The 57671-nt window shown below is 66.3% G+C and carries 43 protein-coding genes and 1 pseudogene (1 of these 44 running past the window's edge); 24 read left to right on the top strand and 20 right to left on the bottom strand.

Annotation, left to right across the window (positions count from 1 at the left end; translation table 11 throughout):
- Positions 1-72: 72 nt before the first annotated feature.
- The 8 genes from SBI20_RS05085 (at position 73) to SBI20_RS05050 (ending at position 8691) form a co-directional block, all read left to right on the top strand.
- Positions 73-357: a hypothetical protein gene (locus tag SBI20_RS05085; RefSeq protein ID WP_317974031.1), complete on the top strand. Its 285-nt coding sequence runs from the start codon at positions 73-75 to the stop codon at positions 355-357.
- A gap of 5 nt (positions 358-362) precedes the next feature.
- Positions 363-818 carry a periplasmic heavy metal sensor gene (locus SBI20_RS05080; RefSeq protein ID WP_411911495.1) on the top strand — a complete coding sequence of 152 codons (456 nt, stop codon included), beginning with the start codon at positions 363-365 and terminating at the stop codon, positions 816-818.
- Positions 819-835: 17 nt separating this feature from the next.
- On the top strand, positions 836-1399 hold the full coding sequence (locus SBI20_RS05075) for an RNA polymerase sigma factor (protein ID WP_317974030.1): 564 nt from the start codon (positions 836-838) through the stop codon (positions 1397-1399).
- Between the two features lie 6 nt (positions 1400-1405).
- Positions 1406-3226 carry a copper resistance system multicopper oxidase gene (locus SBI20_RS05070; protein WP_317974029.1) on the top strand — a complete coding sequence of 607 codons (1821 nt, stop codon included), beginning with the start codon at positions 1406-1408 and terminating at the stop codon, positions 3224-3226.
- Positions 3223-4092 (top strand): copper resistance protein B, encoded by an 870-nt coding sequence (locus SBI20_RS05065; protein ID WP_317974028.1) that lies wholly within the window; start codon positions 3223-3225, stop codon positions 4090-4092. The genes SBI20_RS05070 and SBI20_RS05065 overlap by 4 nt, the downstream gene beginning before the upstream one ends.
- Before the next feature lie 126 nt (positions 4093-4218).
- Complete coding sequence (locus SBI20_RS05060; protein WP_317974027.1) at positions 4219-4905, top strand: response regulator transcription factor; 687 nt, start codon at positions 4219-4221, stop codon at positions 4903-4905.
- Between the two features lie 49 nt (positions 4906-4954).
- Entirely contained in the window at positions 4955-6334 is a 1380-nt protein-coding gene (locus SBI20_RS05055) for a FecR family protein (protein ID WP_317974026.1), read from the top strand.
- Positions 6331-8691, top strand: a complete 2361-nt coding sequence (locus SBI20_RS05050; protein WP_317974025.1) for a CHASE2 domain-containing protein — start codon at positions 6331-6333, stop codon at positions 8689-8691. The genes SBI20_RS05055 and SBI20_RS05050 overlap by 4 nt, the downstream gene beginning before the upstream one ends.
- Before the next feature lie 566 nt (positions 8692-9257).
- Here the strand turns inward: SBI20_RS05050 and SBI20_RS05045 are convergent.
- The 7 genes from SBI20_RS05045 to pqqA form a co-directional block, all read right to left on the bottom strand.
- A complete protein-coding gene (locus SBI20_RS05045; protein WP_317974024.1) occupies positions 9258-9548 on the bottom strand; it encodes a 4a-hydroxytetrahydrobiopterin dehydratase in 291 nt (96 codons plus the stop codon).
- Positions 9545-10510, bottom strand: coding sequence for a prolyl aminopeptidase (pip, locus tag SBI20_RS05040; RefSeq protein WP_317974023.1), 966 nt, complete (start codon positions 10508-10510; stop codon positions 9545-9547). The genes SBI20_RS05045 and pip overlap by 4 nt, the downstream gene beginning before the upstream one ends.
- Before the next feature lie 62 nt (positions 10511-10572).
- Positions 10573-11655 (bottom strand): pyrroloquinoline quinone biosynthesis protein PqqE, encoded by a 1083-nt coding sequence (pqqE, locus tag SBI20_RS05035; protein ID WP_317974022.1) that lies wholly within the window; start codon positions 11653-11655, stop codon positions 10573-10575.
- Positions 11652-11936, bottom strand: coding sequence for a pyrroloquinoline quinone biosynthesis peptide chaperone PqqD (gene pqqD / locus SBI20_RS05030; RefSeq protein WP_317974021.1), 285 nt, complete (start codon positions 11934-11936; stop codon positions 11652-11654). Before pqqD ends, pqqE begins: the two co-directional genes overlap by 4 nt.
- Positions 11933-12724 (bottom strand): pyrroloquinoline-quinone synthase PqqC, encoded by a 792-nt coding sequence (gene pqqC / locus SBI20_RS05025; protein ID WP_317974020.1) that lies wholly within the window; start codon positions 12722-12724, stop codon positions 11933-11935. Before pqqC ends, pqqD begins: the two co-directional genes overlap by 4 nt.
- Entirely contained in the window at positions 12721-13623 is a 903-nt protein-coding gene (gene pqqB / locus SBI20_RS05020; RefSeq protein ID WP_317974019.1) for a pyrroloquinoline quinone biosynthesis protein PqqB, read from the bottom strand. The genes pqqC and pqqB overlap by 4 nt, the downstream gene beginning before the upstream one ends.
- Positions 13624-13794: 171 nt before the next feature.
- The gene (pqqA, locus tag SBI20_RS05015; protein ID WP_317974018.1) at positions 13795-13890 is read right to left on the bottom strand and encodes a pyrroloquinoline quinone precursor peptide PqqA; all 96 of its coding nucleotides are present in this window, start codon (positions 13888-13890) and stop codon (positions 13795-13797) included.
- Positions 13891-14226: 336 nt separating this feature from the next.
- Here pqqA and SBI20_RS05010 point away from each other — a divergent pair, with 336 nt between their 5' ends.
- Positions 14227-15552 (top strand): dicarboxylate/amino acid:cation symporter, encoded by a 1326-nt coding sequence (locus SBI20_RS05010; RefSeq protein ID WP_317974017.1) that lies wholly within the window; start codon positions 14227-14229, stop codon positions 15550-15552.
- 67 nt (positions 15553-15619) lie between these two features.
- Entirely contained in the window at positions 15620-17110 is a 1491-nt protein-coding gene (locus tag SBI20_RS05005; RefSeq protein ID WP_317974016.1) for an alginate export family protein, read from the top strand.
- 15 nt (positions 17111-17125) lie between these two features.
- On the opposite strand, the gene SBI20_RS05000 is transcribed toward SBI20_RS05005, so the two are convergent.
- Together SBI20_RS05000 and SBI20_RS04995 are read right to left on the bottom strand one after the other, a co-directional pair.
- Entirely contained in the window at positions 17126-18466 is a 1341-nt protein-coding gene (locus SBI20_RS05000; RefSeq protein ID WP_317974015.1) for a sigma-54-dependent transcriptional regulator, read from the bottom strand.
- 7 nt (positions 18467-18473) lie between these two features.
- Positions 18474-20306, bottom strand: a complete 1833-nt coding sequence (locus SBI20_RS04995; protein WP_317974014.1) for a sensor histidine kinase — start codon at positions 20304-20306, stop codon at positions 18474-18476.
- A 262-nt stretch (positions 20307-20568) separates the two neighbouring features.
- Between SBI20_RS04995 and SBI20_RS04990 the strand changes: the two genes are divergently transcribed.
- Positions 20569-22809: a putative bifunctional diguanylate cyclase/phosphodiesterase gene (locus tag SBI20_RS04990; protein WP_317974013.1), complete on the top strand. Its 2241-nt coding sequence runs from the start codon at positions 20569-20571 to the stop codon at positions 22807-22809.
- Positions 22810-22848: 39 nt separating this feature from the next.
- On the opposite strand, the gene SBI20_RS04985 is transcribed toward SBI20_RS04990, so the two are convergent.
- The 4 genes from SBI20_RS04985 to SBI20_RS04970 form a co-directional block, all read right to left on the bottom strand.
- Positions 22849-23196 (bottom strand): hypothetical protein, encoded by a 348-nt coding sequence (locus SBI20_RS04985; RefSeq protein WP_317974012.1) that lies wholly within the window; start codon positions 23194-23196, stop codon positions 22849-22851.
- 159 nt (positions 23197-23355) lie between these two features.
- Entirely contained in the window at positions 23356-25209 is a 1854-nt protein-coding gene (locus SBI20_RS04980; RefSeq protein ID WP_317974011.1) for a DUF885 domain-containing protein, read from the bottom strand.
- 291 nt (positions 25210-25500) lie between these two features.
- Positions 25501-26895: an amino acid permease gene (locus tag SBI20_RS04975; RefSeq protein WP_317974010.1), complete on the bottom strand. Its 1395-nt coding sequence runs from the start codon at positions 26893-26895 to the stop codon at positions 25501-25503.
- 322 nt (positions 26896-27217) lie between these two features.
- Positions 27218-29770 carry a TonB-dependent receptor gene (locus SBI20_RS04970; RefSeq protein WP_317974009.1) on the bottom strand — a complete coding sequence of 851 codons (2553 nt, stop codon included), beginning with the start codon at positions 29768-29770 and terminating at the stop codon, positions 27218-27220.
- 462 nt (positions 29771-30232) lie between these two features.
- On the opposite strand from SBI20_RS04970, the gene SBI20_RS04965 reads away from it, so the two are divergent.
- The 9 genes and pseudogenes from SBI20_RS04965 (at position 30233) to SBI20_RS17595 (ending at position 42478) form a co-directional block, all read left to right on the top strand.
- A complete protein-coding gene (locus SBI20_RS04965) occupies positions 30233-32740 on the top strand; it encodes a GcvT family protein (RefSeq protein ID WP_317974008.1) in 2508 nt (835 codons plus the stop codon).
- 5 nt (positions 32741-32745) lie between these two features.
- Positions 32746-33975 carry an aromatic ring-hydroxylating oxygenase subunit alpha gene (locus SBI20_RS04960; RefSeq protein WP_317974007.1) on the top strand — a complete coding sequence of 410 codons (1230 nt, stop codon included), beginning with the start codon at positions 32746-32748 and terminating at the stop codon, positions 33973-33975.
- Between the two features lie 6 nt (positions 33976-33981).
- Positions 33982-35235, top strand: coding sequence for a sarcosine oxidase subunit beta family protein (locus SBI20_RS04955; protein WP_317974006.1), 1254 nt, complete (start codon positions 33982-33984; stop codon positions 35233-35235).
- 39 nt (positions 35236-35274) lie between these two features.
- Complete coding sequence (locus SBI20_RS04950) at positions 35275-35547, top strand: sarcosine oxidase subunit delta (protein WP_317974005.1); 273 nt, start codon at positions 35275-35277, stop codon at positions 35545-35547.
- Entirely contained in the window at positions 35544-38411 is a 2868-nt protein-coding gene (locus tag SBI20_RS04945; protein WP_317974004.1) for a 2Fe-2S iron-sulfur cluster-binding protein, read from the top strand. Before SBI20_RS04950 ends, SBI20_RS04945 begins: the two co-directional genes overlap by 4 nt.
- Positions 38404-38931, top strand: a complete 528-nt coding sequence (locus tag SBI20_RS04940; protein WP_317974003.1) for a sarcosine oxidase subunit gamma — start codon at positions 38404-38406, stop codon at positions 38929-38931. Before SBI20_RS04945 ends, SBI20_RS04940 begins: the two co-directional genes overlap by 8 nt.
- A 256-nt stretch (positions 38932-39187) precedes the next feature.
- On the top strand, positions 39188-40642 hold the full coding sequence (locus tag SBI20_RS04935) for a M10 family metallopeptidase (protein ID WP_317974002.1): 1455 nt from the start codon (positions 39188-39190) through the stop codon (positions 40640-40642).
- Positions 40643-40755: 113 nt separating this feature from the next.
- Positions 40756-42096: pseudogene (locus tag SBI20_RS04930) on the top strand (M10 family metallopeptidase); the annotation flags it as partial.
- Positions 42038-42478, top strand: coding sequence for a M10 family metallopeptidase C-terminal domain-containing protein (locus SBI20_RS17595; RefSeq protein WP_411911541.1), 441 nt, complete (start codon positions 42038-42040; stop codon positions 42476-42478). The pseudogene SBI20_RS04930 and the gene SBI20_RS17595, both read left to right, overlap by 59 nt.
- A 275-nt stretch (positions 42479-42753) precedes the next feature.
- On the opposite strand, the gene SBI20_RS04925 is transcribed toward SBI20_RS17595, so the two are convergent.
- Positions 42754-43920, bottom strand: coding sequence for a glycerophosphodiester phosphodiesterase family protein (locus SBI20_RS04925; protein ID WP_317974000.1), 1167 nt, complete (start codon positions 43918-43920; stop codon positions 42754-42756).
- 2 nt (positions 43921-43922) lie between these two features.
- Entirely contained in the window at positions 43923-46349 is a 2427-nt protein-coding gene (locus SBI20_RS04920) for a TonB-dependent receptor (RefSeq protein WP_317973999.1), read from the bottom strand.
- Positions 46350-46684: 335 nt separating this feature from the next.
- Here SBI20_RS04920 and SBI20_RS04915 point away from each other — a divergent pair, with 335 nt between their 5' ends.
- A complete protein-coding gene (locus tag SBI20_RS04915; RefSeq protein WP_317973998.1) occupies positions 46685-48691 on the top strand; it encodes an FIST N-terminal domain-containing protein in 2007 nt (668 codons plus the stop codon).
- A 47-nt stretch (positions 48692-48738) separates the two neighbouring features.
- On the opposite strand, the gene SBI20_RS04910 is transcribed toward SBI20_RS04915, so the two are convergent.
- The 3 genes from SBI20_RS04910 to SBI20_RS04900 form a co-directional block, all read right to left on the bottom strand.
- Positions 48739-49041 (bottom strand): hypothetical protein, encoded by a 303-nt coding sequence (locus SBI20_RS04910; RefSeq protein WP_317973997.1) that lies wholly within the window; start codon positions 49039-49041, stop codon positions 48739-48741.
- Between the two features lie 152 nt (positions 49042-49193).
- Positions 49194-49832, bottom strand: coding sequence for a CoA transferase subunit B (locus tag SBI20_RS04905; RefSeq protein ID WP_317976042.1), 639 nt, complete (start codon positions 49830-49832; stop codon positions 49194-49196).
- Positions 49832-50542, bottom strand: a complete 711-nt coding sequence (locus SBI20_RS04900) for a CoA transferase subunit A (protein ID WP_317973996.1) — start codon at positions 50540-50542, stop codon at positions 49832-49834. Before SBI20_RS04900 ends, SBI20_RS04905 begins: the two co-directional genes overlap by 1 nt.
- Before the next feature lie 88 nt (positions 50543-50630).
- On the opposite strand from SBI20_RS04900, the gene SBI20_RS04895 reads away from it, so the two are divergent.
- Positions 50631-51527, top strand: a complete 897-nt coding sequence (locus tag SBI20_RS04895) for a LysR family transcriptional regulator (protein ID WP_317973995.1) — start codon at positions 50631-50633, stop codon at positions 51525-51527.
- Here the strand turns inward: SBI20_RS04895 and SBI20_RS04890 are convergent.
- Both SBI20_RS04890 and SBI20_RS04885 read right to left on the bottom strand, forming a co-directional pair.
- Positions 51499-52986: a Ppx/GppA phosphatase family protein gene (locus SBI20_RS04890; protein WP_317973994.1), complete on the bottom strand. Its 1488-nt coding sequence runs from the start codon at positions 52984-52986 to the stop codon at positions 51499-51501. The two genes, SBI20_RS04895 and SBI20_RS04890, sit on opposite strands and share 29 nt — an antisense overlap.
- 5 nt (positions 52987-52991) lie before the next feature.
- On the bottom strand, positions 52992-55289 hold the full coding sequence (locus SBI20_RS04885) for an RNA degradosome polyphosphate kinase (RefSeq protein ID WP_317973993.1): 2298 nt from the start codon (positions 55287-55289) through the stop codon (positions 52992-52994).
- Positions 55290-55947: 658 nt separating this feature from the next.
- Here SBI20_RS04885 and SBI20_RS04880 point away from each other — a divergent pair.
- Together SBI20_RS04880 and SBI20_RS04875 are read left to right on the top strand one after the other, a co-directional pair.
- On the top strand, positions 55948-56124 hold the full coding sequence (locus tag SBI20_RS04880) for a YezD family protein (RefSeq protein WP_317973992.1): 177 nt from the start codon (positions 55948-55950) through the stop codon (positions 56122-56124).
- Between the two features lie 156 nt (positions 56125-56280).
- Positions 56281-57671, top strand: partial view of a TonB-dependent receptor gene (locus tag SBI20_RS04875; RefSeq protein ID WP_317973991.1) — the 5' portion only. The gene runs 1045 nt beyond the window's last position; 1391 of the gene's 2436 nt are visible here — the first part of the coding sequence; its start codon is at positions 56281-56283; its stop codon lies off the right edge, out of view.

Below are 57671 nucleotides of genomic sequence, written 5' to 3'. Positions count from 1 at the left end.
TGCACGGTGCGGGGCGAGGGATGGCACGGCGGCCTGCGTAGGACACGGAACGACAGGTTCACGAGAGGTGGCATGACACACGAAATGGACGATCTCCTGGGCCGCCTGCGCGATGTTCCGGGCGAGCCGCGACTGGCCGGGCTCGACGATGCCGTGCTGGCCCGATTGGCCGAACGCCGGGCCGGGGCGGCGGCTTCGGGCCGGGCCCTGGCCCTCGTGGCGGTGCTGGCGCTGGGCGTGGGGCTGGCGACCGGGGTGACGGGGCCCTGGGCGCATCCTTCGGCAAGCGAATGGGGTGATCCGCTCGGCGGGGTTCCGGCGATGGCGCCTTCGGCCTTGCTGATGGGCGGGCGGTGACGGGCATGGGGGCTCTGTTCGCGCGGCGGGGCGTGTTCCTGCTGCTGGTGGTCATGCTGGGCTTTTGTGCGGCCTTTGCCGGGGCCTGGGCGGGGCGCCGGGTGCTGGCGCCCGAGCCGCCGATGGAGAGCCGCTTTCACACGCTGATCCACCACGATCTTGCGCTCGATGCCGGGCAGCAGGCGCGGATCGCGGCGCTCGAAACCCGCTATGAAGCCCAGCGCGCGCAGACCGATGCGGCGATGCGCGCCGACAATCGCCAACTGGCCGAGGCGATCCGCACCGAGCATGGCTATGGCCCGCGCGTGGCCGGGGCGGTCGACCGCTCGCATCAGGCCATGGGCCTGCTGCAAAAGCAGACCTTGCAGCATCTGTTCGCCATGCGCGCCGTGTTGCGCGCCGATCAGGCCGCCCGCTTCGATGCCGCGATGGTCGAGGCGCTGACCGCGCCCACCCGCTGAGCGGGGCTGCCGGGCGGGTGACCAGTGACGCAGACCTCGTCGGGGCCGCGCTGGAGGGCGATCAGGAGGCCTGTCGCCAGCTCGTCGCGCGCCATCGCGAGGCGGTTCACCGGCTCGTCCGCCTTCATGTCAACGATGCCGACGCCGCGCTCGACCTGACGCAGGAGGCGTTCGTGGCGGCCTTTCTCGCGCTGCGGCGTTATGATCCGCAGCGGCCCTTGCGCGCGTGGATCGCGCGCATCGCGCTCAACAAGTGCCGCGACTGGCACCGCCGCCGCGTGGTGCGCGGCTTCTTCTTCCGCGCGCGCCCCATCGACGAGGCCGTGGGGCTGGCCGACAGCGCGCCGGGCCCCGAGAGCGAGGCAGCCGCCCGCGCCGAACTGGCCCGCGTGCGCCGCGCCATCGACCGCCTGCCCGATGGCCTGCGTTCGGTCCTCCTGCTGCGCGCGGTCGAGGAGATGCCGCAGGCACAGGTCGCCCAGCTTCTGGACATCAGCGAAAAGGCCGTCGAGACGCGCCTTTCTCGCGCGCGGCAGAAATTGCAGCAGATGGTGAGGGATGACCCCGCCGCGCGCGTATGACCGGACATGCCTGAACAAAGCCCCAAAGCCCGACCGCGCCTGTCGCCCCTTCGCCTTGACCGGCGCACGCTGCTGGCCGGGCTGGGCGCCAGTTTGGGCGGGGCCTTCCCCGCATGGGCGCAAGGCGGCGCCCATGGTGCGATGATGGGGGCGGCGCCTTCGAACCAAGCGCCGGGCGTGCTTTCGGGCGAACGGATCGAGCTGGCCATCGGGCACACCCCTGTTCGCATCAACGGGCGGATGGGCCATGCGGTCACCGCCAATGGCACGATGCCCGGCCCGCTGATCCGCCTGCGCGAGGGGCAGGATGTGTGCCTGTCGGTGCGCAACACGCTGGGCGAGGATACCTCGGTCCACTGGCACGGGCTGCTCGTGCCGTTCCAGTTCGACGGGGTGCCGGGGATCAGCTTTCCGGGCATCGCGCCGGGGCAGACTTTCGACTATCGCTTCCCCGTCCGGCAGGCCGGGACATACTGGTACCACAGCCACAGCGGCATGCAGGAGGCCATGGGCCTGCTGGGCCCCATCGTGATCGACCCGGCCGGGCCCGAGCCGCAGCCTTATGACCGCGAGCATGTGATCATGCTCTCGGACTGGAGCCCGGTTCACCCCCATGTCCTGCTCAAGCGGCTCAAGCAGATGGGCGGCTATCACAATTTCCAGAAGCAGACGCTCGCCGGGCTGCTGGCCGGGCGCGACCAGCCTTTGTCGGAACGCCTCGCATGGGGCCGCATGCGCATGGACCCGACCGACATTTCCGATGTCACCGGCTCGGCCTACACGTTCCTGATCAACGGGCACGACACGGACGCGAACTGGACCGGGCTGTTCACGCCGGGCGAGCGGGTGCGCCTGCGTTTCATCAATGCCTCGGCGATGACCCATTTCAACGTGCGCCTGCCCGGCCTGCCGATGCGGGTGATCCAGGCCGACGGGCAGGATGTCGAGCCGGTCGAGACCGACGAATTCCAGATCGCCATTGCCGAAACCTATGACGTGATCGTCTGCCCGGCGAAAGCCGAGCCGGTCGCGATCATCGCCGAGGCGCTCGACCGCTCGGGCCTGTGCCGCGCGACGCTTGCCCCGCAGGCAGGCATGGTCGCGCCGCTGGTGCCTCTGCGCAAGCGCCCGCTGCTGACCATGCGCGATATGGGCATGGACATGAGCGGGATGGACATGGGGGGGATGGGCATGGAGGGCGGCACGCTCGACCTTTCGGCTCCATCAGATGCCCCGCCTTCCGGGCACGCGCATCATGGCGCGATGACCATGAAAATGCGCGACAAGTCGCTGGCGGCCCCCGCGATCCGCATGGGGCCGGGCGTGGCAACCATCGCGCCTGCGCCCATCGACCGTCTGGCCGATCGTCCGACCGGGCTCGAACAGGTCGATCACCGCGTGTTGACTTATGCTGACCTCAGGGCGCTGGTCCCCTCGGAAGACCGCCGCGCGCCCACGCGCCACCTCGACCTTCACCTGACCGCCAACATGGAACGCTACATGTGGGGCTTCGACGGCGCAAAGCTGAGCGAGAACCCCGATCCGATCTCGTTCCGCCATGGCGAGCGCGTGCGCGTGACGCTGATCAACGACACGATGATGCCCCACCCGATCCACCTCCACGGCCATTTCTTCGAACTGGTCAACGGGGCGGGCGACAAGGCGCCGCGCAAGCACACGGTCAATGTCCTGCCCGGCGGCAAGGTCCGTTTCGATCTGACCGCCAGCGCGCTGGGTGACTGGGCCTTTCACTGTCACGTCCTGCTGCACATGCACACCGGCATGTTCCGCGTGGTGACCGTGCGCGCCGGGGAGAACGCGGCATGAGCATGCGTCTTTTCGCAGCAGTGCTGGTCACCATGGCCGGCACGGCAGGCCCGGCCCTGGCCCAAATGGCCGATATGCCGGGCACTATGCATGATCACGCCGCGCCGGTTTCCTCGCCGGACGAGGAAGCCTCTCCCCCGCCGATCCCCGCCGATCACGCTGCCGATGCCATTTTCGATCCGGCGATCATGGCCCGCGCGCGCAAGGCCACGATCCACGATGCGGGCGGCATGCCGTTCTCGATGCTGCTGATCGATCAGGCCGAATGGCGCCCCGGAACCGGCAAAAACCCGCAGGGCTATGCCTGGAACGTCAAGGGCTGGTGGGGCGGCGACGTGAACCGCCTCGCCATCGAATCCGAGGGCGAGGGCCTCGCAGGCGAGAAGGCCGAGCGGGCCGAAATTCAGGTCGGCTGGCTCCACGCGCTCGATCCCTGGTTCAACGTGCGGGCCGGTGTGCGTCAGGATCTGGGGTGGGGCCCCCATCGCACCCATGCCGCGCTGACCATCGAGGGGATCACGCCCTACTGGTTCGATGTCGAGGGCTCGCTGTTCATCTCGAACAAGGGCGAGGTGACCGCGCGGCTGGAAGGCAGCTATGACCAGCGGATCACCCAGCGCCTGATCCTCCAGCCCCGCGCCGAACTGGATTTTTCAGCACAGGACATGCCCGAACTGCGCACCGGGGCCGGGCTGGGCCGGGCCGAACTGGGCCTGCGTCTGCGCTACGAGATCGCCCGCGAGTTTGCGCCCTATGTCGGGGTGAACTGGGAAACCCGCGGGGGCCGCTCGGCCCGGCTGATGCGCGCCTCGGGCGATGATCCGACCGCCCTGCGGGCGCTGGCGGGCATCCGCCTGTGGTTCTGAACGTGGTTCCGGGCGTGTCGAAGCGGGACGTAAAACATTGCAAAGCGCGCGGCCAAACGCTCGTAATCGGCACGCGCCTTGGTAAGGGGTGAAAATAGCCGCAATGGGCGGCGTTGAAGGGCAATCGTGCGCATAGCGATACTGGAAGACGACGTGGCACTCGCCAGCCTCGTCGAGATGACTTTGGCCGAGGCGGGCCACACCTGCGACGTCTATGGCGATGGCCAGCTGATGACCCGTGCGCTCCATCGCACGACGTATGATCTCCTCATCCTCGACTGGAACGTGCCGGGGCTTTCGGGGCTGGAGGTGATCGCCTGGATCAAGGCGAACCTCGATCTTGCGCCCCCTGCGCTCATGCTCACCAGCCGTTCGGCCGAGGAGGACATCGTGGCCGGCCTTCAGGGCGGGGCCGACGACTATGTGATCAAGCCGGTCGCGCCCGCCGTGCTCAAGGCGCGCGTCGATGCGCTGGGCCGCCGCGCCTATCCTTCGGCTGCGCCCGGCCTCGAAACCTATGGCCCCTATCGCTTCGACACCCGCGCCGAGACGGTCGAACTGGCGGGCAAGCCGGTGTCGGTGACGGCCAAGGAATTCGCGCTGGCGCTGCTGTTGTTCCGCAACCTGCATCGCGCGCTGGCGCGGGCCTATATTTTCGAGGCACTGTGGGGCCGCAATCCCGACTTGCCGAGCCGCACGCTTGATGCGCATATTTCCAACATCCGCACCAAGCTCAACCTGCGGCCCGAAAACGGGTTCAAGCTGGTCCCGATCTATGCCTATGGCTATCGTCTTGAAGCACTCGATTCCTGAACGCCGCCAAGGGCTCCGGCCCCGGCTTTGTTCCGGCCTTGCGCCAGCCATGCTGCTGTGCGGGGTGGGGGTGGCCGGGGTGGTGCAAGCTGCTCCGGTCGGGGTGCCGGTGGCGGCCTCGGTGCCGGGCCCTGGCGCACAGGCGTCCGCGTCCACACCCGCGCTCGTGCCCTATACCGTCCGGCCCGGTGACAATCTTTTCCGCCTCGCATCGCGCTATCTGATCCGGGCCGACGATTATCGCGTGGTCCAGAAGCTCAATCACGTCGCCGATCCGTTGCGCCTGCCGGTGGGCATGACCCTGCTGTTCCCGCGCGAATTGCTGCGCCACGAACCCGTGCGCGCCATCGTCCAGAGCAGCCGGGGCACGGTCACCATCGATGGGCGGCCCGCTGGGGTCGGCGCCGTGGTCGACGAAGGCATGCTGGTGACCACCGGCGACAAGTCGTTCGTCACGCTGGTCCTGCCCGATGCGACGAGCATCGCCTTGCCCTCGCAATCGGCCGTGCGGGTCCAGCGCATGCGCCGGGTCGTGCTCGATACCCATGTCGAGCGGCTGTTTTCCATCGAATATGGCCATGCCACCGCGCATGTCACCCCGATGACCGATCCGCGCAGCACGTTCCAGTTCGCCACTCCCGGCGCGGTTACGTCGGTGCGCGGCACCCGGTTCCGCATGGCCTACGACAAGTCGGACGGGCTGGCGACGAGCGAGGTGCTCGAAGGCAAGGTCGGCTTCGATGTCGAGGATCATGCCGGGCAGAGCCTGCCTGCCGGGTATGGCTCGACCAGTCGGCTCGACCATCCGGTCGAACTGCTCGATCCGCCCGGCTGGCGCGATGCGGGCGCGGTTCAGGACGGGCAGGGGCTTCATTTCGCCTGGGCGCCGATGGCGGGCGCACGGGCCTATCACGTCCAGATTGCCGCCGATGAGGCCTTCGTCAGGGTGCTCGACGAGACGGTGACCAGCCAGAGCGAGGCGGACCTTGGCCCCCAGCCCAACGGCGCCTATTTCGCGCGGGTCACCGCCATCGACGGCAATGGCCTCGAAGGGCGACCGGCGGTGCAGGGTTTTTCGCGCGACCGCATCGGCCTGCGCCTGTGGACCGAAACCGACTGGGCCCCGACCACGGCGGGGCCTTCCGTGCAGCATACCCGCTTTCGCTGGCAGGTCGATGATCCGCGCGGGGTGCGCTATCGGTTCCAGCTTGTCCGCAAGGGCAAGGAGGGCCGCCCGCTGCTCGACCGCGACGGGCTGACGATCCCGATGGTCGAAGGCTATGCGCTGCCTTCGGGCCGCTATCGCTGGCGGGTGATGGTCGAGCGGGCAGGTCAGGCAGGTCAGGCAGGTCAGGCAGGTCAGGCAAGTCAGGCAGGGGGGGCCTGGTCGGCCTATGAAGAACTGAGGATCAAGGGCGGCGGCTGGTGAGGTTCGGCCCCTCCGTGCGTCTGCGGAGCCAGTGGTGGGCGATTGCGCTTTTGGCGAGCCTGCTGGTGATCGTCCTGACGGTCGACCGCACTTTGCTGCGGCTCGACAATGCGGTCTATGATCATCTGCTCCAGATCACCCCGGCGGGGCTGTCGCCGGGCCGTTCTGCTGCGTCTTCCTCATCCTCGCCCTCGTCCCCGATGCTGGTCGGCCTTGACGACGAGAGCATCGAGCGGCTGGGGCGCTGGCCGTGGAGCCGGTCGGTCCATGCCGCCCTGATCGAGCGCCTGCAACAGGCCGGTGCCCGCGCGATTGCCTATGATGTCCTGTTCACCGAGCCGGGCGACCCGGATGACGACGCGCGCCTTGCGGCCGCGCTCGGCAGGGCGAGTGCCGGGGGGACGCCGGTGTTCCTGCCGATGTTGCGCGCTTCGGGCGATGGGGCCGGGGCCATGCCGATCACGCCCTTGCGCGCGGCAGCGGCGGGTGTGGGCTATGCCACGGTCGAGCCCGATGCCGATGGCGTCGTCCGTTCGGCAACGATCCTCCTGCCGCGACAGGGGGCAGGCGCCGCGGTTTCGGCAGGGGAGGCGCCCGATCGCCACCTCATGGCGCTGCTTGCCCGTTCGCAGGGCAATGCCGATGTGCGCGCCCGGACTGACAGGCCCGGCGCCCGGCGCATTCCGCTCGCGCAGGGGGGGGCTGATCACCCCGCAGTGTCTGCCGCTGCCGTTCTGGCGGGCGAGGTGCCCCCCGAATTGCTGCGCGGGCGCGTGGTTCTGGTCGGGGCCACGGCGACGGGCCTTGCCAGTCGCTATCCGGTTCCCGGCGGGCCGGTCGTGTCCGGTCTCGAAATCGAGGCGGGGCTCTATCAGGCGCTGGTGAGCGGACACATGATCAGTCAGGCCGGGCTGGTAGCCAGTCTGGCCCTGGCGCTGGTGCCGCTCTGGCTCCTGATGGGCGCACTCGGGCCATGGCGGCCCTTTCCGGCTCTGGCGGTCTTCACGCTGGCGGTGGGGCTGGTGCTGGTGATCAGCGCGCTCGGGCTGATGGTCTGCCATGTGTGGTTGCCGCCCGGCGCGGCGCTGGCCGGGCTGGCGGTCGCCTATCCGCTGTGGGGGTGGCGCCAGTTGGCGGTGACCGAACAGTTCCTGCGCGGCGAATTGCAGCGGCTCGATGCCGAGCCTGCCTTGCTGCCGCGCGCCGCGCGGGATGACGCGGCCCGTTCGCGCGGGGTGGGCGGCACGCTCGCGCTGATGCAGGCGGCCATCGCGCGCAATCGCGAGATGCGCCATTTCGTGGCCGACCGGCTCGACCAGTTGCCCGATCCGACGCTGGTGGCCGGGCTCGATGGCGGAATAGTCATGGCCAATGCGGCGGCCCAGCGGCTGTTTGCGGGCATGGGCATCAACCTCGATACCGGGCCGATGCTGCCCGTTGATGCCCTTCCCGATGTGCAGGCGCTGCTGTCCTGTTTCCGGCGCAGCGGCAGTGGCGAGGCGATTGCGTTTCCGCCCGAGGGGCCGGGGCCCCATACGCTGGAAGTCCAGCGCGATCAGGCGCATTTCTTCCTGCTGGGCATGGCCGGGCAGACATCGGCAGAGGGCGCGCATGCGGGCTGGGTGATCCGTCTGGTCGACATCAGCGAGGCCAAGGCCGTCCAGCGCCAGCGTGACGATGTCGTGCAATTGCTCACCCACGACATGCGCTCGCCCCAGGCCTCGATCCTGGCGGTGCTGGAAACGGCGGCGAGCGACCATATCCATCCGCTCGAACGCGAGGCGATCCGGCTCTATGCCGAGCGCACCTTGCGGCTGGCTGATGGCTTCGTCCAGCTCGCCCGTGCCGAAAACCTCGACTACCGGCTGGAGGAGATCGGCCTGCCGGACATGCTGATCGATGCCATCGACGACCTCTGGCCGCAATCGCGCGCCAAGGCGATCCAGATCGTCACCGCCGGAGATATGGCGGGGGATGAGCCGATGGTGGTGCTGGGCGAGCGGTCGCTGCTTACCCGCGCGCTGGCCAATGTGATCGGCAATGCGATCAAGTACAGTCCGGAAAACACCACGATCACCTGCACGCTCACGCGCGACACCCATGTCGATGGCAGCATCTGGGGCCGGGTGATCATCGCGGACGAGGGCGTGGGCATGGACGAGGACTTGCGCGCGCGGATGTTCGAGCGGTTCCATCGTGGCCCGGTCGGGCTGGGGCCCAAGACGGGCGGGGCGGGGCTGGGCCTGAGCTTCGTTCACACGGTCATGGTGCGCCACCATGGCACGATTGCCTGCCGTAGCACCCCCGGACAGGGCACGGCCTTTGAATTGAGCCTGCCGCTGCTGGCTTTCCGCTGATGATCTTGCCCTGAAAGGTACTGGCTCAAAAAGGAAATGGCCCAAAAAGGAAATGCCAGAGCGCCGCGCGGAAAGGCCGCCGATGCTCTGGCATGTCCAGCATCCGGTGCGGCGATCCCGTCAGGAAGACGTGGATGGAGCCCTGCCGGTTCGCCAGTCCGGGCGCGGGGTTAAAGCGCCTGGACCCACGGATGCTTGTCTCGTCATGCGGCGCGAACCCTCTGGCCCGGCGCGCCCAATTCCGTTCGCCCGCTCAACTGCGGGTGATCAGCCAGTTCAGGCCGATGGCGAAACCGACCATCGTGCCCCAAAGCCCGCTGTTGCAGGCCAGTATCCAGCCCAGATTGACCCGCCGCGTCTTCTGTCCGCAAGATTCCCTTTCGGGCAATTGCCAGACAGATACACTCGCAGACGAACCGGACTTGGTGAACAAAGGCCAAAACCCACGCGTTGAACCGGGCCGAGCCATGGCACATCGCGTGGGAAAGCGTGTGTAAAGGAATGTCAATTCCGGAGGAATTTCGCGCAAGGAACTGTCTGGCGTCAAGGTCGGGATCGGGGCGGGATCAGGCCAGCAGGCCGTCTATTCTTTGCGCGAGCGACACGTCGTAGGCGGTGATTCCCCCGGCGTCGTGCGTGGTCAGCCAGATGTCGATCCGGTTGTAGACATTGGTCCATTCCGGGTGATGGTTCATGGCCTGCGCGGCAAAGGCCACGCGCATCATGAAGGCCATGGCGGCGGGAAAATCGGCCAGGGCCACGCGCCGGTGCAGCGCGCGGCGCTCCAGATCGTGGGTCCATTCGGGCAGGGTGGCGAGGGCCTCGCCGATTTCGGCATCGCTCAGGGTCACGATCATGACAGGTCTCCGCAAGCAGCATGGCCATCGAGCGCGCGGACCAGCGCGTCGAGCGTGCCCGGTTCGAGCCAGGAATGCCCGGCATCGGGGATCAGGCGGAAATCGGCGCGCGGCCAGGCCTTGGCAAGGGCAAAGGCGGTGCGGGCCGGGCAGACCATGTCGTAGCGCCCCTGAACGATCGTGCCCGGAATGGCGGCGATCCGGTCGCAGTTGCGCAGCAACTGGTCGGGCTCCAGCCAGGAATCGTGGGTGAAGAAGTGGTTCTCGATCCGCGCGAAGGCGAGCGCGAAATGGGCATCGGCAAAGCCGGTTTTGTCGAGCGGCTGGGGCAGCAGGTTGGACGTGCGCCCCTCCCACAGGGACCAGGCCTGGGCGGCGGTCAGGCGCTCGGCTTCGTCCTCGCCGGTCAGGCGGCGGCGATAGGCGCCGCGCAAGTCGCCGCGTTCTTCAGGCGGGATCGGGGCGATGAAATCCTCCCAGTAATCGGGGAAGACCTCGCTGGCGCCGTGCTGGTAATACCAGTCCACTTCGGCGCGCGTGGCGGTGAAAATGCCGCGCAGGACCATCGCGCGCACCCGTTCCGGGTGGCTCTGGGCATAGGCGAGCGCGAGGGTCGATCCCCACGAGCCGCCACAGACCAGCCAGCGCTCGAACCCGGCCATTTCGCGCAAGGCTTCCATGTCGGCGACCAGGTGCCATGTCGTATTGGCTTCCAGCCCGGCATAGGGCGTCGACTTGCCGCAGCCGCGCTGGTCGAACAGCAGCACGTCGTAGCGGGCGGGATCGAACATCTGGCGATGGCGCGGCGAAATGCCGCCGCCCGGCCCGCCATGGAGAAAGACCGCCGGAATGCCGCCGGGCGTGCCGCAGCGTTCATAGGCGATCACATGGCCATCGCCCACGGCAAGCGTGCCGGTGGCATAAGGTTCGATGGGCGGATAGAGCGTGCGCAAGTCAGTCATCGCGCCAAGCCTGTGCGGCACTGGTTGGCCGTGTCAAGGTGCTCGGCCAACCACCTCCTTCGTCAAAGACGGCGCGGGATCAGCGCGGGGGGCTCTTCGGGCCGGGCGGCGAGGATCGTTTCGATCACCCCGTGATCGGGCGCGCGGGCGCAGACCGGGTCGGTCGCCGCCGCGTCTCCGGCCAGCAGCAGGGCCTGACAGCGGCAGCCGCCCCAGTCGATCTCGCGCTGGTCGCACGAGCGACAGGGCGCGGGCATCCAGTCGGTGCCGCGAAAGCGGTTGAAGGCCGGATCGGCGCGCCAGATTTCGGCCAGGCTGACCTCGCGCACCGAGGCAAAGCGCAGGCCCGGAATGGTCTGCGCGGCATGGCACGGCAGGACTTCGCCCGAAGGCAGAAGATGCAAAAAGCGGTTGCCCCAGCCGCCCATGCAGGCCTTGGGCTGGCTGGCATGATAATCGGGCACCACGTAATCGATGGCGATGCGCGAGCCCAGCCGCGCGCGGGCGGCCTCGACAAGGGCGGTTGCTGTTTCGAGCTCCTCGCGCGTGGGCAGCAGTGCGTCGCGGTTGCGCAAGGCCCAGCCATAATATTGGGTATGGGCGATCTCGATGCGGTCGGAGCCCAGTTCCTCGCCCAGCGCGAGCATGGCGGGCAGGCTGGCGATGTTCTGGCGGTGGAGCACGAAATTGGTGGTGAGCGAAAGCCCCGCCTCGCGGATGCGCCGCGCGGCTTCGAGCTTTTTGGCGTGGCCCCCGCGATAGCCGCCGAAATGGTCGCCCATGACCGGCTCGGCTTCCTGGAACGAGAGCTGGATATGGTCGATCCCGGCTTCGAGCAGGGCGGCCATGGCCTTGTCGTCGAGCAACACGCCCGAGGTGATCAGGTTGGTATAGAGCCCGCGCTGGGCCGCGCGCGCGACGATCTCGACCAGATCGCGCCGGGCCATCGGCTCGCCCCCGGTCAGGTGAAGCTGGAGCACGCCGATCTTGGCGGCCTGGTCGATCACGTCGAACCATTCCTGTGTGGTCAGCTCCTGCGCGGGGCGGACCATCTCGACCGGGTTGGCGCAATAGGCGCATTGCAGCGGGCAGCGGTGGGTCAGCTCGGCGATCAGGCCCATCGGGGGCGCGAGAGGCGCGCTCACAGTTCGAGCGCCCCGCGCGCGGCCAGATCGGACAGGATCGTCGTGGTGTCGGCTTGAACGGTCGCCAGCGGGGCGTCGAAGCGGCTGGCCAGATTTTCGGCCATCTGCGCAATCGAGCGCTGGCCGTCGATCAGTTGGAGGATCTCGGCGGCGATGGGATCGGGCACGAAGGCCTTTTCCGGCGCCAGCAGAACCCAGTGCCCGCGCGCCTCGTCAAAGCGCAGCTTCACGCCCCGGCGGAAGCGGGGGACGGCATCTTCTGCGGGGGCGTTTTCGCTCATGCGGAGGCCTGTTCGCTCGTGCGCGTGTCTTCGGGCACGAAGCAGCCGGGCGGCACGAAACCGGGGGCGACATAGGCATAGTAGAGCCCGTCGAGCTGGCTCCACAGCACGTCGCACTTGAAGCGCAGCGCGGCGAGCACGGCCTGCTGCTTCTCCACGGTGTCGGCGTGCTGCTTGACATAGGCGAGGGCGAAATCGCTGTCCTGCGGGGCCTGCGTCAGGCGCGGGGTGAAATAGGCCAGCGTGTCCGGGCCGATCCAGTCATAGTTGGCGAGCATGCCCGAGACGCGCTCGGCGATGATCTTGGGCGAGAACAGCTCGGTCAGCGATGAGGCGACGGCTTCGAGCAGCGAGCGATCGCGCACGAAGTGGACATAGGCATCGACCGCAAAGCGTGTCTCGGGCAGGATCTGGTCGGCGGCCACGACCATCTCGCGCGACAGACCCACGCCTTCGGCCAGCTTGATCCAGCGTTCGATCCCGCCGGTGTCGGTGCTGCCGTCGGGGTGGACGCGGCCATCGTGGTCCTCGATCCGGCGGCGCCATTCGCGGCGCAGCTCGCCGCTCTCGAAGCGGGCCATCAGGATGCTGTCCTTGATGGGAATGGCGGCCTGATACCAGTAGCGGTTGAGCGCCCAGGCCTGAACCTGCCCGCGCGTCAGTTTGCCGTCGTGCAGCAGGCGGTGGAACGGGTGGTGGATGTGATAGCGCGCGGCCCCGATGGCGCGCAGCGCCGCTTCGAGGTCTTCGGGCGAGAGCAGGGCCGGAACAGCAGGAGCAGCAGTCATAGGGTTATCCTCATGCCATCATGGCAGATGGTCCAGCCCGCCTGTTCTGCCTGCGCGCGCTCGGGGCTGTCGGCCAGAAGCACCGGGTTGGTGTTGTTGATGTGGATGAAGCAGCGCTGGCCGATGGTCGCGCCCGCCAGCGTCGCGATGGCCCCTTGCGGGCCCGACATGCTCATGTGGCCCATGCGCTGGCCGGTCTTGGCGCCCACGCCTGCGCGGACCATCTCGTCGTCGGCCCACAAGGTGCCGTCGAACAGAAGGACATCGGCGCCCTCGATCCGGGCGAGCAGGTCGTCGGTCATTGCCGCGCAGCCGGGGATGTAGAACAGGCGGCGGGTGCCGTCGGTGAGCATCGCGGCCACGGTCGTCTCGTCGGCGACGAGGGGCTGCATGCCGCTGCCCTGTTCCATGTAGAGCGGCACTTTGCCGGGTACGGCGAAAAGTTCGAGGGTCAGCCCCCCGGCCAGTTCGACCGGGGTTCCCAGCGTGAGCGGGCGCCGCTCGACACAATCGCGGGCGAGCACCTCGAACACCGGATTGGCATCGAGAATACCCAGGATGCGCGCCGTGGCGTGAATGGTGAAGGGCTCGCGCTCGCGCAGGGTCAGCAGCCCGGCAATCGCGTCGACATCGCCGCCGGTCAGGATCACGCCCCGGATCGGGGTCGAGCGCAGGCCGGTCTTGGGATGAAGCTCGGGCGTGGCATTGAGCTGCTCGCGCAAGTCGGGCGAGGCATTGAGAAGGTACCAGTCCTTCCCGTTGCCGCTGACCGCGAGGCTGGCCTGGGTGCGGGCCGGGGCGGCCGGATCACCGCTGCGCGCGCGGTTGCAGCCCGGCGCGTTCGAATTCCACTGGGGAAAGCCGCCGCCTGCGGCAGCCCCCAGGACAATGGCGTACAAAGGTTTGGTCTCCAGCCAGAAAGGGGGCTCGGTTCAGCGCAAGTCGCCAGCCTGTGACGGGCTCACCCTGTGGTCAGCGGGCCGTCAGGCGCGGCGGCCTGGGCTGAACCGAGCGGACCTGCATGTCCTGTTCACGCAAGCGCGCGCGGACATGCAGGTCTGTATGGCTGCTCAGGCCTTGATCACTGCGCAAGCGTAGCAGTTGATTTCGGCGCCCAGAGCGACTTCGACGATCTTGGGGGTGTTCCAGGCCATGATCTGTTCCATCTTTTGTTGCCGGCCGCCTGTGCGACCAAGGCCTGTCCTATGCCCGGGCGGGCTTTGATGGCAAGCCATTTCCGCCGCCTTTCCGCCGTCTTTGGCCCAAAGAACGAGAGACCTTCGGTAATGTGCATATTTTGGCACAAGACCTTGCGCCGCTGTGTCGATTGCTGCCCGTAAAATTGCTAATAATTTCATTTATTATATTGAATCATAATTACTTTCTTGATGTTTTCCGAAGCGCTTTGCACGCGGTGCCTTTGGCGGCATTGATAGGGCAAGGTTCCGCACAATGCCCCGCATGGGGTGGGTCGGACCAAGAGAGGATCAAAGGCAAAGACCATGCTTCAGGTACCCACGCACCCCGACGATTTCGAGCCGCGTGCCGTCCGTCCGACCCGCTGGTACGGACACCTCTATGTCCAGGTGCTCATCGCCATTGCCGCCGGTGTCCTGATCGGCCATTTCGCGCCCGCCACGGGCGAGGCGCTCAAGCCGCTGGGCGATGCTTTCGTCAAGCTGGTCAAGATGGTCATCGCGCCGGTCATCTTCCTGACCATCGTGAGCGGGATCGCCGGGATGCGCGATCTGGCCTCGGTGGGCCGCGTGGCGGCCAAGGCCTTTGCCTATTTCCTTTTCTTCTCCACCCTTGCGCTGATCGTCGGGCTGATCGTGGCCAATGTCGTGCGTCCCGGTGCCGGGCTCAACATCGATCCGGCCTCGCTCGATACCGCCAAGGTCGCCGAATATGCCGCCAAGGCCCACGAGACGACCATCACCGGTTTCCTCACCGCGATGATCCCCGACACGTTCCTGTCCGCGTTCACCCAGGCCAACGTGCTTCAGGTGCTGGTCGTGGCGATCCTGTTCGGGGTTGCGCTTTCGACCACGGGTATGCGGGGCGCGCGCGTGCTGGATGTCGTCGACGACATCGCCGTGGTCTTCTTCCGCCTCGTGGCCATCGTCATGAAGGTCGCCCCCATCGGCGCCTTCGGGGCCATGGCCTTCACCGTGGGCAAGTACGGGCTGGGCAGCCTGGTCAATCTGGCGCAACTGGTGGCGACGTTCTACCTGACCTCGGCGCTGTTCGTGGTGGTCGTGCTGGGCGTGGTGGCGCGCCTGTGCGGGTTTTCGATCCTGCGCCTGATCGCCTATCTCAAGACCGAACTGCTGATGGTGCTGGGCACGTCTTCGTCGGAAAGCGCGCTGCCCGCGCTGATCGAGAAGATGGAGCGCGCCGGCTGCCCCAAGAGCGTGGTCGGGCTGGTCGTGCCCACCGGCTACAGCTTCAACCTCGATGGCACCAATATCTACATGACGCTGGCCTCGCTGTTCATCGCCCAGGCCTGCAACGTGCACCTCACGTTCGGGCAGCAGGCCATGCTGCTGGGCGTTGCCATGCTCTCGTCCAAGGGGGCGGCGGGTGTCACCGGCGCGGGCTTCATCACGCTGGCGGCCACGCTTTCGATCGTGCCCACCGTTCCGGTGGCGGGCATGGCGCTGATCCTGGGGGTCGACCGCTTCATGTCCGAATGCCGCAGCCTGACCAATTTCATCGGCAATGCGGTGGCGACCGTGGTGGTTTCGCGCTGGGAAGGCACGCTTGATCGCGGTGCGCTCGACGCGGCCCTTGCCAACCGGGGCGAGCCTGCCACCCAGGCCGCCTGAGCCCGGACACAACACTTACGACATTACCAGATCAGGCGCCAAAGGCGCCGACCCGGAGAGGAAATCCATGCGTGCCAATCCCTCGCACCTGCGGGCAGCACCGCTGTCGCGCACCCTTTTGAGCGGCCTGCTGGCGGCACAAGCCGCCCCGGCCCTGGCTGCAGAGGCCGGGGCGGCGCAAAACAGCGCCCCGGCACATTACCCCGTTGCTTCCAATGGCGAGGCGGGCGCGGTCAATGGCTATGCGCTGTCGCGCTGGGCCGAAGACTGGAGCGCGATGCGCGATCCTGCACGGCGCGACGATCCGCTCGACCGGCTCAAGGCCCTGCCGATCACCGCCGATGGCCAGATCTACGTGACGTTCTCGGGCGAATTGCGCCTGCGCGTCAACCACACCACCAACCCCAACTTGCGCGATGCGCGCGCCCAGCGGCAGGACATCGACCGCCTGATGGGGGGCGCGGACCTTCATGTGGGCTCGCATTTCCGCTTCTATGGCGAACTGGGTCATGCCGGGCTGGGCGGGGTCGAACTGGGCGCGCCCTCGGGCTACTGGCGCAACAAGATGATCGTGCTGCAATCCTTTGCCGAGGCGAGCGACCGGATCGCGGGCCTCGACGTGGGCGTGCGCTATGGCCGACAGGAATTCACCGACGGGCCCAACCTGCTGGTTTCCCAGCGCGACAACAACACCATCCACTACACGCTCAATGGCTGGCGGGCCTGGGCGCGCGGGGCCACGCACCGGGTCGACGTGTTCGATTTCAAGCCGACGGCGGTGGGCTCCGAGGGCACGGGCGACGACGTGAGCGATCCCCAGCGCCGGTTTTCGGGGGTCACCGTGGGCAATGTCCTGCCTTCGGGCTTTCTGGGGGGCTCGAAGCTCACTCTCGACGGGTTCTTCTGGCGCCGCCGCAATCTGGTGGGCACCTGGGGCGGGCGGATCGGTCCGGCCACGCGCTTTTATGGCGGGTTTGCGCTGCGCGGCGATGTTGGGCGCGTCACGCTCGACTGGTCGGCCAATCACCAGTGGGGCCACTACATGGACCAGGGGATCGATGCCTGGCAGGTGTTCCTCGCGCAGTCGGTGCGTCTGGGGCACAGCAAGGACGCGCCGGCCATCGGCTTGCAGGCCGACTATGCCAGCGGCGGGGGCGGCTATGGCCAGGGCAAGCTGCGCGATGCGTTCTCGCCTTTCGGCAACAACGTCTATTTCAGCTACCAGCTTTACCTGACGCCGACCAACCTCGTCGCGCTGGCGCCCACGTTCGCGTTTTCGCCGGCCCGCCATGTCCGGGTGAATGCCGAATACCAGCTGGCATGGCGCGACAACGTGACCGACGCGGTCTATCGCGCCAATGGCCAGCCTTTTGCCGGAACCGGGAATTTTCACGCGCGGCGGATCGCCAATTCGACGCGCGGGCAGATCGTCTGGCAGGTCTCGCCGCGGGTTACCCTGACCGGGCGCTACGAGCATCTGGCGGCGGGCCCGGCGCTGACCATGGCGGGGTACAAGAGTTCGGACTACATGTCGGGCTGGGCCAGCCTGCGGTTCTGAACGGGAAGTAGGGGATCAGCCTTCCTGCCGCAGGCTCGTCAGGTCGATCCCGTGCTTGTGCACCTTGTAGTAGAACGTCTTGCGCGGCAGGCCGAGCGCGCGGATCGCCACCCCGATCTCGCCGCCCGAGGCCCTGATCGCGGCCACGATGGTCTCGCGCTCGAAGGCGTCGACGCGCTCGCCCAGCGTCTCTCCCGAGCCGGGGGCAGGTTGTCCCGAGAACCCCTGCGGGGCCGCATCGGCAAGGCCGAGCACGAAACGGTCGGCGAAATGGGCCAGTTCGCGCACGTTGCCGGGCCAGTCGTGGCGTATCAGGTGGTCGCGCACGGTGCCTGTCATCACCGGCATCGGGCGGCGCATGCGGGTGGCGGCAGCATCGGCCAGATGGGCAAAAAGCGCAGGAATGTCCTCGCGCCGCTCGCGCAAGGGGGGCATCACCAGCCGCAGCGCGGCGATCCGGTAGAACAGCGCGGGCGCGATCCTGAGCGCCGGATCGCCCGGCACGGTGCCGCCGGTCGCCACGATCCGGCATTCGAGCGGCAGCGGTTCGCGCAGCGATGGCGCGCGCAGCACGCGCTCCTCGGCCAGCGGGACGAGCCGGGCCTGCAAGGTCGCCGGGGCCAGGTCGATATCGTCGAGCAGCAGCGTGCCGCGCCGCGCGGTCGTCACGCTGGCGTCGCCATGGGGGGCGAACAGCGCGTCCTGCAACGGATCGGGCAGGGCCGCGCAAGGCACCCCGAGCAGGCGATGGCGCGCGCGCTTGCCCGCGCGGTGGACGAGGCGGGCGAACAGGTCCTTGCCGGTTCCCGTCTCGCCTTCGATGAACAGGTCCATGTCGGCCTGCGCAAGGACCGGGATCATCGCGCGCAAGCGGCGGATCGCCGGAGACTGGCCGATCAGCGCGGAGGCCTCGCCCCCGGCTCCGGCCCCGGCATTCCCTTCGAGCAGGCGCCGGTTTTCGAGCGCCAGCGCGCGCGCGGTGGCGGCCCGTTCGGCGGCGGCCAGCAGGCTTTCGGGGGCAAACGGCTTGGTCAGGAAATCCCACGCACCGTCCTTGAGCGCATCGACCGCCATCGCCACGTCGCCATGGCCGGTCACCAGAATGACCGGGAGCGCGGGGTCGCGCTGGCGCAGCGTGCGCAGGAGTTCGATCCCCGACGTGCCGGGCAGGCGCACGTCGCTGATCACGATCCCCGGCCAGTCCGGCCCGATCCGGGCGAGCGCGGCATCGGCCGTGGTGAACAGGCTGACGGCATAGCCCGACAGGGTGAGCAATTGCGCCATCGAGGCGGCCAGATCGCCATCATCTTCGACGAGCGCGAGCGCGTGAGCGGGGGAAGTGGTATCGGGGGTCATCGTGTCATCATGGTCTGGCGCGGGGCAGGGTGACGGCAAATGTGGCGCCGCCCCGGCCCGGACGCAGTTGCAGGGTGCCGCCCAGTTCCTCGACGATATCGCGCGCGATCACCAGCCCCAGGCCCAGCCCCGCCGGGCGGGTCGTGGCAAAGGGGGTGAACAGGCGCTCGGCCAGATCGGGCGCGATGCCCGGTCCGTTGTCGGCGATCAGAATGGTTACCATGTCGCCATGCTCGGTGAGGGTGAGGGTGAGCACGGGATCGGGGCTGCCCTCCATGGCTTCGAGCGCATTGCGCATGAGGTTGACCAGCACCTGTTCGAAGCGCACGCGCTCGCCCTGAACATGCAGGCCGGGCGGAACGGGCGGGCATACGAAGGTCACCGGCGCGAGCCGTTCCTTGAGCAGCAGGCAGGCCCCGTCGATGATCTCGGCCATCGCCACCGGGCCGCTGCCGCCCCGGCCCTTGCGGGCAAAGTTGCGCAACTGGGCGGTGACCGTGCCGATGCGGTCGGCCAATCCGTCGATGGCGACGAGCGTCTGGGCCGCCTGCGCGGTCTCTCCGCGGTCGAGCAGCAGGCGCGCGGCCATCGCATGGGTGCGGATCGCGGCCACCGGCTGGGCGGTCTCGTGGGCGACCCCGGCGGTGATCTGGCCCAGCGTGGCGAGGCGGTTGGCCTGGCGCAGGGTTTCGCGCAAGGTTTCCGCGCGCTCCTCGGCGGCCATGCGCTCGGCCATCTCGCGGCCCATGGCGGCGGTGCGCTCGGCAACGGCATCTTCGAGCTGGCGGGTGCGCTCGGCGCGGCGGCGGCGGCGCTCGGCCAGCAGCCCGGCCAGCGCGACCAGCACGGCGGCGATCAGGCCGCCGCCGATCCGCGCCATGGTCACGGTCGTTTCCACCTCGCGCAGCGGCAGCGCCAGATGGAAGCGCCAGCCACGGGCATCAGGCGGGGTCGAGGCCAGCAGATAGGGCCCGCGATCCTCTGCCGGGCTGAGCAAGGGCAGGGGGGCCGATGGCGTCAGAACGAGCGTGCCATCGTCGCGCAGATGAAACGGAGGCGGGCCGATGTGGGGCACGCCGTTGGTCCGCGTCTCGGCGCGGTGGGTGGCCGGATCGAGAGCATGGGTGGCGGCAAAGCGCCAGTCGGGGCGGCTGGTGACGAGGATCACCCCGTCGCGGTCGGTCACGAACGTCAGCCCGCCCGCCGCGCGCCATTGCGCCTCCAGCCCGTCGAACTCCAGCTTGACGACGATCACGTTGTTCGCGTTCACGCGCCGCCCGAGATAGAGCCCCGGCTTGCCGCTCACGGTGCCCAGCGCGAACTGCTCGGCCTGTCCCCGGTCGCGCGCCTCGCGGTAATAGGGGCGAAAGCCGTAGTACTTGCCCAGAAAGGTCGTGGGAGAACGCCAGTTGCTGGCGGCCAGCGCTCGCCCGTCCGGGCCGATCAGATAGATGACGGCGGCCCCCGCTTCGCGGGCCATCCGTTCGAGCCGGGCGTTGAGCCGGGCGATACGGTCGGGCGAGGGCGCCCCGCTGGCTGGACCATTGGCCGGTTGGGCGACATCGGTCACGTCGCGGTCGTTTGCCAGCGCCTCGGGCAGCAGGCGCAGGCGGGCAACTTCGCTGTCGGCCAGGGCCTGTCGCAGCCGGGCATCGGCCAGCGTCTCGTCGGCAAAACGCGCGACGAGTGTTTCGTGGAGGAGCGCCCCGGCAACCGGCGCGGCCAGGGCCCCGGCGGCAAGCGCGGCCAGCGCCCACCCGGCCAGCGCCCGCCGCTGGCGCAGACGCAGCGCGAGCCGCTCGATCAACGGCCTTGGGTCGGGAAGGGGCGGAGGGCTCACCGGCCCTGCCATAGGATAAGCCGCGCCTGCGCGCAAACACAGGGGGCGGGCGCAAGGCGCGGGGGGCGCGCAGGGCGCGCGCGCGGCGAACCTTGCAGGACGGCCCCCGATGGAACCCCCCGATGGAACCCCTAGTGAAGGTTAACGCGCGATTGGGGGGCGCGTGCGATTGGTCTCAATCGATGGCAAAATCATGTTTACGCAAACCGCCCGTTGCCCGGCCGTCCCACGACCAACGAGCCTGTACAGGAGAGGCTGCGCGGTGCTCACAGTGCTGATCTTCATCCTGACACTGGCGCTGGCCCTGGCCGGCGCCATCGGTGCGGGCATGGCCTTGCGCCGTGCCCTTGCGCGTGTTTCGCTTTCGGGCGTGCTGGGGGCCGGGGTCATGGCGGCGCGGCGCCGGATACTGGCTGCGCGCGAGCGTGATCTGGCGCTGATGGTGCGGGGGCTGTCCGATTGCGCCTTGGTCATGCTCACGTTTGAGGGGCGGGTGGCAAGCTGGAATGCCGGGGCCCGGCGCATCGAGGGCTATGACGACGAGGAGGCGCTCGGCATGGCGCTGGCGCGGTTCTATCGCCTCGAAGACCGGGCCGAACGCCTGCCCCAGCGCGTGCTGACGATGGCGCGCACCACCGGGCACTATTTCGGCGAGGGCTATCGCCTGCGCCGCGATGGCACGACATATTGGGCCCATGTTGCGGTCGAGCGCATCCTCGACGCCAGAGGCCATGTCATCGGCTTTGCCAGCATCGTGCGCGACATGACCCGCTTCAAGGCCGATCAGGAACGCCTCGCGGCGCAGTACGCCCGGCGTGATGACGCGCTCGAAGGCATGCATCAGGGGCTCGCCCTGTTCGATGACCAGGGCAGGCTCGTGTTCAGCAATGCCCGCCTCGCGCAGATGTGGGGGCTTCCCGCCGATGCCTTCGTGCCGGGCATGGCAATGGCCGAAACCCTTGCCCGGTTTGCGCAAGGGCGCCCGATCGACAGGACTATCGGCGGGACCATCGGCGGGGGACACGATAAGGCGCAGGCTCACGAAGACCGGCTGCGCCATGCGCTCGCCACGCGCGAAGGCGTCCCTTGCGTGCTCGAATGGAGCCCGGATTTCGTGGTCAGCGTGGCCAGTCGCCCGCTGGCGGAAGGCGGCTGGGTTTCCACGTTCGAGGACATCACCCTGCGCCACCGCGCACAGGCGCGCATGGCCTGGCTGGTCGGCCACGATGCGCTCACCGGCTTGCCCAACCGGCGCGATTTCGTCGACTGGTGCGCTGCCCGTCTGGCCTACCCGGAGAGGGGCACGCAGGAAACCGGCACGCGGCTGGCGCTGGTGCGCATCGATCTCGTCCGCTTCCGTCAGGTCCACGAGCGGCGCGGACAGGGGGTGGCCGAAGCCCTGCTCGTGGTGGTGGCCCAGCGGCTGCGTCAGGCCTGTGGACGGGCGGGGCGCGAATGCGTGGCCCGGCTCGACCGCGACCAGTTCGTCGTTGCTGCGCTGATCGATGACGGGGAGGAGGCCCTGGGTGTCCTTCTCGGGCAGCTTCAGGGGTGCTTTGTCGCGCCTTTCGCGCTCGATGGCCAGATGCTGGCCCAGCAGGCCCGCTTCGGTGTCTCGGTGAGCCCGGCCGACGGCACCGATGTCGATACCCTGCTCGGCAATACCGAACTGGCGATCGACCGTGCCAAGGCCAGCTTTGGCGAGGCGGTCTGCCATTTCTGTCCCGACATGGACGAAGTGGCGCGGCGCCAGCGGCGCATCGCGACCGACTTGCGCCATGCGGTCGAGCGCGGCGAACTTCACTTGCTCTATCAGCCCCAGCATGCCCTCGAAGGCGGCACGCTGCTCGGCTACGAGGCGCTCGTGCGCTGGATCCATCCCGAATACGGGCTGATCAGCCCGGTCGATTTCATCCCCATGGCCGAACAGTCGGGCGACATCTTCGCCATTGGCGAATGGGTGCTGAACGAGGCCGCAAGGGCCGCCGCGCAATGGGACGATGACCTCAAGATCGCGGTCAATCTCTCGCCCGTCCAGCTTCAGCAGGAAGGGCTGGTGCAGATGATCACCGGCATCCTGATCGACAGCGGCCTGCCCGCCCGGCGGCTGGAACTGGAAATCACCGAAGGCGCGATCATCGCCGACCGCACCCACGCGCTCCATGTGCTGCGCCAGATCAAGGCGCTGGGCATTTCCATCGCGCTCGACGATTTCGGGACCGGCTATTCCTCGCTCGACACGCTCGGCACTTTTCCGATCGACAAGATCAAGATCGACAAGTCGTTCCTGTTGCGATCAGCCGGCAATGTCCAGGCGGCCACGATCCTGCGTGCGGTCCTCGCGCTCGGGCGCAGCCTCGACATTCCGGTTCTGGCCGAAGGGGTCGAGACCCGCGCCCACCTCGACCTCCTGCGCGACGAAGGCTGCGCCGAAGGGCAGGGCTACCTGTTCGGCCGCCCCGCGCCGCTCGACGACAACGGGCGCCAGATGGCTCAGGCCTGAAAGGGGGCCTGAAAGGGAGGCCAAGGAGGGCCGGGTGTCTCAGGCGGTCAGGATGGCCAGCGTCTTTTCGCTGTAGCGCTCCTGCGCGGGGTCGAAGTCGGCAAAGACGTGGAGCGGCTCGGATGTCAGCACGATGTCGCGAAGCCCCGATAGCCGGTAGGTGCCCAGCTTTTCTTCCGCCGGGGCCACCCCGTCGCGCTCGTAGACCACGGCATCGACATGGGGCGCGCCGTGGCGCTCGAACAGGACATGGGGCGCGAGGGTGACTGCCCCGCGATTGTACACCGCGCGCACGCACAGCTTGTTGGCGATGGCAAAGCTCAGGATGTGCACCGACTGGACCAGATCGGGCGCACCGTCCGCAGGGATGGTTTGATTCTGCTGCATCGCAGCATGATAAGGCACTTCCTGCCCTGTCGGCAAGACGCCCGCTGGCCCCTTGGACGCTTTGTCCGCCCAAGACCGGGCCAAGACCGGGCCAAGACCGGGGCGGTTGACAGCGCGCGCCGGACATGTCCGCCGCGCGCTGTCGAAAAGGACCTGAAATCAGGTCGATGCCTTGGCGATATAGGCGTCGATGCACTGGTCGAGCACGGGCAGCGGCATCGCGCCGGGCAGCAGGCCCGCATCGTGGAACAGGCGGATGTCGAAGCGCGAGCCCAGCGCGGTGCGCGCCTTGTCGCGCAGGCGCAGCCAGTCGAGCTTGCCTAGCATGTAGCTGCACGCCTGGCCCGGCCAGACGCAGTAGCGTTCGACTTCGGTGATCGCCATCGTCTCGGGGTCGCCGATGGTGTCGGTGTAGAACTTCACCGCCTGCTCGCGGCTCCAGCCCTTGGCGTGCATGCCGCTGTCGACGACCAGACGGACACCCCGGAAGATGCTGTCGTGAAGCTGGCCGATATGGCCGAACGGATCGTCCTTGTAGACGCCCATTTCGACCGCCAGTTGCTCGGCATAGAGCGCCCAGCCTTCGCCGTAGCCCGAAAAGAACTGGATCTTGCGCAGCATGGGCAGGCCCGCTTCCTGTGCCAGCGAGAGCTGGAGGTGATGGCCGGGGATGCCCTCGTGATAGGTCAGCGTGGGCAGGGTCCAGCTCGGCACTTCGGCGGTGTCGCGCAAGTTGATGTAGAAGGCGCCCGGCCGCGCGCCGTCGAGCGAGCCGTTCTGGTAATAGCCGCCCGGCGCGCCGGCCTCGACCGCCTTGGGCACGCGGCGAATGTCGAGCTTGGCCTTGGGCAGGGTGTGGAAGTATTCGGGCAGGCGCGCCTGCATCGCCACGACCTGCTGGTTGAGGTCGGCAATGAGCTTGTCCTTGCCTTCGTCGGTGTTGGGATAGCGGAACTTGGGATCGTCGTAGAGCGCGCGCAGGCGCTGGCCGACGGTGCCCTTGGTGTAGCCCTGGGCCTTGAGAATTTCATCGGCCTGCGCGCTTTGCTGCGCGATCAGTTCGAGCCCGATGCGGTGGATTTCCTCAGGGTCCATGTCGCTGGTGGTATAGTTGCGCAGCGAGATCCGGTAGAGTTCCTCGCCCTTGGGCAGGCGGGCGACCCCGGCGGTGTGAACCGCATGGGGCAGCAGGCCTTCGAGCAGGGTGATCTGGCGGTCGAGCGCGGGCAGGACGCGCGCGGTGCAGGCCGCCTGTGCCCGCTCGCCCCAGTTCCCGGCAATGCCCTTGGCCGCCGTGCGGCGCACGAGCGAGGCCACGAGGTTGGACGAAGCCACCGGCGTGTCGCGCAGCGCCTTGAGCTGGATCAGCGCCTTGGCCAGCACGAAGTCGGGCGGGATCACGCCTTGCGCGCTGTCGTGGCGGACGGCCTCGCTGTCCTGGTCGATGGCCGTGGCAAAGGCATCGAGGCGGGCCAGATAGGCCTGGGCGTCGGCGCTCGTCTCGATGGTGTGCTGGCTGTCGAGGAAATCGGGGATCGACTGGTAGCAGCCGGTCAGCTGGCTGACCGCATAGGGCGTGCCCAGGGTGCTGAAAGTGCGGTTCATCTCGTCGGCCACTTCGACCGAGAAGAGGATGCTGGCGTGGTTCCAGCGGTTGTTGCCGGTCAGCCGGGTGGTGTCGATCTTGCGCAGCGCGGCCAGATCGCGGGCGTTGCGGGTCTTGGCCTCGTTCCAGGCGGCCTGCGAGCGATCATCGAGGTGATACTTCGCGTTCGCGCGCTTGCCGGTATCGACGCCGAGCGCCGTGGCCGTTTCGGGCGAATGATCGAGCATTGCGCCCATCATCGTATCGAACAGGGCGGCCAGCCGCGCGTCTTCGGGGCTGCTCGCGCCAGCAGAAGGGGCTGCTGCCGGGGTGGCAGCGCGGGCCATGCCCAGCGAGGAAAGGGCGGCAAGTCCGGCGCTGGCGGTTCCAGCCTTGAGTCCGGTCTTGAGCAAGTGGCGACGATCCATCGGCAAATCCAGTATCGGCATGGCCGCCCGGCGCCCGCTCGGCGCGCTGGCGGCCCTCTTGGGGAAGCAACCGTCCTTGCGTGAAAGGACGGCTTGGCCAAAGGGATAGGCGATGGTTGCGCGTGAAAGCAAATGCGCTGGTCGATGGCATCATGGCGTTGGTCGGAGGGCGCTTGCCGATCACGCCCGCCCCGCACGGGGCCGCCCAGGCCTGAAAATCAGCCCCGTCCCGCGCGTGGCGCATGAGGACGGGGCAAGAGGGGACGGGGCAGGGAGAAGCGTAAAACGAGATCAGAGGTGGGCGCGCAGGCGGGGCGAACCTTCGCGGTGGGCGCGGCGGCGCAGGCCATGGGCCGCCAGACAGGCCACGAAGACCCCCAGGCTGAGCACCACCTGCAAGCGCTGGTCGGGCATCAGGGCCATCATCACCAGCACCGCCATGATCCCCCCGACGGCGGCATAGGACACCGCCGGGAAGGCCCAGACCTTCACGCTCAGGCGTTCGCCGGTCGTCTCGATCCGGCGGCGCAGCGCGATCTGGCTGAGCGAGATCAGCAGGTAGACCGACAGGATCGTCGCGCCCGAGGATTGCAACAGGAACGTGAACACCCCGTCGGGCGAGATGATCGAGGTCAGCACGACGACGAACCCGGCCACACCCGACAGGACGATGCCCAGCGCGGGCACCTGCCGGGCCGAGACGCGCCCGAAAGCGGCGGGCGCATCGCCGCGATGGGCCATTTCGAAGAGCATGCGCGAGGTCACGTAGATCGCCGAATTGAGGCACGAGATGATCGCGGTGAAAATCACCGCGCCGATGATCGCCTGTGCGCCGGGCACCTTGATCAGCGAGAGCGCGGCCACGAACGGCGATTGCCCCGAGACCACCTGGTCCCACGGCAGGATCGCGAGGATCACGCTGATCGAGCCGAGATAGAAGACCATGATGCGCAAGGTCACCGTGCGCGCGGCGCGCACGATGTTGCGGGCCGGATCGGCGGTCTCGACCGCCGCGATGGTGGCCACTTCGGAGCCCATCATCGAGAAGATCACCACCGGGATGGCGGTGAAGACGGTGCCGATCCCGGTCGGGAAGGCGCCGCCATGGGCGCTGAACGTCGCCGCGATCCGGGCCAGGCCGGGGCCAAAGCCGAACAGGTAGCCAAGGCCCAGCGCCATGAACCCGAGGATCGTGAGCACCTTGAGCGAGGCGAACCAGAACTCGAACTCGCCATAGGTCTTGACCGAGAGCAGGTTGACCATGGTCATCGTCCCGATCAGCAGCGCGGCGAGCGCCCACATCGGCAGCGGGATGAACGGCGTGAGCATCTGCGCCCCGGCAATCGCCTCGACCGCGATGGTGATGACCCAGAAATAGTAATAGAGCCAGGCCGTGCTGAAGCCCGCCCAGGGCCCCAGACCCAGCGCGGCATAGCCCGTGAAAGAGCCCACGCCCGGCCGCGCCATCGCCATTTCGCCCAGCATGCGCATGATCACGAAGACCAGCGTGCCGCACAGCGCATACGTGAGCATGACGGCAGGCCCGGCGATGTGGATCGCCGCGCTCGACCCCACGAAGATGCCGGCCCCGATGATCCCGCCGATCGAGATCATGGTGACATGGCGCGGCTTGAGCGAATGGGCCAGCGCGCCGCTATCGGCGGAGGGTGGAGGGGGAGGGGCCATGGGCAGGGAACTCGCTTTCCTGGAGAGGGCTTTGCCGGGCCACGTCACCCGGCGCCGCGGATCGATCAGACAGGCGTGAAGAGGCAGGCGGGCGTGAACCGGCAGGCGGGCGTGAACCGGCAGGCTGGCGTGAACCGGGATGCCGGTAACGATAGAGGGCGGAAGGAAGGCTGTGTCATGCCGGGTCCGTCTTTGCCGAAGTGTGTGCCTGCAAGTTTGATCACAGATCGACCTGCCTCGCAACTGCCTGCACGGGGATGCAAAAAAAGAAAGGGGCCCGAAGCGCTTCTGGCGCGACGGGCCCCTGGAGGACCATTCCGGCCTACTTGCCGAAGTTGATCCGGGCGCTCAGGCCCCAGGTCCGGGGCTTGGCGAAGACGCTGAGCGCATCGCCCCAATAGAGCGAACCATCGAACGCATAGGTGCGATAGGCCCGGTTGAAGATGTTGTTGACGAAGAACGCCAGTTCGAGGTTCTTGCCGGCAGGGATCACACCGATGCGGGCGTTCTCGACGTGGTAGGCGCCTTCGCGCTCGACCGGCGCGCACAGCACCGAGAAGCAGAAGCCCCCCGAGTACATCGCGTCACCCTGGACCGAGACCTGCGCATCGCCCACGTTGAATTCGTAGCGGGCCAGCGCATTGGCCGAGAAGCCGGGCGCCTGGGGCAGGTCGTGGTTCACCACGGTGAGCCCGTCGGGCAGCATCACGCCCTTGACCTTGCTGTCCTGAACCGCGCCCGAGGCCTGGAGCGTCAAGCCGCGGATCGGGTGGGCGGTCACTTCGGCCTCGATGCCCTTGATCGTGGCGGGCAGGTTGCGCACGAGCTGGGTATAGCCGACCTGCACGTAGGCCTGATAGTTCTGGTAGTCGTAATAAAACGCCGCGAGGTTGAACTGGACCTTCGGACCGATCTTGGTCTTCAGGCCGATTTCATAGTCGTTGAGCGTTTCGGGCCGGTAGGCGATGTTGTTGATCGTGTCGGTCAGCGCCTGGCCGGCATAGGGCGTGCCGGTCGAGAAGGTGAACCCGCCCGACTTCGAACCACGGTTGTAGCTGGCATAGAGCAGCGTGTCGGGGCCCGGCTTGTAGTCGAGTTCGGCGCGAACGGTCACGCCGTCGAAGCTGGGACGGGCCGCCGAAGGGGTGGCGGTGATGTCGGCGGCATTGGCAGTGCCAGTGGGATCATAGAAGCCCATTCCGCTCGGGCCATAGTTGATCGACAGGCCCGAGATCGATTCCACGCCGTTGTACCAGCCCAGCTTGCTGTCGTGCCAGTAGCGCGCGCCCACGATCAGCTTCCAGTGATCGTCGAACTTGAATTCGTCCTGCGCGAAGAACGCATAGGACTTGGTGCGCTGGTAGAAGCGGACCGAGGGGTCGTACTGGTCGAAGGGGGTTGCGTACTTGGCGCCATAGCTGCCGGTCAGCAACATGCCGAACCCGCCGAACGTCAGGTAGTTCTTGCCGAACTTGGTGGCCGCGCGCAGTTCCTGGGTGATCTGCTGGGTGCGCGCGCTCTGGGTGAACACGGTGCCCGGTGCATAGCAGGTCAGCGCCGGGGCATTGCTGCACGATCCGGTGGTGTAGGGGGCGAGCGCCTGACCTTCGACATAGGGCAGGCTGGGCGCGCCGTCGTCGGACTCGGTGTAGTACTTGGCCAGGTTCTGGTAGTCGGTGACCGAGGTCACGTCGAAGATGCCCAGCTTGGCTTCGAGGCGCAGCGTGGCGGCGAACAGCTTGCGGTTCACATAGTTTTCGCCCGAGCTGTAGGTGCGCCACGGATTGCCGCCCTGGCTGGCCGCGATGGCCGGGTTGGCATAGCCATTGGCCGACGAGCCGGGCGTGCCGCCGTTGTACGACGTGCCGCCATAGTTGTTCCAGTACTGGCAGACTTCGCTCGCGCCGAGGAATTCCCCCTGCAACTGCGCGTTGGGGCAGGCGGGCATGAACGAGTAGACGCCGGCCTGCCGTTCGTGGTCGGCCTCGCTGTAGCGCACGGTCAGGCGCGCGCGGAAATCGCTGGTGGGATCCCACTGGAGGATGCCGCGCAGGGCCCAGTGGTTGTTGGCGCCCAGATCCTTGGCGCCGGGCATCAGGTTCTTGATGTAGCCGGAATCGCGGTCGTAGATGCCCGACACGCGCGCGGTCAGGGTGTTGGTCAGCCCGCCCGAGATCGCGCCTTCGACGATCGACTGGTTGTAGCTGCCGGTCTGGGCCTGAAGATAGCCGTCCAGATCGTGGGTCGGCTGGTTCGAGATGAACTGTACCGCGCCGCCCGTGGCGTTGCGACCGAACAGCGTGCCCTGCGGCCCGCGCAGCGCCTCGGTGCGTGCAAGGTCGAAGATCGGGAAGCTGGCGGTCGAGATCGAGGCCGCGTAGCTGTCGTCCTGATAGACGGCGACGGGCGGCTCCTGCTGGTCGCCATAGTCGTTCTGCGACACGCCGCGGATGTTGAACACCACCTGGCTGGAGCCATAGGAGTTGAACTTGAGGTTGGGGATCGCGCGAACGATGTCGGTCGCGTTGGTGATCGCCAGCGTCTTGAGGTCCTTGGCCGAAAGCACCGAGACCGCGATGCCCACGTCATTGAGCTTCTGTTCGCGGCGCTGCGCGGTCACGACGATGTCGGTCGTGCCGGTATCGACGGGGGGAGTGGCCTGCGCCGTCGCGGTGGCCTCGGTCTGGGCCGGGGCGGCAGTCTGGGCATGGGCCAGGCCGGGCATGAGCGCCGGAACGGCAATCAACGCGGCGCCGGCCAGCATGGCGGCGTGGCGCTGGCGGAGCATCGGGCGCTGGCGCGCCGTTGCGGCACCTGCGAACGGAAAATCGACGGCCTGATCCAGATCAAGGCCTCCTTGAAGCGGCTTGTGCATTACAGCTTCCCTCTAAGCTGGCCTCACGTTTTCGGAGGCTCTCACCCTGTGCACAAATGGTGCATCAGGATTGGATTTGCGGCAAGAACGCTGTGACTGTCGCTGCGCAGCATGAATAGCTTGCAAAAGAGATTTTCGGAAAATTCAAGTTGCTGAATCTACGTCATAAAAATGACTTTTTTAGGTTCTCTTGTAAATAAAGCCTGCTTACGACTTGCATTAACCTGACTAATATCAGGCAGTTCTGGCGCGCGATGTGGCCTGCGCGTCATGGATTGTCGGGACAATGATCGGGAGTCCCGGGTTATTGCAGGGGCATTGGTGAATGCTGCAATCGTTCAGACCATCATCTTTCTAATCTCTATCATTAGTTTGATGAATGCTGCGGTAGCGTGATTGCTACCGGGCCCGGTGTGGCATAGCGCTAGGGTCACAGGCAGCGACAAGAAGCTGAGGCAAGACATGAAGACGACGGCACGGGTTGTGGTTATTGGTGGCGGCGTGGTGGGCGTCAGCACGCTGTACCACTTGGCCAAGATGGGATGGACCGACGTTGCGCTCATCGAGCGCAAGGAATTGACCTCGGGGTCGACCTGGCATGCTGCCGGTCTGCTGCCGCTGTTCAACTTGTCCTATTCGGTGGGCAAGCTGCACCAGTACTCTGTGGATCTCTATCCCAGTCTGGAAGCGGAAACCGAACTCAACGTCGGTTTCTCGCGGGTTTCGAACATCCGCCTTGCCAACAGCAAGGACCGCATGGACGAATACCGCTATTACGCCGGTGTCGCCAAGACGATCGGCGTCGAGGTGAACTTCCTTTCGCCCGAACAGGTCGAGGAAATCTGGCCGCTGGCGCAGATGGACGGCGTGCTCGGCGCGATCCAGCATCCGACCGACGGCTATATCCAGCCCGCCGACCTGACCCAGGCGCTCGCCAAGGGGGCCCGTCAGCGCGGCGCGACGATCTACCGCAACACGACCGTGACCGGCATCACCCAGAAGCCGAACGGCGAGTGGGTCGTCTCGACCGACCAGGGCGACATCACCTGCGAACACGTCGTCTCGGCGACCGGCAGCTTTGCCCGCCAGACCGGTGCGATGGTCGGCCTCGATGTTCCGGTGATCCCGGTCGAGCACCAGTACATCGTGACTGAACAGCATCCCGCGATCATGGAGCGCAAGGCCAAGGGCCTGCCCGAAATGGGCGTGCTGCGCGAGAGCGACTCCAGCTGGTACATGCGCGAGGAAGCCGGTGGCCTGCTGCTCGGGCCCTACGAAATCGGCGCCCCGGCGTGCTACCTCAAGGGCCCGGCGGCCAACAGCGAATACGAGCTGTTCCCCGACGCCCTCGACCGTCTCGAACCCTATATCCTCTCGGCCATCGAGCGCGTTCCCGCGTTCGCCGAAGTGGGTCTCAAGAAGGTCTACAACGGCGCCATCGCCTATACCCCCGATGGTTCGCCGATCGTCGGCCCGGCGCCGGGTCGCAAGAACTTCTGGCTCAACGAAGGCCACAGCTTCGGCATCACCGCTGCTGGCGGCGCAGGCTGGCAGCTGGCGCACTGGATCGTGGGCGGCGAACCGACCATCGACATGATGGGCGTCGATCCGCGTCGTTTCGGGGACTTTGCCGGTGAAGGCTATCTCGTCGAAAAGAACGAGGAAGCCTATGCCAAGGTGTTCTCGATCCACTACCCGGACGAAGAACGCGAAGCCGCCCGCCCGCTGCGCCAGACCCCGTGCTACGACCGCATGAAGAAGCTGGGTGCGGTGTTCGGCAGCGTGTTCGGCTGGGAACGTCCCAACTGGTTCGCTCCCGAAGGCTACGAACTGACCGAGGACGATCTCGAAAAGCCCGAGACCATCCTCAACCACAACCACCCCGACGTGCCGGGCGAGCCGATCCGTGAACGCTGGTCGTTCCGTCGCTCCAACTATTTCGAGCACGTGGGCGCCGAATGCCGCCATGTGACGCAAAAGGTCGGCATCCAGGACATGAGTGCCTTTGCCAAGTGCATGATTTCGGGCCCCGGCGCGGAAGAATGGCTGGGCAAGCTGCTCTCGAACGCGGTGCCCAAGAAGATCGGCCGCGTTTCGCTCTCCTACCTGCTGACCCCGGCTGGCGGCGTGCGCAGCGAATTCACGGTCTACAAGAAGGGCCCGCAGAGCTACTATCTGGTTTCGGCCGGTGCTCTCGAAGCCCACGACCACGACTACCTGCTCAAGGCCCTGCCGACCGACGGTTCGGTGCGCTTCGAACGCCTGACCACGGCCATGGGCGTTCTCGTTCTGGCAGGTCCGCGTGCTCGTGACGTGCTGGCCAAGGTTACCCGCACCGATCTGTCCAACGAGGCGTTCCCCTGGCTGACCGGCCAGCGCATCTCGGTGGGCGCGGCACCCTGCGACGCCCTGCGCGTCAACTTCATCGGCGAACTGGGCTGGGAATTCCACCACCCGATCGAGATGCAGAACTACATCTTCGACAAGCTGATGGCAGCGGGCGCGGAATTCGACATCAAGCCCTTCGGCATCCGGGCGATGACGTCGATGGCGCTGGAAAAGAGCTACAAGCTCATCCCGCGCGAACTTTCGGTCGAATACAATGCCCTGGAATCCGGGCTCGACCGTTTCATCTCCATGAAGAAGCCGGACTTCGTTGGCCGTGACGGGCTGCTGGCGAAGAAGGAAGCCGGTCTTTCGTGGAACCTCGTTACCCTCGAAGTCCTGGGCGTTACCGATGCCGATGCCCGTGGCTCCGAAGCAATCTATCGTGATGGACAACTTGTTGGCCGCGCCACCTCGGGCGGTTATGGTTGGCGCACCGGCAAGTCGCTGGCGCTCGCGATGATTGCACCCGAACACGCAACCCTGGGCACTGAACTGGAAATTTCCATTCTCGGTTCGATGTTCAAGGCCGTGGTGATCCCAGACTCGCCCTTCGACCCCGAAAACCTTGCATTGCGGAGCTAGTTCCCATGCGTACCTTCGATTCGATTGCCGATCTGCTCAACCAGGATCGTCCCGGTTACACCCTTCCTCAGGGGCTCTACACGAGCGAAGAGGCGTTCAAGTTCGACACCGAGGTCATGCTCAAGTCGGTCTGGCTCTATGCCTGCACCGTGGCCCACGTGAAGAATCCGGGCGACTACTTCGTCTTCGACATGGCCGACAACTCGGTGATCATCCTGCGTGGCAAGGACGGGCAGATCCGCGCGTTCTACAACACCTGCACGCACCGCGGCGCCAAGCTGTGTGACGCGCAGAAGGGATCGATGCCCCGCGTGATGTGCCCTTATCACTTCTGGACCTTCGGGCTCGACGGCAAGCTGATCGCCGCCCGCGGGATGCCCGAAGGCTTCGACAAGGGCGCCAACGGCCTTCGCGAAGTGGCCATCGAGAACCTGGGTGGCCTGCTGTTCATCTGTTTTGCCGACAATCCCCCGCCGATCGACCGCGCCAAGGCCGACATCAGCGAGGCGATTGCCATGTACGACATGAGCAAGCTCAAGGTCGCCGCGCAGGAAGAACTCATCGACCAGGCCAACTGGAAGCTGGTCATGGAAAACAACCGTGAGTGCTACCACTGCGAGAGCAACCACCCCGAACTGCTCAATTCGCTGAGCGGCGAGGGCTTCGGCAAGGGCAACCCCGAGGACGGCGTGGCCGGTTCGCACGAGGCGGTCGATGCCGAGCGCAAGCACTGGCAGGAGATGGGGATCTGGCGCGACCTGATCGAGTTCCCCGACAACTGGTGGCACCGAGTCGCCCGTCTGGGTCTGGCCCATGGCGCGCTCTCGCAGACGATCGACGGACAGCCCGCTTCCAGGAAGCTGATCTGGCCCTTCGACCATGCCGAGCCGACCAGCATTTCGGTCTGGACGCACCCCAATTCGTGGCACCACTTCTGCTGTGATCACGTCATCACCTTCTCGGTGATGCCGCTCTCGGCAGGCCAGACCCTCGTTCGCACTTCGTGGCTGGTTCACGAAGATGCGGTCGAAGGCGAAGACTACACGGTTGAAAACCTTACCAAGGTATGGAAGGCCACCAACCGTCAGGATCGCAAGCTGGCTGAACTCAACCACGCCGGCATCGCCACCGACGGTTATCGTCAGGGGCAGTACGCCCTTGAGGAAAACCTCGTCGATGCCTTCAAGACCTTTTACGTCGAGCGGGGCAAGGCCGCGCTCGAAGCTGCGGGATAAGGCCCTATGATGCGCTTTTCCGGGTTGAATCTGATTGCCCAGGCCTTCAACGGCCACCAGTCGTGGCCGGAGCACTGGCCCGACAAGGCTCCCAAGCCCGCCTACGATGTGATCATCGTGGGCGCCGGTGGCCATGGTCTGGGTGCTGCCTACTATCTGGCCAGCAAGTATGGCGTGCGCAATGTCGCCGTCATCGAGAAGGGCTGGCTGGGCGGCGGCAACACGGGCCGCAACACCACGATCATCCGCTCGAACTACCTCTACGATGAAAGCGCCCACCTCTATGACCACTCGGTCAAGCTGTGGGACGGGTTGAGCCAGGAACTCAACTACAACGTGATGTATTCGAAGCGGGGCGTGCTGATGCTCGCGCACAACGTGCACGACATTCAGAGCTTCAAGCGGCACATCCACGCCAATCGCCTGAACGGCGTGGACAACGAATGGCTCACCCCGGAAGAGTGCCAGGCCTATTGCCCGCCGCTCGACATTTCGCCCAATGCGCGCCACCCCGTTCTGGGTGGCGCCCTCCAGCGTCGCGGCGGCATCGCCCGCCACGACAGCGTCGCCTGGGGCTTTGCCCGCAAGGCGACGGCGCTGGGCGTCGACATCATCCAGAACTGCGCCGTCACCGGCATTCGCCGGGGCCCTGACGGCGCCGTTCTGGGGGTGGAGACCGAACGCGGCTTCATCGGCGCCAAGAAGATCGGCGTTTCGGCCGCCGGCAACACCTCGGTCGTCATGAACATGGCCGATCTCCAGTTCCCGCTCGAAAGCTATCCGCTTCAGGCGCTGGTGTCCGAGCCGGTCAAGCCGATCGTGCCTTGCGTGGTCATGTCGAACACCGTCCACGCCTATGTCAGCCAGTCCGACAAGGGCGAACTGGTGATCGGCGCGGGCACCGACCAGTACACCTCCTATTCGCAGCGCGGCGCGCTCCACATCATCGAGCACACGCTGGCCGCTATCTGCGAAATCTTCCCGATCTTCACGCGCATGCGCATGCTGCGCAGCTGGGGCGGGATCGTCGACGTCACCCCTGATCGCTCGCCGATCCTGGGCAAGACGCCGGTTCCGGGGCTCTATGTGAACTGCGGCTGGGGCACCGGCGGGTTCAAGGCAACGCCGGGCGCGGCCGATCTTCTGGCCTATACCATCGCCCACGATGCCCCCCATGCGATCAACGCGCCTTTCACGCTCGACCGGTTCCGCCGCGGGCTGATGATCGACGAGGCCGCCGCCGCGGCCGTGGCGCACTGATCCCATCGTCCCCACGCGCATTCCAGGAAGCAAACGGCCATGTTGCTGATCCACTGCCCTTATTGCGAGGAAGACCGCCCCGAGGTGGAATTCGTCTATGGCGGCGAAGCGCATATCGCGCGCCCGCTTGATCCCTCGGGCCTCACCGACGAGGAATGGGAGCAATACCTCTACATCCGTCGCAATCCGCGCGGTCGCCATCACGAGCGCTGGCGCCACACCCACGGGTGCGGGCGCTTCTTCAACGCCGTGCGCGACACCGTGAGCGACATCTTCGAACAAACCTACAAGGCGGGAGAACCGCGTCGATGACCGGCTATCGTCTGAAATCGGGGGGCCGGGTCAACCGCGCCGCCCCGCTCGACTTCACCTTCGACGGGCGCCTCTATCGCGGCTTTGCCGGTGACAGCCTGGCTTCCGCGCTGGTCGCGGGCGGCGTCACCGTGTTCGGGCGCTCGTTCAAGTATCACCGTCCGCGCGGCCTGCTGGCCACGGGCGTGGAAGAACCCAACGCGCTCGTCACCGTTGATCGCGGCCCGGCGCGCAAGACGCCGAACCTGCGCGCGCCTTGCGTGCCGCTCTACGAAGGCCTTGCCGCCAACAGCCAGAACCGCTTCCCCTGTCTCAAGTTCGACATGGGCGCGATGAACGACCGCCTTGGCGCGTTCTTCCCGGCGGGCTTCTACAACAAGACCTTCATGTGGCCGCGTTCGGCCTGGGAAAAGGTCTATGAACCGGCGATCCGCCGCATGGCGGGCCTGGGCGAAAGCCCGGTCGAGCGTGACCCCGACCACTACGACGCGACCTATGCGCACTGCGAAGTGCTGGTCGTGGGCGGCGGTCTGGCCGGTCTCGATGCCGCGCTCGAAGCGGCTGCTGCCGGTGGCCGCGTCATCCTGATCGACGAGCAGGTCGAACTGGGCGGCGGCGCTCTGGCCGACACCACGCTGTGGGGCGAAGTGGCCGACAAGGTCAGGCAGCTCCAGGGCCTGCCCAACGTGCAGGTGCTCACCTCGACCACCGCGTTCGGCTACTATCACCAGAACTTCGTCGGCGCGGTCCAGCAGTTGACCGACCACGTTTCGCCTGCCGCTGCCAAGGGCGCGCGCGAGCGTCTGTGGCGCATCCGTGCGGGCGAGGTGATCCTCGCGCAGGGGGCCATCGAACGCCCGCTGGTGTTCGACGGCAACGACGTTCCCGGTGTCATGCTGTCGAGCGCGGGCCGCGCGCTGGCCGTGCGCTATGGCGTGGCGGTGGGCCGCTCGGTGGCGATCATGGCCGTCCACGACAGCGGCTGGCGCGACGCGCTGGCGCTCCATGCGGCGGGCGTGACCATCACCGCGCTGATCGATCTGCGCGACACGGTCGACGAAGACCTTCTGGCTGCCGTCCGCAAGGCGGGCATCGCGGTCTATCTCGGCCATGCGGTGACCGGCGTTTCGGGCCGTCTGGCGGTCAAGGGCGTGACCTTTGCCGCGCGCGGCACGGGCCAGGAACTGCACCTTGCGGCTGACGCGCTGCTGATGGCCGGTGGCTGGACGCCCACGGTTCACCTGTGGAGCCATGCCAAGGGCTCGCTGCGCTGGGACGCGGACTGGGGCGCCTATCTGCCCGACGTCGCCATCGAGAAGTGCCGCGTGGTCGGCGCTGGTGCGGGGGCGTGGTCGATGGGGCAGGGCCTTTCGCTGGGCGTGCTGCCGAGCGGTCGCCCGATCCACAAGATCAAGGCTTTCGTCGACTACCAGAACGACGTGAAGGCGCGCGATATCGATCTGGCCGTGCGCGAAGGCATGCGCTCGATCGAGCACATCAAGCGCTACACCACCAACGGCATGGCGACCGATCAGGGCAAGACCAGCAATCTCAACGGGTTGCAGATCGCCTCGGGCAGCCTGTCGAAGCCGGTGACCGACATCGGCCTGACCACCTTCCGTCCGCCCTACACGCCCCAGACCTTTGGCGCGCTGATGGGCCACCACAAGGAAAGCCTGTTCCAGCCGATCCGCAAGACGAGCATCGACGGCTGGGCCGAGGAACAGGGCGCGGTCTATGAAAACGTCGCCCAGTGGCGCCGTGCGCGCTATTTCCCCAAGCCGGGCGAGGACATGGACGCGGCTGTGGCGCGCGAATGTCTGGCCGTGCGCAACGCGGTCGGCATCTTCGACGCTTCGACGCTGGGCAAGATCGAGGTCGTCGGCCCCGATGCCGCCGAATTTCTCAACCGCATGTACACCAACCCGTGGAAGGCGCTCCAGCCGGGCCGCTGCCGCTATGGCCTGCTGCTGCGCGAGGATGGCTTCATCACCGACGACGGCGTTTCGGCCCGTCTGGCGCCCGACCGCTTCCACCTGACCACCACCACCGGCGGCGCCGCGCGCGTTCTGGCGATGATGGAAGACTATCTCCAGACCGAGTGGAGCGATCTCGACGTCTGGCTGACCAGCACGAGCGAACAGTGGGCGGTGATCGCGCTTCAAGGCCCCAAGGCCCGCGACGTGATCGCGCCGCTGGTCGAGGGCATCGACCTCTCGCGCGAAGCCTTCCCGCACATGAGCATCCGCGAAGGGACTATCTGCGGGGTTCCCACGCGCCTCTTCCGCGTCAGCTTCACCGGCGAACTGGGCTACGAAATCAACGTGCCCTCGCAATATGGCCGTCAGGTCTGGGAAGCGATCTACGCGGCGGGCAAGGCCCACGGGATCACCCCTTATGGCACCGAGACGATGCACGTCCTGCGCGCCGAAAAGGGCTATATCATCGTGGGTCAGGACACCGACGGCACGCTCACCCCGGATGATGCCGGGCTGGGTTGGGCCGTGGGCGCCAAGAAGCCCGACTTCGTGGGCAAGCGCTCGCTCGCGCGTCCCGCGATGCAGGGTCCGGGCCGCAAGCAGCTCGTCGGTCTCCTGACCGAAGATCCGCAGGAAGTGCTGGAGGAAGGCGCACAGATCGTCGCCGATCCCGCCCAGCCGATCCCGATGACCATGCTGGGCCATGTGACCTCCTCGTATCACAGCGCCACGCTGGGTCGCTCGATCGCCATGGCGGCCATCGTCGACGGGCGTTCGCGCGATGGCGAACTGATCCACATCCCCATGGAAGGCCGCACGATCCGCGCCCGGATCACGGCCAGCACCGTTTTCCTCGATCCCGAAGGGAGCCGCCTCGATGTCTGATCCGATCGTGATCGTCCCCATGGCCGTGGCGCCCATCGACCTCGTCGTCGAGGAGCAGGCCGTCACTGCGGCGGGTGCCACGCTCACCGCGCTGCCCCCGGCCAGCCGCTGGTCGCTGCGTGCCCGCACCCCTGAAAAGCTGGCCGAAGTCCTCGGCCAGCCGGTGCCCGCCCGCATCGGCGAAGCGCAAGGCGGCATCGCCTGCATCGGCCCGGACGAATGGTTCGCCGACCTTCCGGCCGGCACCAGCCTGCCTTTGGGCGCGGGCGAGCCGGTCAGCGTGGTCGACGTGTCCTCGCGCGGGGTCGCCTTCGAGGTCGAAGGCGAAAAGGCCGCCTGGGTGATCAGCGCGGGCTGCGCGCTCGACATCGCCAATTTCGCCGTCGGACGGGTTACCCGCACGATGTTCGAAACGGCCGAGATCATCTTGTGGCGCACGGGCGAAACGAGCTTCCGCGTCTTTGCATGGCGCTCGTTCGGCCCCTGGCTGTGGAACGCGCTCAAGGCGGTGGAAGCCTGATCATCGGGCCCGCACCGGGCCTGATCGAAACCGAAAAAAGGGGCGTGGCCGGACGGGCTCACGCCCCTTTTTGCGTGCCCGCAAGGGAAGGGGGAACCGGCAGGAATTTGCAGGATAAGGGCAGGTTAACGCCGCCCGGGGGGCCATGCTGCGCCTTTATCCGGGGGGTAGGCCTTACGCCGAATTGAGCAGACCTGGTGTTTCATCGTCAGGCAAGGTCCGCGGGGGTGGGCCAACCTCTCGAAGGATCAAGGCCATGGCCAGCTACACCGACGTTTCGCCGGTTTCGACTTATGCGCTGACCAAAAACAAGTATGTGGACTCGCTGCTCTTTGCCAATGCCGCCATGCGCAACGCGTGGAGCACGCTGGCCGACGGCAAGACGCAGGTGAGCTTCAGCTTTGCATGGGCCAATGGCGCCGACAGCAAGTTTGCCGGAAACTATGGTGCCGAACCGCTGGCCTTCACCCACGGCGCGGTGCCGACCGCCGCGATGCCGCAGATTGCCGATGCCTTTCAGGCCTGGGCCAATGTCGCCAATCTGGCCTTCACGCAAATCGACGAAACCGGCGCGGGCACCGTGGGCGACATCCGCATCGGCCTCTCCTCGGCGGTGAGCGGGCGGTACTGGGGCTATGCGAGGCTCGCGGGCTATGGCGCGTCCAATGTGCATGGCGATATCTGGATCTCGCCCACGTATGGCAGCAGCTCCTATGCGCCGGGCACCTACAATTACATGGCGATCCTGCACGAGATCGGCCATGCGCTGGGCCTCGACCACCCGTTCGAGGGCAACAGGATGCCCTCGGGCTACGACGTGCGCAACTACACGATCATGTCCTACACCGACCCCAAGGGCGTCTGGTGGTTCAACAGTGCGACCGGGCAGGCCGAATACCTGATCAAGTCGCCGATGGTCTACGACATCGCCGCGATCCAGTCGATCTATGGCGCGAACACGGCCTACCATGCCGAGGACACGACCTACACATATTCGCCCAACGCGCCGTTCATCGCCGCGATCTGGGATGGTGGCGGCAACGACACGATCGATCTTCAGGCCTTTTCGAAGGCCTGTGTCGTCAGTCTGCTTGCCGGGACATATTCGACGCTCGGCTTTGATACCACCTCTGGCCTTGCCAACAATCTGGGCATCGCCTTCAACTGCACGATCGAGAACGTGACCGGCGGGGCCGGGGCCGACAAACTGACCGGCAACGAGGGCGCCAATGTCCTGACCGGCGGCGCGGGCGATGATACGCTCACCGGCAATGCGGGGGCCGACAGCCTCTGGGGCGGCGAGGGCAAGGACATCCTCAAGGGCGGCAACGATGCCGACATTCTCGTCGGCGGGGCGGGCAAGGACACGATGACCGGCGGCACCGGGGCCGATCACTTCGTTTTTGCAGCCATTTCCGAGTTTGGCGGGACGACGCTGGCCACGTGCGACGTGATCACCGATTTCAATCACAAGCAGGCCGACCTGATCGACCTGTCGGCCATCGATGCCAATACCGCCAATGGCGCGGGCGACGATGCCTTTGCTTTCATCGGCACGGCGGCCTTCCACCATGTGGCGGGCGAGTTGCGCTACGCCTCCAGTGGCAGCACGACCATCGTCCAGGGTGATATCAACGGCGATGGCGTGGCCGATTTCTGGCTCGCGCTGACGGGGCGGATGGCGCTGGTCCAGGCCGACTTCGTGCTCTGAACGGGGCAGGAGAGGGGAGGGATATCTCCGGTTTGAATGTTTCGCGCGTCCCGTAACGGCGCGCGCGGGGCTAGGATGAAGGCCCCCATTTCCGGTAACAGTCCAAGGTTCTCATGGCGACCTACAACCAGGCCAGTGTCGTCCGGACTTTTTCGTTGACCAGCGACAGCCGGTTCAACGGCTTGATGTTCGCCGATCCGGCCTATCGCAATGCCTGGTCGACGCGCTCTGGCGGCACGACCCAGATCAGCTACAGCTTCATCTGGGCGGGCGGCGTCGCCTCGCGCTTTACCAGCACCTATGGCGCTGAGCCGACAGCCGGAACCGCGGTCCCGTCTGCCGCCTATGGCGAGATCGCGCAGGCCTTCCAGCAATGGGCCAATGTCGCCAACATCAGCTTCCGGCAGGTCACCGAAACGTCGGGCGGCACGGTGGGAGACATCCGCATCGGCCTCTCGTCGAGTGTCGACACGGATACCTGGGGCTATGCCAAGATCAGCGCCAACGGGTCTGACAACAGCCATGGCGACATCTGGATCAATCCCACCTGGGGCAACCAGTCCTTCGCGGTCGATACCTACAATTTCGCTGCCATGATGCACGAGATCGGCCATGCGCTGGGGCTGGCCGATCCGTCCTCGGGCAGCGGCCTTGCCATCGGGTACGACCAGCGCAACTACACGATCATGTCCTACAACGACCCTTACGGGGTCTATGTCTACAACGCGACCAGGCAGAACTTCGACTACATCCTGCGCACGCCGATGGTCTACGACATCGCCGCGATCCAGGCGATCTATGGCGCCAACACGAGCTACAACGCGGGCGACACCAAATATGTCTATTCGCCCGACGATCCGTTCTACGCGACGATCTGGGACGCGGGCGGCACCAACACGATCGACTTGCGCGCCTTTACCCAGGCCAGTTTCGTCGATCTCCATCCCGGCGCCTATTCCACGCTCGGCTTCAACGGGGCGGCTGTCTCCAACAATCTGGGCATCGCCTATGGGGTCCATATCGAGACCCTGTTCGGCGGCTCGGGCAGCGACACGCTGGTTGGCGACGACCTGCTCAACCGCATCTATGCCGGCAAGGGCGATGATCGCATCTATGGCTATGGCGGCAACGACCGCCTTTCGGGCGGGCCGGGCAACGACATCATCTCGGGCGGCGATGGCAACGACATGTTTCTGGCGGGCGACGACACCGGGAACGACCGCTATGTCGGCGGGCCGGGCAACGATCTGGTGACATATGCCGGGGCCAAGACCGGGGTGACGATCAACCTGGCCACGGGCGTGGGCAACGGCACTGCCGCCGGGCTGGGCACGGACACGATCTCGGGCATCGAACGCGCGACGGGCGGCGCCTACAACGACACGGTCATCGGCGATGGCTACGACAATGTCCTTTCGGGCAATGGCGGCAACGACACCATCGACGGGGGGGGCGGGCAAGGATACCTTGCGCGGCGGGGTGGGCTTGGACCGGCTCACCGGCGGGGCCGGGGCCGACCGTTTCGTGTTCGAGCGGGTGATCGAATTTGGCGGCACGACCGCGACGACTTGCGATGTGGTCACCGATTTCAGCCATGCCCAGGGCGACACGATCGTCCTCAACCCCATCGACGCCAACACCCGGACACCCGATGTCGACGATGCTTTCACCTTCATCGGCACCGCCGCCTTTCATGGCGTGGCGGGGGAACTGCGCTATACCGCCAGCGGCGCCAACACGCTCGTTCTGGGCGACGTGAACGGCGATGGCCAGGCCGATTTCGCCCTGCTTCTGCTGGGTACGATCAGCCTGACCAAAAGCGATTTCGTGCTTTAGAGCCCGACCCAAAAGTCCTGCGGGTCGGTTTGGCGGGTCTTTTGCGCCACCACAGCGTCGGCTGATCGCCACGATGCTTTTAGGCGCTTCGATCAATCAGGTTCACGCGAAGCTTGCGAATGAAAACGCTGGGTGCCGTTTGATCCATTCCTCGTCATCCCCGCGCAGGCGGGGATCCAGCTTCCGGGGTTTCGCGCACACACCGGCGTTGCGGCTGGATTCCCGCCTGCGCGGGAATGACGAATAAAACAAAAAAATCAGACTGGCCCGAGTTTTCAGGCAGAAAACGTATCCACCGCCTTGCGGCCAAGGCCGGGATCGTCGGTGAAGAAGGAATCGATGCCCGCGGCGATGAACCGCTGGATCAGTGCCACGCAGGCCGCGTCCTGTCGCACGGCGTCGCCGCCATTTTGCGGGCCCGTCCCGCGAAAATCGCTGGGCAGGAACATGTTTTCGGGGCGGAACGTCCAGGTCGAAACCTTGAGCCCGGCGGCATGGGCATCGCGCACGAGGCTGGTGGGCTTGCCCAGCGGGCCATTGGGCTTGCCGTCCGGGGTGCCGAAGGGAATGATCCCTTGCAGGACGGGCGAAACCCAGTCGGCATAGCGCCGCATCTCGGCAAGGCCTTTGGGCGTGTGCATCTGGGCATAGGTCAGGGTGCCGCCGCTCGCCTTCACGTCGGGCGGGGGCACGTCCATCGGTACGGTCAGTTGCAGCAGTTCGATGTTCTGCCAGGCCCCGATGCGCGGGCGCAGCCACTTGAGGTTGGCCACCTCGAAGCTCTGCACGATGACCGGCGCGTGGGAGAGGTAGTGGCTCGCGCCCACGCGGTCGAGGAAACGCTGTTCCTGCGGCAGGCCGATCTGCGCGAAATAGGTCGAGTGCTTGATCTCGGGGATCAGGCCGATGGTGCGCCCGCGCGCGGCGGATTCCGCTGCGGCGAAATCGGCGATTTCTTCGAGCGTGAGGAGCTGGAACTGCCCGTCATAGCTGCGGCTTTCCGGGCGCATGGCCCCCAGCCGCTCGACCGCGCGCAGGGTTTTCAGCTCCGCGAGGGTGAAGTCCTCGGTGAACCAGCCGGTCACCTTTTCTCCGTCGATCAGCTTGGTCGTGCGACGGCTGGCGAATTCGGGATGGTCGGCGACATTGGTGGTTTGCGCGATGTTGTTCTCGTGCCGGGCGACGAGGGCGCCGTCCCTGGTCGAGACCAGATCGGGTTCGATGAAATCGGCGCCCTGCTCGATGGCCTTGGCATAGGAGGCCAGCGTATGCTCGGGCCGCAGCGCCGAGCAGCCGCGATGGCCGATCACCAGCGGCTTGGGGCGGGAGGGCGCTGGTCTGGCCATTGCGGTAAGGCCGGGCGCGCCCAGCGCGGCGAGCGAACCCGCCGCGCTGGTGCCAGCATGGATGAAATTCCTTCTGTCCATAAGGCCGCGCTTCATCCTTACATCCCCACCGCAAAGGTCAGGAACCACTGGCGCGGCGCAATCGGATAGACCGCATAGACCGAGGCAGGCTGGCTGATCGAGACGCTCGATGCGCCGCGCACATCGAACAGGTTGGTCACGTTGAGCGCAATCGAGGCCTTGCGCAAGTGGACCAGATCGGCCGGCAGGTTCACCGCGAGGCGCAGGTTGCTCATGTAGTACGAGCCGACCGCGGCATCGTTGGTGTAGGTCGCAAAACGCTTGCCGATGTACATGCCGGTGAACTGGCCTTCGACCGGGCCATAATGGGCCGAGACGACGGTCTTGTTCATCCACTGCGGGCTGCCGGGAACCTGCTTGCCCGCCGTGGCGAAGGTGGTCGTGCCGTTCGAATAGTCGCTGCCATAGCGCGAGCTGTTGTACGAAACCCCGTCATAGACCGAGATGTACGAGCCAAGGCCCAGCGTCATCGAGGCATCGACGCCATCGGTGGTCACCCCGCCCACGTTGAACAGGCTGGTCGTGCCCCCGGTGATCGAGCTGCCGCCAAGGCCGCCCACGGTCGTGCTCACCGCCAGCAGGCGGTTGGAGAAGTCGACGTGGTAGTAGTTGACCTGTGCATCGAGCGAGGAAATCAGCGAGCCGACAAAGCTGTGGTGGCTGCGCAGGCCCACTTCATAGGTCCACGAGGTCTCGGGCTTGCCGTTGTCGCGGAAGTAGTCGAACGCGGTCTGGCTGCCGACACCCCAGGGCGCCGTGCCGAAGTTGCGCATGTTCTTCTGGATGTTGAAGTAGACCTGCTCGTGGCGGTTGAACGCATACTTGGCGCCGATCGCGGGCAGGAACCAGCGCTGGGTGTCGATGTTGCCCGAAGGCAGGCCGCCGACCATCCCCGAATAGGACCCGGCCACCGGCTGGATCGGATACCAGCCCTTGGCGAAGACGAGGCTCGACTTGATGCCGCCCTCGACAGTCAGCTTGTCGTTGACCTTCCACTGGTCCTGAAGGTGGAGCTGAATGGAATCGGTGCGGTATTCCTGGCTGTACTGGGTGAACAGCGGGTTCTGCTGCCAGTGATAGGGATCGGTCGGGGCGTTGACATCGAGCGCGTACCAGTTGCGCCAGATCGTGCCGCTGTTGTGCTCGTACCAGCCACCCAGTTCGAGGGCATGGCGCCCGACTTGCGCCTGAAGCGTCGAGACGAGGCCGCCACGGCTGATCCGGTACTGGGTGACGCGGGTGATGTAGCCGCTGCCGCCCGTATCATCGACCAGCTGGTCGCGGGTGTCGTTGGGGAAGTAGGCCCGCGCGACCGAAAGCGACTGGCCCAGCGGCCCGGCCACCACGCCCTGGCCATCGTTGTGATGGTAATAGGCCAGGTTGGTCCAGTGGATGTTGCTGCCCAGGTTCGCCTCGTACTTGAGGTAGCCGAGGTAGTCGGTACGCAGCGCCGCCGAGAAATAGTTCAGGTAGTTGCTGCCCTGCGCGGCGGGCGTGTTGCCCTGCGCATCGACATAGGAGAGCGCCTGCGACCAGTTGGGGAACATGAACGGGCGGGTATAGGGCGTATAGGCCTGCGCCGCGGTTGCCGGGCGGGCATACGTCGTGGTGGCGTCTTCGTTGGGTTCCTGCTTGTCGGAATAGTCGAAGTAGGCCGTGAACTTGCCCGCGTCGTTCTCGTGGACGTACTTGGCATTGACCTGCCAGCCACCCTGACGGCCATTGAAGTCCCATGCGCGGGCCCGCTGGCGCGAGAAGGCGGCATAGGCGCGCGAATTCCCGTCGGCGCCGAAGGCCCCGGTGTCGACGCGGCCATAAGTGCGCGAGGTGCCATAGCTGCCGACCGTCTGCGAGAGGGCAATCGCACGGGTCTTGGACGGATCGCTCGACGTCGTCTCGATCGCGCCGCCCAGGTTGTTGAGCGAGGGAACGCCCAGCCCGCCAGCGCCGGTCGCCACGACGACATTGCCGATGTCTTCCGAGATGATCGCGCGCTGGATTGAAAGCCCCGCAATCGTCCCGTAGCTCAGGTCGCCCAGCGGCAGCCCGTCGAGCGTGTAGCCCAGCTGGTTGATGGCAAAGCCGTGGATGAACAGAGACATGTTCTGCTCATTGTTGCCCCACGGATCGGCCGTCTGGTACATCACGCCCGGCAGCGTCTGGATCGCGCCCAGCGCCGAGACACCCGGCAGGATCTTCTGGATCTCGGTGCCCGCCAGTTCGGTGGCGGTGCGGGTGGTCTTGCCCACGCTCACCACGATCGGGGTGGTCATCTCGATGCCGCCATCCGCAGCGCTCCTGGTGGCGGCTTCAGGTGCGGGCGCGGGGTTGGGCGCGGCAGGAGCCGCCTCGGCCTCTGCGGCATGGGCCGGCGAGAGGGTCGCAAGGGCCGCCGTGACAAGCGCACCCAAAGAAAGGGAGTGGAGGAGACGGCTCGCGCCCATGGTGTCGGTCCTTGTTGATGCACAGGTCGATGCAAACGATGACATTTGCTGTCGGCGCGGACCGATAGGGATGGTTTGTGACGACTTGTGGTCATGAATGTGACTGAAATTCAGGCGTTTGGTCACAGACTGCGCATGTTTGCGCGCGCCATCTTTCCGCAACGCTACGCAGTTCCAACAGGGGGCGTCTCACGGTTTGTTGGATAGGGCAGGATTAACGCTGTCTGCGATGTCCCTCGGAGATGTGCATGTTTGGATTGCGGAGAGCCTTTGGAAGCCGTTCACGCGAAACGGCAGGGCATGACAACGGGAGTGTCAACCCCGCTCTGGCTCTCGTGCCGCCGCCGTCCGAAGCGCCGGTGGAGGTCGATGCGGCGGGCCTGACGACGCGCGTCGTGCGCAGCGATGGCGCGTTGCGCGGCCTTGGTCAGGAAACTTTCCGCTTCGGCAATCGTGCCGCCGGGCTGGTTCTCGCCTATATTTCGCCGCACGTCGATTTCGAGACGGTCGTGCTGCGCCTGCGCCCCTTGTGCGCGCCCGCGCGCGTGGTGGCGGTGAGCACGGCGGGCGAATTGTGCGGGGGCGATGGGCCCCATGGCGCATCAGGCCCGCTCTATTGCCCCGCCGATGGCAGTTGGGACAGCGTGGTCGTCCAGATTTTCGGCCCCGACATCTTCGAGGCGATCAGCATCCAGTCCGTGCCTCTGGCCAACGAGGACATCCGCGCGGGCGCCCCGCGCAAGACCCAGGCCCAGCGCGTGGCCGAGATTGCCGCCAATCTCGACCGCCTGCCCGTGCCGTTCCCGGTGCGCCATACCGATACCCTCGCGATCACCCTGATCGATGGCCTGTCCGCCTCGGAAAACTTCTTCATGGAGGCGGTCTACCGCTCGGGGAAGTATCCTTGCGTGTTCATCGGCGGCTCGGCGGGCGGCAAGCTCGACTTCAAGGCAACCTGGCTGTTCGACGGCGAACGCTTCGTCCAGAACCATGCGGTGATCGTGTTCGCCAAGATGCGCCCCGATGTGCGCTTCGGCATCTTCAAGACGCAGAACTTCGTCGAGACCGGGCACAGCGTGGTCGTCATGGAAGCCTCGGCTGAAACGCGCAAGGTGACCTCGGTGGTCGAGCCCGGCTCGGTCGAGATCACCCCGGTCGTCGATGCGCTCTCCGCGATGATGGGGTGCCTGCCGCACGAACTCGAACAGCGGCTCAAAGGCTACACGTTCGCGGTGCGGGTCAACGACGAACTTTTCGTCCGCTCGATCGCGGGGATCGACGTGGCCGCCGGGGTCATCAGCTTCTATTGCGACATCAATCCGGGCGACGAACTCCACCTTGTTGCTGCAACCGATTTTGCGCAGCAAACCCGGCAGGACATGGACGCCTTCCTCGCGGGAAAACCCCGGCCCATGGGGGTTATCCTGAGCGACTGCATCCTGCGGCGCCTGAGCAACGGGGAAAACCTGTCCGCGCTCGACGGCATGTGGGGAGACATTCCGGTTGCCGGGTTTTCCACCTTCGGCGAGCTTCTGGGCATCAACGTCAACCAGACGCTGACCGCCGTGGCCTTCTTCCATGTTCCCGAAGGCACCCCCTTCGAGGAAGACTTCATCGACAATTTCCCGATCCATTACGCGCACTTCTCGCGCTATTTCGTCGAGACCCGGCTGGCCCAGCAGCGCCTGATCAACGGTCTGCGCCAGCAATTGCTGGGCCGGCTGATCGAGTTCGTGATGAAGACCGCGCGTCTTGCGCAGGAACTCGATCAGGTCGCCAGCGGCACCGACGAGGTGCGCCGCAACATCGAGGTGATGCGCAACGACATGGAATCGCGGCTGGGCGAACTGACGCTCGATGATCGCACCGGCCAGCTCGACGCCGAGTTCGGCCATGTCGCCGAGGCCATGGCCCGCCTGCGCGAGATCGTCGAGGTGATCGACAAGATCAACATGCAGACCAACCTGCTCTCGCTCAACGCTGGGATCGAGGCCGCGCGCGCGGGCGAGGCGGGGCGTGCCTTCGCCATTGTCGCCAACGAAGTGCGCAGCCTGGCCAAGATGACCGGCTCGACCCTCGACCAGAGCCGGGATTCGCTCTCGCAGGTCGATGCCTCGATGACCCGGCTGGGCGAACATGTCGCCGAGAGCGAGACCAAGCTGGGCCATGCGCGCAGCGGCTTCGATGTGATCGCGGGCAATCTGGGCAAGATGTTTGCCTCGTTCGCGCGCATCGGCGACCTGCTCGGCTCGGTCGAGCAGATGTCGCGCCAGCAGACCACGATGATGACCCAGGTCGAGATCGAGATCGAGCGTCTCAAGCGGGTGGAAGGCCAGAACTGAGCAGGGCCGTGCATGCCCTGTCCCGTATTCCGGCCAGTGAATCCCGGTCAGCCGTGCCGCAGCAGCTCTTCGGCGACCTTGTGGGCTTCCGAGCGGCCCTCGCGCAGGACCGGGCGCGGGTCGAAGCGGGCATAGACGCCGCCCGGCGGCATGATCTGCTTCGTTGCGTTCACACCGATCAGGCGCGTGGCCAGGGCATCAGCCTCGGGCACGAGGACCACTTTGACAATCGCGAGCGCCCCGATCCACAAGGGCAGCGAGAGTCCGATCGACCAGACCATGCACAGGGCGGCCCGGCTGGGACGATATTTGCGGAAGAAGGCGGCCATCGATTTCCCCGGTCTTGTCATGCGGTCCCGTCTTTCGGGCTAGAGCCGGGCGGCTGACGCGAACATGAATTACCGAAATTTCATCCGGGGCGTGAACCGGTCTGGTGTGTCGGGCCCATGACGGAAGGGGCCTGTCGGCCCCTTCCGTTCATCATTTCGATCAGGCTTCCCGATCATGCTTCGATGTAGTGCGCGGTGGTCCTCTCGCGCACGTCCTGCGCGCTCACGCCGGGGGCCAGTTCGACCAGACGGAACGGGCTGGCATGATCGGCGCGCTGGAACACGGCCAGATCGGTGATCACCATGTCGACCACGTTCTGGCCGGTCAGGGGGAGGGTGCAGGCCGGGATGAACTTGGCGCTGCCGTCCTTGGCGCAATGCTCCATCACAACGATGATCCGCTTGACGCCTGCGACGAGGTCCATCGCGCCGCCCATGCCCTTGATCATCTTGCCCGGCACCATCCAGTTGGCGATGTCGCCCCCTTGCGAGACTTCCATCGCGCCCAGCACGGTGAGGTCGATATGCCCGCCCCGGATCATCGCGAAGCTCTGCGCGCTGTCGAAATAGGCCGACTGCGCCAGTTCGCTGATGGTCTGCTTGCCCGCGTTGATGAGGTCGGCATCGACTTCGTCGTCATAGGGGAAGGGGCCGATGCCCAGCATCCCGTTTTCCGATTGCAGCGTCACCTCGATCCCCTTGGGGATGTGGTTGGCCACCAGCGTCGGAATGCCGATGCCCAGGTTCACATAGAAGCCGTCTTCGAGTTCGCGCGCGGCGCGGGCGGCCATTTCATCACGAGTCCAGGCCATCATGCGGTCTCCCGTGCGCGGGTGGTGCGGAATTCGATCTTCTTGTCATAGGGCGCGCCCAGCACGAGGCGCTGGACATAGACGCCGGGCAGGTGGATGGCATCGGGATCGAGGCTGCCGGTCGGCACGATTTCCTCGACCTCGACCACGCAGACCTTGCCGCAGGTGGCCGCCGGGACGTTGAAATTGCGGGCCGTCTTGCGGAAGACGACATTGCCGCTTTCGTCGGCCTTCCATGCCTTGACCAGGCTCAGGTCGGCAAAGATCCCGCGTTCGAGGATATAGTCCTGCCCGTCGAAATTCTTCACTTCCTTGCCCTCGGCGACCAGCGTGCCCACCCCGGTCTTGGTGTAGAAGCCCGGAATGCCCGCGCCGCCTGCCCGCATGCGTTCGGCCAGGGTGCCCTGGGGGCAGAATTCAACCTCAAGCTCGCCCGACAGGTACTGGCGCTCGAACTCCTTGTTTTCGCCGACGTAGGACGAGATCATCTTCCTCACTTGCCGCGTGCGCAGGAGCTTGCCGATCCCCTCGTTGTCGATTCCGGCATTGTTGCTGGCAAAAGTCAGGCCCTTGACGCCCGCATCGCGCACCGCATCGATCAGGCGTTCGGGAACGCCGCAGAGGCCAAAACCGCCACAGGCAATCAGCAGGTCATCGCGCAAGAGCCCGTCAAGCGCGGCGGCGGCATTTGCATATATTTTATTAGCCATCGGCATCTCCCATTATGGGCCACATCCTACCCCACACGATGCATCGAAACTAGCGATACATCTTTATCTTTTCTGATAGGAAAGAGCGATGAAACGCTTGGCAATCTATCATCTGGAAACCTTGCTGTGGATTGCCCGCCTTGGCACGTTTCGTGCAGCGGCCGAGCGGCTCAACACCACCCAGCCTGCCATTTCGGCCCGTGTGCGCGAGATCGAGGAGCAACTGGGCGTGGCCCTGTTTCGCCGCGAAGGGCGCAATATGGTGCTGACCGCGCGCGGGCGGGCCCTGGTCGCCGATTTCGAGCCGCTCTGGGCCGGTTTCGAAAGCGCGCTGTTTCGCGCCAGCGACTTTGGCGGGGCGACCGGGATCGTGCGGATCGGCTCGGGCGAGATCGCCGCGGCCAGTTGCCTGCCGCCTTTCGTATGCGAGCTGGAGCGCGACCTGCCCGGCGTCACCCTCGAAATCGCCATCGACCTGACCGCGCGGATGCTTCAGCAACTGCTCGCAGGCACGAGCGATCTGGTGTTCCTTGCCGGGCCCGTGGCCAGTCCGGGCATTCGCACGGTGTGCCTTGGCAGTGTCGCGCTGGTCTGGGTGGCCGGGCGCGACACGGCGGCGCGGGTGCAGGGCAAGGCGGTGGATTTTTCTGCACTGCCCTTGTGGTCGATCCCCGAGAATTCGCCGATCCACGGGGTCATGCACGAAAGCCTCGCGCAGCTTGGCATTGCCGCCCGGGTCGTCCGCACCTGCAACAATGTGCGCACCCTGATCGAGATCGTCGTGCACGGGGGCGGGGCCGCGCTGCTGCCGGCCCCGATGATCCGCGCCGAACTGGCGCGCGGCGATCTGGTCGAACTCCTGCCCCCGCCCGAGCGGCAGATCCGCTTCGAGGCGGCGATCCGCAGCGGCGAGCGCGACCCGCTGATCCTTGAGCTGTTCCGCCGGGTCGAGGGGCTCAGGATCGAGGCGACCGCTCTTCCCTGATCTCGGGCTTGAGGCCCAGATGCTGGGCCAGCGCCTTGAGATCGCGGCCCACGCTGTCGTTGATGAGCACCGCATGGGGTTCATCGACCCGCAGGACGAGTGCATCGCCATGGCGGGTGAGCGAACTGCCGTCGAGCGCGGCGCGCGCGCCGACGGTGAAGCGGCGGCACAGGCGCGTGGCCAGGCCCCAGGCCTGTGCCTCGCGCAGCATGGCCGGGCTGGCCAGCATCGAAAGGTCGGCGGGCAGCACGGGCTTGCCGACATTGGCGATCATCGCGGCGGCGAGCATTGCGCGGTCGCGCGCGGTCGCGCCGATCCAGCGCTTGCGCAGGCCCCATTCGTGCGACAGGTCGCCGCGCAAGTTGGGCTCGACCGTGGCCGAGGCCAGGCACAGCATGGTCGCGGCCATGCGCAGCCGCTCGCGGCCCTCGGCAGGGACGACCGCTGCGGTCCACTGGCTGACCATCGTGCAGGCCAGCGCGGTGATGCCATGGTCGAGCGCGAAGACGCGCGCGCCGGCCACCAGCGGGTCTTCGGCCTGGACCTCTTCGGGCATGCTTGCCCACAGGCGTCCTTCGCGCAGGCCCCAGGCCGAAAAGACCAGCCTGTCGGGCTTGAGCCGGGTGATCAGCGCCGCCAGCAGCGCGGCCGTATCGGGCAGGCTGGCCAGACGGCCCGCCGAAACCCCCGGAATGGGGGCCACGGTCTCGCTCTTGCGGCGGGCCATGGCCTTGGCCAGCTTGAGCGCAAGGGCAGGATCGGCGACATAGCCATGGGGGTCGTCGATCGGCCAGGCGGTCTTGATGATCATGTGGCGGGCAAAGGCGCGCAGCGAGCCGCCCACCAGATAGAGGGTCTGGCCCGGCGTTGCCGTCCAGTCTGCCCGGTTGAGCGCCTTGGTCACTTTCTGGGTGAATTCGCGCTGGCCCTGCGCACGCAGCGCGGGCAGGCGCAGCGTGCCCAGCGGCATGCTGATCCCGTGGGTGCAGCGCCCGTCGGCCACGTCGATCAGTTCGAGGCTGCCCCCGCCCAGATCGCCGACAACCCCGCGCGCATCGGGAAAGGCGCCGAGCACGCCGTGGGCGCTGGTGATCGCCTCTTCCTCGCCGCTGAGCAGGCGGGGTTCGAGGCCGAGGTCGCGGATTGCATTCAGAAAGGTCTGGCCATTGCGCGCATCGCGGCTGGCGGCGGTTGCCACCACGTCGACTTCCTGAACCCCCTTGAGGTCGAGGATCGCACGGAACCGCGCGAGCGAGGCGAGCGCGAGGGCCATGGCCTTGGGGGAAAGATTGCCGCTTTCGGCCACCCCTTTGCCCAGCCGCGCGGCGACTTTCTCGTTGTGCAGCACCTGGGGGGCGCGCAGCGGCTGGCCATAGATGACCAGCCGGACCGTATTCGAGCCGATATCGACGATCGCGCGCGGACGGGCGCCGGCGACACGGGACAGGGCTTGCACCATGCCGGTCAGGCGACCGTGGCGCCGCCGCGCCGCAGCGCCAGCTTGGGCACCTTGCGGCCCGTGGTAAGAGCCGCGCCGCGGCCCGAAAGCGAAGGGTTGGTCATGAAATAACGGTGCACGTTGAAGGGTTTCTCGTCCGCGCCCAAAGTGGCGGAAACGCGCTGATAGGCCCCATCGGCACTCAAAGTCCAGCTTTGCTCGGTATCGATGAGGTTGGCGAGCATGACCTGATCGAGAATCTGGTCGTGGACGGTCCGGTTGCGGATGGGCACGAGCACCTCGACGCGGCGATCCAGATTGCGGCTCATCCCGTCGGCCGACGAGATGAACAGCCGCGCGCGCCGGTTGGGCAGGTGGGCGCCATTGCCGAAGGCCCAGATGCGGCTGTGTTCGAGGAAACGCCCGATCACCGACTTGACCGTGATCTTCTCCGACAGGCCCGGCACGCCCGGCCTCAGGCAGCAGATGCCGCGCACGACGAGGCTGATCTCGACGCCCTCCTGTGCTGCGGCATAGAGCCGGTCGATCAACCGGCTGTCGGTCAGCGAATTGAGCTTGGCCCAGATCGCGGCGGGCTTGCCCGCGCGGGCAAAGCCGATCTCGCGCTCGATGCAGTCATAGAGCGTGCGGCGCAGCCCGATCGGCGAGATCGACAGGAACTCGGTGTTCTTGGGCTCGACATAGCCGGTGATGAAATTGAACAGCTGGCCCACATCGCGCCCGGCCTTGGGATCGGCGGTGAAGAACGAAAGGTCGGTGTAGATGCGCGCGGTCACCGGGTGATAGTTGCCGGTGCCGAAGTGGCAATACGTGCGATAGCCATCGCCCTCGCGGCGGACCACCATCGAGACTTTGGCGTGGGTCTTCCAGTCGAGGAAGCCGTAGATCACCTGAACCCCGGCGCGTTCGAGCTGGCTGGCCCAGTGGAGGTTCTGTTCCTCGTCGAAGCGGGCCTTGAGTTCGACCACTGCCGTCACCGACTTGCCCGCGTCCGCCGCCGCGATCAGCGCCGCGATCACCGCCGATTGCTTGCCCGCGCGATAGAGCGTCTGCTTGATCGCCACCACGTCGGGGTCGGAGGCGGCCTGATGGAGGAAATCGACCACTACGTCGAAGCTTTCGAACGGGTGGTGGATGACCAGATCCTTCTCGCGGATCGCGGCAAAGCAATCGCCGTCATGTTCGAGCACGCGCTCGGGATAGCGCGGGTTGTAGGGCTCGAACTTGAGGTCGGGGCGGGGCATGTCGACGATCTGCGAGAGGCCGTTCATCGCCAGCAGCCCGTGCGACTTGATCACCAGCGCATAGTCGAGCCGCAGCTTTTCGCGCAGCAACTGTTCTGCGGCAGGATCGGAATCTTCCTGCAACTGCAACATGATGACCTTGCCGCGCCGCCGCCGCTGGATCGCCGTGCGGAAGTAGCGGACGAGATCCTCGGCGTCTTCCTCGATCTCCATGTCGCTGTCGCGCAGCACGCGGAACGTGCCCGAGCCAAGCACCCTGAAGCCGGGGAAGACTTCCGGGGCATGGCGCCGCACGAGTTCCTCGATGCTGATCCAGCAGGCTTCCTCGCCCGGCAGCCGCACGAAGCGGGGCAGGGCGGGGGGGATCAGGATCATCTCGGTGACCGGCTCGTTGTCGGCCAGCCGGATCATCGAGAAGAGGATGCCGGTGCCCTGGTTGGCGATGAACGGGAACGGGTGGGCCGGGTCGATCGCCTGGGGGGTGAGCACGGGGACGACATGCTCGCGGAAATAGCGCGTCAGCCAGTCGGAGTGCGTGCGCGAGAGCGGGCGGTCGCCGATCAGGCGGATGCCCGCCTTTTCGAGCAGGCACGAGAGTTCGCCCAGCACTTCATGCTGCGCGGAAACCAGATCCTCGATCGCCCCGTGGATCTGCTGCAACTGCTGGGTGGGCGAGAGGCCGTCGATGGAAACCTCGTCGATCCCGCGCCGGACTTGCCCGGCAAGGCCCGCCACGCGCACCATCATGAATTCGTCGAGATTGCTGCCCGAGATCGAGAGAAAGCGCAGCCGTTCGAGCAGCGGATAATTGGTGTTCTGCGCTTCGGCCAGAACGCGGCGGTTGAACATCAGCCAGCTGAGTTCGCGGTTGAAATAGCGCGCGCCGGGGGCGATGTCGTGAAGCTTGGGGTCGTGCAGCCGGGATATGCCGGCCTGAAGGGCAGAGTGGGCGTCCAGCCCGGCTTGCGCTTCGGGGGCGGCCAGCGGCCCGGCCAGCGTATCGCCCGGTGCATTGCCGAGTGCATTGCTCAAGGCATCGGGGGCCCCGGTTTCCGTCATGCTGCCCTCGCTCGTGTCTCCCATTGCGCCTTTCACTCCGTCAACTGCTCCGCCAGCCGCTCCGTTCGCCACTTTTTTTATCCTGTTCGATGCTGTTGCAGTGCCGCGCGCCATGGTTCCGCTTTGCTACGTTTCGATGACCCGAACACCCTAGGCGGCATGAAAGCCAAGGCAAGTGCAAAGGGTGTCCGTCACGGGATGCATTCATCCGGTTTAATCTCTACTCGTTTTGTCGAGAATAAACCTCGCTTCGGCGCCGGGTGCTCGCCAGCCTCCTGTGTGACGCTAGATTGCAGTCTGGTCCCGGTGAGTCGTGCCCCTGGCCGCGTTATCACAGCCGGTCCGCAGCGGGTGGGCAGCGCATGGTTCCACCCGCTGCGGACTTCGAGATTGTTGTTTGGATATAATGTGTTGAACCTCGTTTTCGAGGGCATTTCCGGCTGCCTTTGTCCGGCGTGGGGTTTGTTCATCGGGCAGAAAGTTTCGCTTTGTGGCCGCCAATAACTCGTTTAATGTCTATCTTGAAGGTTGAGTATAAGAGGGGTGCAGAAGGGGAGCGCAGGCATCTGCCGGTGTTTCCCTCCCTGCCATTCAGGCCTCTTGCATGCCCGGCTTCGGGCGAATGTGTTGGGCCATTCGTGTTCGTGGAAAAATGACCATGTCGACCAATCCGTCATCACCTGATGCAGAAAGTGCGCGGCTGATCGAGCAGTCTCTCGAAAGTGTGCGTGAGGCACTGGGAGGCCTGCGATATGGCCATGTCGGCCTGACCGTCCACGAAGGGCGTGTCGTCCAGATCGACGTGACCGAAAAGCGCCGTTTCAAGAGCGGCTGATTCCAGCCCGTCGGCAGCGCCAGGGTCGCCACGCGGCCCATGGACAAGGCCCCGGGGGGAGGGCCGCCGCCGACGGCAGCATCAAGACCAACTCCATGCCCCGTGCCACGGAACCCCTCCGCGCCCGGTACGCATGTCGCAAAGGGATGCAAACCCATGCAATTTCGTGCTCGCCTTCATGGGGCGTGCGCGCCGGCCTCGCTCGTCCTGAGCCTGCTGCTGGCCGGCACTGCCCACGCCTCTGACAATGCCGCCGCAGCGCCAGCAGCCGATGGGGCGGCAGCTGAGGGGCAGGCTCCCGTTCAGGCCGCTCCAGCGCTTGACGAAGGGATTGTCGTCACTGCCCGCCGCCGCGTGGAAACGGTGCAGACGGTGCCGCTGGCCGTCACGGTCGTGGGCGGGCCGCATATCGACGCGACCGGCGCCTTCAATGTGGGCCGGCTCACCCAGTTGACCCCGACGCTCCAGTTCTATTCGTCCAACCCGCGCAACACCTCGGTCAACATCCGCGGCCTTGGCGCGCCGCTGGGCCTGACCAACGACGGCATCGAGCAGGGCGTGGGCGTCTATATCGACGACGTCTACTATTCGCGCGCGGCCTCCTCGACGTTCGACTTCCTCGACGTGAGCCGGATCGAGGTCCTGCGCGGGCCGCAGGGCACGCTGTTCGGCAAGAACACCACCGCGGGCGCCCTCAACATCACCAGCCGCGCCCCCACGTTCGAGCCGGAAGCCCGCGCCGAAGTTTCGGTGGGCAACATGGGCTTCGTCCAGGCCAAGGCGGCGGTTTCGGGCCCGCTGAGCGACACGCTGGCGCTGCGCGTGGCCGGCTCCTTCACCCGCCGCGACGGGTCGATCTACAATGTCGCGCAAGGCCAGTGGGTCAATTCGCAGGACAACAAGGGGGGCCGCGTCCAGCTCCTGTGGCGCCCCAATGGCGGGGTCGAGTTCACCCTCTCGGGCGACTACAATCAGCAGGACCCCAATTGCTGCGCGATGGTCTACGTGCGCACCGGCACGACCCAGCGCCCGCTCAATCGCCAGTATGCCGCGCTGGCCGCGGCGGCCGGGTATGCCGTGCCCAGCACCAATCCGTTCGACCGCGTGACCGACGAGGACGTGGCCCTGCGCGCCCACAACGTGACTGGCGGCGTCTCGCTGCGCGGCAAGATCGAGACGGGGCTGGGCACCGTCACCACGATCACCGCCTGGCGCTTCTGGGACTGGAACCCGTCGAACGACCGCGATTATCTGGGCCTGCCGATCACGGTGCGCTCCAACAACCCCTCGCATCAGGACCAGTGGACGCAGGAACTGCGCCTGACGGGCGAGAGCGGGCGTTTCAACTACACGGTGGGCGCCTTCGGTTTCTACCAGAAGATCCACACCAGCGGCGTGCAGGAACAGGGCGCTGCGGCGAGCAAGTTCCTGCTCAATCCGTCGAACCCTGCGCTCTACAACGATCCTTCGGTGCTCAACGGGTTGACCGCGACCAACGACATCTCGCTCAAGAACACGAGCGCGGCGATCTATGCCAAGTTCGGCTA

The organism is Novosphingobium sp. IK01 (assembly GCF_033242265.1).
In the GTDB taxonomy this organism is placed as follows: Bacteria; Pseudomonadota; Alphaproteobacteria; order Sphingomonadales; family Sphingomonadaceae; genus Novosphingobium; species Novosphingobium pituita.
Note: the sequence above shows the minus strand (reverse complement) of the source record. Positions and strands in the feature narration are given on the sequence as shown.

Coding starts and splice junctions, on each gene's coding strand:
- SBI20_RS05080 (WP_411911495.1), top strand. CDS start 363: ATGGGGGCTCTGTTCGCGCGGCGGGGCGTGTTCCTGCTGCTGGTGGTC.
- SBI20_RS04985 (WP_317974012.1), bottom strand. CDS start 23,196: ATGCAGCAGAATCAAACCATCCCTGCGGACGGTGCGCCCGATCTGGTC.
- SBI20_RS04950 (WP_317974005.1), top strand. CDS start 35,275: ATGTTGCTGATCCACTGCCCTTATTGCGAGGAAGACCGCCCCGAGGTG.
- SBI20_RS05065 (WP_317974028.1), top strand. CDS start 3,223: ATGAGCATGCGTCTTTTCGCAGCAGTGCTGGTCACCATGGCCGGCACG.
- SBI20_RS04945 (WP_317974004.1), top strand. CDS start 35,544: ATGACCGGCTATCGTCTGAAATCGGGGGGCCGGGTCAACCGCGCCGCC.
- SBI20_RS05000 (WP_317974015.1), bottom strand. CDS start 18,466: ATGACCCCCGATACCACTTCCCCCGCTCACGCGCTCGCGCTCGTCGAA.
- SBI20_RS05005 (WP_317974016.1), top strand. CDS start 15,620: ATGCGTGCCAATCCCTCGCACCTGCGGGCAGCACCGCTGTCGCGCACC.
- SBI20_RS04905 (WP_317976042.1), bottom strand. CDS start 49,832: ATGGCCTGGACTCGTGATGAAATGGCCGCCCGCGCCGCGCGCGAACTC.
- SBI20_RS04885 (WP_317973993.1), bottom strand. CDS start 55,289: ATGACGGAAACCGGGGCCCCCGATGCCTTGAGCAATGCACTCGGCAAT.
- SBI20_RS05070 (WP_317974029.1), top strand. CDS start 1,406: ATGCCTGAACAAAGCCCCAAAGCCCGACCGCGCCTGTCGCCCCTTCGC.
- SBI20_RS04910 (WP_317973997.1), bottom strand. CDS start 49,041: ATGACAAGACCGGGGAAATCGATGGCCGCCTTCTTCCGCAAATATCGT.
- SBI20_RS04975 (WP_317974010.1), bottom strand. CDS start 26,895: ATGGCCCCTCCCCCTCCACCCTCCGCCGATAGCGGCGCGCTGGCCCAT.
- SBI20_RS04895 (WP_317973995.1), top strand. CDS start 50,631: ATGAAACGCTTGGCAATCTATCATCTGGAAACCTTGCTGTGGATTGCC.
- SBI20_RS04890 (WP_317973994.1), bottom strand. CDS start 52,986: ATGGTGCAAGCCCTGTCCCGTGTCGCCGGCGCCCGTCCGCGCGCGATC.
- SBI20_RS04925 (WP_317974000.1), bottom strand. CDS start 43,920: ATGAAGCGCGGCCTTATGGACAGAAGGAATTTCATCCATGCTGGCACC.
- SBI20_RS17595 (WP_411911541.1), top strand. CDS start 42,038: ATGGCTACGACAATGTCCTTTCGGGCAATGGCGGCAACGACACCATCG.
- SBI20_RS05010 (WP_317974017.1), top strand. CDS start 14,227: ATGCTTCAGGTACCCACGCACCCCGACGATTTCGAGCCGCGTGCCGTC.
- SBI20_RS04940 (WP_317974003.1), top strand. CDS start 38,404: ATGTCTGATCCGATCGTGATCGTCCCCATGGCCGTGGCGCCCATCGAC.
- pqqC (WP_317974020.1), bottom strand. CDS start 12,724: ATGACTGCTGCTCCTGCTGTTCCGGCCCTGCTCTCGCCCGAAGACCTC.
- SBI20_RS04935 (WP_317974002.1), top strand. CDS start 39,188: ATGGCCAGCTACACCGACGTTTCGCCGGTTTCGACTTATGCGCTGACC.
- pqqA (WP_317974018.1), bottom strand. CDS start 13,890: ATGGAACAGATCATGGCCTGGAACACCCCCAAGATCGTCGAAGTCGCT.
- SBI20_RS04970 (WP_317974009.1), bottom strand. CDS start 29,770: ATGCACAAGCCGCTTCAAGGAGGCCTTGATCTGGATCAGGCCGTCGAT.
- SBI20_RS04955 (WP_317974006.1), top strand. CDS start 33,982: ATGATGCGCTTTTCCGGGTTGAATCTGATTGCCCAGGCCTTCAACGGC.
- SBI20_RS04965 (WP_317974008.1), top strand. CDS start 30,233: ATGAAGACGACGGCACGGGTTGTGGTTATTGGTGGCGGCGTGGTGGGC.
- SBI20_RS04920 (WP_317973999.1), bottom strand. CDS start 46,349: ATGGGCGCGAGCCGTCTCCTCCACTCCCTTTCTTTGGGTGCGCTTGTC.
- SBI20_RS05085 (WP_317974031.1), top strand. CDS start 73: ATGACACACGAAATGGACGATCTCCTGGGCCGCCTGCGCGATGTTCCG.
- SBI20_RS04980 (WP_317974011.1), bottom strand. CDS start 25,209: ATGGATCGTCGCCACTTGCTCAAGACCGGACTCAAGGCTGGAACCGCC.
- SBI20_RS04900 (WP_317973996.1), bottom strand. CDS start 50,542: ATGGCTAATAAAATATATGCAAATGCCGCCGCCGCGCTTGACGGGCTC.
- SBI20_RS04960 (WP_317974007.1), top strand. CDS start 32,746: ATGCGTACCTTCGATTCGATTGCCGATCTGCTCAACCAGGATCGTCCC.
- pip (WP_317974023.1), bottom strand. CDS start 10,510: ATGACTGACTTGCGCACGCTCTATCCGCCCATCGAACCTTATGCCACC.
- SBI20_RS05045 (WP_317974024.1), bottom strand. CDS start 9,548: ATGATCGTGACCCTGAGCGATGCCGAAATCGGCGAGGCCCTCGCCACC.
- SBI20_RS05055 (WP_317974026.1), top strand. CDS start 4,955: ATGCTGCTGTGCGGGGTGGGGGTGGCCGGGGTGGTGCAAGCTGCTCCG.
- pqqD (WP_317974021.1), bottom strand. CDS start 11,936: ATGAGCGAAAACGCCCCCGCAGAAGATGCCGTCCCCCGCTTCCGCCGG.
- SBI20_RS04880 (WP_317973992.1), top strand. CDS start 55,948: ATGTCGACCAATCCGTCATCACCTGATGCAGAAAGTGCGCGGCTGATC.